At 38.9% G+C, this 52,295-nt stretch carries 48 protein-coding genes, 8 pseudogenes and 1 riboswitch; of the genes and pseudogenes, 41 read left to right on the plus strand and 15 right to left on the minus strand.

Features of this window, described 5'->3' with window-relative positions; all coding sequences use genetic code 11:
* From HT699_RS05795 to HT699_RS05805, 3 genes and pseudogenes are all read right to left on the minus strand, one after another.
* A pseudogene (locus HT699_RS05795) lies at positions 1-557 on the minus strand (restriction endonuclease subunit S); the annotation flags it as partial.
* Positions 557-2,020 carry a class I SAM-dependent DNA methyltransferase gene (locus HT699_RS05800; RefSeq protein WP_016399215.1) on the minus strand — a complete coding sequence of 488 codons (1,464 nt, stop codon included), beginning with the start codon at positions 2,018-2,020 and terminating at the stop codon, positions 557-559. The pseudogene HT699_RS05795 and the gene HT699_RS05800, both read right to left, overlap by 1 nt.
* Positions 2,021-2,032: 12 nt before the next feature.
* A complete protein-coding gene (locus HT699_RS05805) occupies positions 2,033-4,366 on the minus strand; it encodes a DEAD/DEAH box helicase family protein (RefSeq protein WP_172923208.1) in 2,334 nt (777 codons plus the stop codon).
* 607 nt (positions 4,367-4,973) lie between these two features.
* On the opposite strand from HT699_RS05805, the gene HT699_RS05810 reads away from it, so the two are divergent.
* The 6 genes from HT699_RS05810 to dnaJ all read left to right on the plus strand — a co-directional run bounded on the left by HT699_RS05810 (position 4,974) and on the right by dnaJ (position 11,243).
* Positions 4,974-5,507 carry a DUF2812 domain-containing protein gene (locus tag HT699_RS05810; RefSeq protein ID WP_054388206.1) on the plus strand — a complete coding sequence of 178 codons (534 nt, stop codon included), beginning with the start codon at positions 4,974-4,976 and terminating at the stop codon, positions 5,505-5,507.
* Positions 5,508-5,646: 139 nt separating this feature from the next.
* Positions 5,647-6,681 carry a heat-inducible transcriptional repressor HrcA gene (gene hrcA / locus HT699_RS05815; protein ID WP_000255739.1) on the plus strand — a complete coding sequence of 345 codons (1,035 nt, stop codon included), beginning with the start codon at positions 5,647-5,649 and terminating at the stop codon, positions 6,679-6,681.
* Between the two features lie 26 nt (positions 6,682-6,707).
* Positions 6,708-7,232 (plus strand): nucleotide exchange factor GrpE, encoded by a 525-nt coding sequence (gene grpE / locus HT699_RS05820; protein ID WP_000046032.1) that lies wholly within the window; start codon positions 6,708-6,710, stop codon positions 7,230-7,232.
* A gap of 366 nt (positions 7,233-7,598) precedes the next feature.
* On the plus strand, positions 7,599-9,422 hold the full coding sequence (dnaK, locus tag HT699_RS05825; RefSeq protein ID WP_000034669.1) for a molecular chaperone DnaK: 1,824 nt from the start codon (positions 7,599-7,601) through the stop codon (positions 9,420-9,422).
* 1 nt (position 9,423) lies between these two features.
* On the plus strand, positions 9,424-9,825 hold the full coding sequence (locus HT699_RS05830; RefSeq protein ID WP_000114360.1) for a hypothetical protein: 402 nt from the start codon (positions 9,424-9,426) through the stop codon (positions 9,823-9,825).
* Positions 9,826-10,103: 278 nt separating this feature from the next.
* Positions 10,104-11,243 carry a molecular chaperone DnaJ gene (dnaJ, locus tag HT699_RS05835; RefSeq protein ID WP_014017330.1) on the plus strand — a complete coding sequence of 380 codons (1,140 nt, stop codon included), beginning with the start codon at positions 10,104-10,106 and terminating at the stop codon, positions 11,241-11,243.
* A gap of 647 nt (positions 11,244-11,890) precedes the next feature.
* Here the strand turns inward: dnaJ and HT699_RS05840 are convergent.
* Both HT699_RS05840 and HT699_RS05845 read right to left on the minus strand, forming a co-directional pair.
* Entirely contained in the window at positions 11,891-12,178 is a 288-nt protein-coding gene (locus tag HT699_RS05840) for a hypothetical protein (protein ID WP_000777749.1), read from the minus strand.
* 9 nt (positions 12,179-12,187) lie between these two features.
* Positions 12,188-12,598, minus strand: coding sequence for an HIT family protein (locus HT699_RS05845; protein ID WP_001278321.1), 411 nt, complete (start codon positions 12,596-12,598; stop codon positions 12,188-12,190).
* Between the two features lie 67 nt (positions 12,599-12,665).
* Between HT699_RS05845 and HT699_RS05850 the strand changes: the two genes are divergently transcribed.
* A complete protein-coding gene (locus tag HT699_RS05850) occupies positions 12,666-13,397 on the plus strand; it encodes an ABC transporter ATP-binding protein (RefSeq protein ID WP_000889950.1) in 732 nt (243 codons plus the stop codon).
* Positions 13,394-14,443 carry an ABC transporter permease gene (locus HT699_RS05855; RefSeq protein WP_172934169.1) on the plus strand — a complete coding sequence of 350 codons (1,050 nt, stop codon included), beginning with the start codon at positions 13,394-13,396 and terminating at the stop codon, positions 14,441-14,443. The genes HT699_RS05850 and HT699_RS05855 overlap by 4 nt, the downstream gene beginning before the upstream one ends.
* Before the next feature lie 62 nt (positions 14,444-14,505).
* Here HT699_RS05855 and HT699_RS05860 read toward each other — a convergent pair whose 3' ends face one another.
* The gene (locus tag HT699_RS05860; protein ID WP_000131861.1) at positions 14,506-14,829 is read right to left on the minus strand and encodes a hypothetical protein; all 324 of its coding nucleotides are present in this window, start codon (positions 14,827-14,829) and stop codon (positions 14,506-14,508) included.
* A gap of 28 nt (positions 14,830-14,857) precedes the next feature.
* Entirely contained in the window at positions 14,858-15,109 is a 252-nt protein-coding gene (locus HT699_RS05865) for a hypothetical protein (RefSeq protein WP_001130045.1), read from the minus strand.
* 358 nt (positions 15,110-15,467) lie between these two features.
* Between HT699_RS05865 and HT699_RS05870 the strand changes: the two genes are divergently transcribed.
* The 3 genes from HT699_RS05870 to HT699_RS05880 are packed head-to-tail and all read left to right on the plus strand — an operon-like array spanning position 15,468 to position 17,902.
* Positions 15,468-15,806, plus strand: coding sequence for a LytTR family DNA-binding domain-containing protein (locus HT699_RS05870; protein WP_016399207.1), 339 nt, complete (start codon positions 15,468-15,470; stop codon positions 15,804-15,806).
* Positions 15,807-15,810: 4 nt separating this feature from the next.
* Entirely contained in the window at positions 15,811-16,548 is a 738-nt protein-coding gene (locus HT699_RS05875) for a response regulator transcription factor (RefSeq protein ID WP_001219128.1), read from the plus strand.
* 13 nt (positions 16,549-16,561) lie between these two features.
* Positions 16,562-17,902: a sensor histidine kinase gene (locus HT699_RS05880; protein WP_172934170.1), complete on the plus strand. Its 1,341-nt coding sequence runs from the start codon at positions 16,562-16,564 to the stop codon at positions 17,900-17,902.
* 44 nt (positions 17,903-17,946) lie between these two features.
* Here the strand turns inward: HT699_RS05880 and blpC are convergent, their stop codons facing one another.
* From blpC to blpA, 3 genes are read right to left on the minus strand one after another with little or no spacing between them, the layout of a single operon-like run.
* Positions 17,947-18,102: a quorum-sensing system pheromone BlpC gene (gene blpC / locus HT699_RS05885; protein ID WP_000358814.1), complete on the minus strand. Its 156-nt coding sequence runs from the start codon at positions 18,100-18,102 to the stop codon at positions 17,947-17,949.
* Between the two features lie 56 nt (positions 18,103-18,158).
* Positions 18,159-19,520: a bacteriocin secretion accessory protein gene (locus HT699_RS05890; protein WP_166727379.1), complete on the minus strand. Its 1,362-nt coding sequence runs from the start codon at positions 19,518-19,520 to the stop codon at positions 18,159-18,161.
* A gap of 10 nt (positions 19,521-19,530) precedes the next feature.
* Positions 19,531-21,684, minus strand: a complete 2,154-nt coding sequence (blpA, locus tag HT699_RS05895; RefSeq protein WP_054388203.1) for a peptide cleavage/export ABC transporter BlpA — start codon at positions 21,682-21,684, stop codon at positions 19,531-19,533.
* Positions 21,685-21,951: 267 nt separating this feature from the next.
* Here blpA and HT699_RS05900 point away from each other — a divergent pair, with 267 nt between their 5' ends.
* The 20 genes and pseudogenes from HT699_RS05900 to HT699_RS11760 all read left to right on the plus strand — a co-directional run.
* Entirely contained in the window at positions 21,952-22,179 is a 228-nt protein-coding gene (locus tag HT699_RS05900; protein WP_023935633.1) for a Blp family class II bacteriocin, read from the plus strand.
* A gap of 51 nt (positions 22,180-22,230) precedes the next feature.
* A complete protein-coding gene (locus tag HT699_RS05905) occupies positions 22,231-22,605 on the plus strand; it encodes a hypothetical protein (protein WP_000877386.1) in 375 nt (124 codons plus the stop codon).
* 5 nt (positions 22,606-22,610) lie between these two features.
* Positions 22,611-22,829, plus strand: a complete 219-nt coding sequence (locus HT699_RS05910; RefSeq protein WP_000438253.1) for a hypothetical protein — start codon at positions 22,611-22,613, stop codon at positions 22,827-22,829.
* 304 nt (positions 22,830-23,133) lie between these two features.
* Positions 23,134-23,473 (plus strand): annotated as a pseudogene (locus HT699_RS05915) (immunity protein).
* A gap of 160 nt (positions 23,474-23,633) precedes the next feature.
* Complete coding sequence (locus HT699_RS05920) at positions 23,634-24,671, plus strand: thioredoxin domain-containing protein (RefSeq protein WP_054388202.1); 1,038 nt, start codon at positions 23,634-23,636, stop codon at positions 24,669-24,671.
* Between the two features lie 244 nt (positions 24,672-24,915).
* The gene (locus HT699_RS05925) at positions 24,916-25,149 is read left to right on the plus strand and encodes a ComC/BlpC family leader-containing pheromone/bacteriocin (RefSeq protein WP_000379956.1); all 234 of its coding nucleotides are present in this window, start codon (positions 24,916-24,918) and stop codon (positions 25,147-25,149) included.
* A gap of 31 nt (positions 25,150-25,180) precedes the next feature.
* Positions 25,181-25,870, plus strand: a complete 690-nt coding sequence (locus HT699_RS05930) for a CPBP family intramembrane glutamic endopeptidase (protein ID WP_119919872.1) — start codon at positions 25,181-25,183, stop codon at positions 25,868-25,870.
* Positions 25,871-25,911: 41 nt separating this feature from the next.
* A complete protein-coding gene (gene blpZ, locus HT699_RS05935; RefSeq protein ID WP_119919873.1) occupies positions 25,912-26,160 on the plus strand; it encodes an immunity protein BlpZ in 249 nt (82 codons plus the stop codon).
* A 29-nt stretch (positions 26,161-26,189) separates the two neighbouring features.
* Entirely contained in the window at positions 26,190-26,801 is a 612-nt protein-coding gene (locus tag HT699_RS05940) for a type II CAAX endopeptidase family protein (RefSeq protein ID WP_119919874.1), read from the plus strand.
* A gap of 161 nt (positions 26,802-26,962) precedes the next feature.
* Positions 26,963-27,757 (plus strand): phosphotransferase family protein, encoded by a 795-nt coding sequence (locus HT699_RS05945; protein WP_000363006.1) that lies wholly within the window; start codon positions 26,963-26,965, stop codon positions 27,755-27,757.
* Entirely contained in the window at positions 27,754-28,389 is a 636-nt protein-coding gene (gene trmB, locus HT699_RS05950; protein WP_001266096.1) for a tRNA (guanosine(46)-N7)-methyltransferase TrmB, read from the plus strand. The genes HT699_RS05945 and trmB overlap by 4 nt, the downstream gene beginning before the upstream one ends.
* 125 nt (positions 28,390-28,514) lie before the next feature.
* Positions 28,515-28,994, plus strand: a complete 480-nt coding sequence (gene rimP, locus HT699_RS05955) for a ribosome maturation factor RimP (protein WP_001808916.1) — start codon at positions 28,515-28,517, stop codon at positions 28,992-28,994.
* A gap of 43 nt (positions 28,995-29,037) precedes the next feature.
* Complete coding sequence (gene nusA / locus HT699_RS05960; protein WP_138701381.1) at positions 29,038-30,174, plus strand: transcription termination factor NusA; 1,137 nt, start codon at positions 29,038-29,040, stop codon at positions 30,172-30,174.
* 21 nt (positions 30,175-30,195) lie between these two features.
* The gene (locus tag HT699_RS05965) at positions 30,196-30,489 is read left to right on the plus strand and encodes a YlxR family protein (RefSeq protein WP_000857562.1); all 294 of its coding nucleotides are present in this window, start codon (positions 30,196-30,198) and stop codon (positions 30,487-30,489) included.
* Positions 30,482-30,781, plus strand: a complete 300-nt coding sequence (locus HT699_RS05970; protein ID WP_001041390.1) for a YlxQ-related RNA-binding protein — start codon at positions 30,482-30,484, stop codon at positions 30,779-30,781. Before HT699_RS05965 ends, HT699_RS05970 begins: the two co-directional genes overlap by 8 nt.
* A gap of 16 nt (positions 30,782-30,797) precedes the next feature.
* Positions 30,798-33,599, plus strand: a complete 2,802-nt coding sequence (gene infB / locus HT699_RS05975) for a translation initiation factor IF-2 (protein WP_166730622.1) — start codon at positions 30,798-30,800, stop codon at positions 33,597-33,599.
* Between the two features lie 165 nt (positions 33,600-33,764).
* The gene (gene rbfA / locus HT699_RS05980; protein ID WP_001273601.1) at positions 33,765-34,115 is read left to right on the plus strand and encodes a 30S ribosome-binding factor RbfA; all 351 of its coding nucleotides are present in this window, start codon (positions 33,765-33,767) and stop codon (positions 34,113-34,115) included.
* A gap of 256 nt (positions 34,116-34,371) precedes the next feature.
* A pseudogene (locus HT699_RS11755) lies at positions 34,372-34,710 on the plus strand (hypothetical protein); the annotation flags it as partial.
* A 139-nt stretch (positions 34,711-34,849) separates the two neighbouring features.
* Positions 34,850-35,612 (plus strand): annotated as a pseudogene (locus tag HT699_RS05990) (DpnI domain-containing protein).
* A pseudogene (locus tag HT699_RS11760) lies at positions 35,608-35,987 on the plus strand (DpnD/PcfM family protein); the annotation flags it as partial. The pseudogenes HT699_RS05990 and HT699_RS11760, both read left to right, overlap by 5 nt.
* A 63-nt stretch (positions 35,988-36,050) precedes the next feature.
* On the opposite strand, the gene dcm reads toward HT699_RS11760, so the two are convergent.
* Positions 36,051-37,316 (minus strand): DNA (cytosine-5-)-methyltransferase, encoded by a 1,266-nt coding sequence (gene dcm, locus HT699_RS06000; protein WP_050207411.1) that lies wholly within the window; start codon positions 37,314-37,316, stop codon positions 36,051-36,053.
* A gap of 116 nt (positions 37,317-37,432) precedes the next feature.
* On the opposite strand from dcm, the pseudogene HT699_RS06005 reads away from it, so the two are divergent.
* Positions 37,433-38,923: pseudogene (locus HT699_RS06005) on the plus strand (Sau3AI family type II restriction endonuclease).
* A 55-nt stretch (positions 38,924-38,978) separates the two neighbouring features.
* On the opposite strand, the gene HT699_RS06010 reads toward HT699_RS06005, so the two are convergent.
* The 4 genes from HT699_RS06010 to HT699_RS06025 form a co-directional block, all read right to left on the minus strand.
* Positions 38,979-40,241: a nucleobase:cation symporter-2 family protein gene (locus HT699_RS06010; RefSeq protein ID WP_166730621.1), complete on the minus strand. Its 1,263-nt coding sequence runs from the start codon at positions 40,239-40,241 to the stop codon at positions 38,979-38,981.
* Positions 40,241-40,822 (minus strand): xanthine phosphoribosyltransferase, encoded by a 582-nt coding sequence (locus tag HT699_RS06015; protein ID WP_138705448.1) that lies wholly within the window; start codon positions 40,820-40,822, stop codon positions 40,241-40,243. The genes HT699_RS06010 and HT699_RS06015 overlap by 1 nt, the downstream gene beginning before the upstream one ends.
* 123 nt (positions 40,823-40,945) lie before the next feature.
* Positions 40,946-41,041: riboswitch (purine riboswitch) on the minus strand.
* A gap of 233 nt (positions 41,042-41,274) precedes the next feature.
* Positions 41,275-41,661 (minus strand): VOC family protein, encoded by a 387-nt coding sequence (locus HT699_RS06020; RefSeq protein WP_138705449.1) that lies wholly within the window; start codon positions 41,659-41,661, stop codon positions 41,275-41,277.
* Positions 41,662-41,672: 11 nt separating this feature from the next.
* The gene (locus HT699_RS06025; protein ID WP_166730620.1) at positions 41,673-42,500 is read right to left on the minus strand and encodes an exodeoxyribonuclease III; all 828 of its coding nucleotides are present in this window, start codon (positions 42,498-42,500) and stop codon (positions 41,673-41,675) included.
* Positions 42,501-42,719: 219 nt separating this feature from the next.
* On the opposite strand from HT699_RS06025, the gene HT699_RS06030 reads away from it, so the two are divergent.
* The 9 genes and pseudogenes from HT699_RS06030 (at position 42,720) to HT699_RS06070 (ending at position 51,341) form a co-directional block, all read left to right on the plus strand.
* On the plus strand, positions 42,720-43,619 hold the full coding sequence (locus HT699_RS06030) for a type II CAAX endopeptidase family protein (protein WP_166730619.1): 900 nt from the start codon (positions 42,720-42,722) through the stop codon (positions 43,617-43,619).
* Positions 43,603-43,890 carry an autorepressor SdpR family transcription factor gene (locus HT699_RS06035; protein ID WP_050207416.1) on the plus strand — a complete coding sequence of 96 codons (288 nt, stop codon included), beginning with the start codon at positions 43,603-43,605 and terminating at the stop codon, positions 43,888-43,890. Before HT699_RS06030 ends, HT699_RS06035 begins: the two co-directional genes overlap by 17 nt.
* The gene (locus HT699_RS06040) at positions 43,871-44,512 is read left to right on the plus strand and encodes an SdpI family protein (RefSeq protein ID WP_078934249.1); all 642 of its coding nucleotides are present in this window, start codon (positions 43,871-43,873) and stop codon (positions 44,510-44,512) included. Before HT699_RS06035 ends, HT699_RS06040 begins: the two co-directional genes overlap by 20 nt.
* Positions 44,513-44,638: 126 nt before the next feature.
* Positions 44,639-45,090: pseudogene (locus HT699_RS06045) on the plus strand (DUF3290 family protein).
* A pseudogene (locus tag HT699_RS06050) lies at positions 45,087-45,718 on the plus strand (DUF421 domain-containing protein). The pseudogenes HT699_RS06045 and HT699_RS06050 overlap by 4 nt, the downstream one beginning before the upstream one ends.
* A 54-nt stretch (positions 45,719-45,772) precedes the next feature.
* Complete coding sequence (locus HT699_RS06055) at positions 45,773-47,518, plus strand: ABC transporter transmembrane domain-containing protein (protein WP_166730618.1); 1,746 nt, start codon at positions 45,773-45,775, stop codon at positions 47,516-47,518.
* Positions 47,508-49,250, plus strand: coding sequence for an ABC transporter ATP-binding protein (locus HT699_RS06060; protein ID WP_001180122.1), 1,743 nt, complete (start codon positions 47,508-47,510; stop codon positions 49,248-49,250). The genes HT699_RS06055 and HT699_RS06060 overlap by 11 nt, the downstream gene beginning before the upstream one ends.
* Positions 49,251-49,379: 129 nt before the next feature.
* A complete protein-coding gene (locus tag HT699_RS06065; protein ID WP_119919885.1) occupies positions 49,380-50,072 on the plus strand; it encodes a sugar transferase in 693 nt (230 codons plus the stop codon).
* A gap of 42 nt (positions 50,073-50,114) precedes the next feature.
* Positions 50,115-51,341, plus strand: coding sequence for a DegT/DnrJ/EryC1/StrS aminotransferase family protein (locus HT699_RS06070; protein WP_166730617.1), 1,227 nt, complete (start codon positions 50,115-50,117; stop codon positions 51,339-51,341).
* The last annotated feature ends 954 nt before the right edge of the window (positions 51,342-52,295 follow it).

Raw genomic sequence — 52,295 nt, forward strand, 5'->3', positions numbered from 1 at the left:
TTCGAAATAGCCAACCATCCATCGTGTATTGCACCATCAACATTCAAAATATAAGGTCTACCAAAACTCATAGAATTAGTTAACAAAAATGTACCTTTTTTTACAAATCTAGTTTTGTTAAGCCCTGATTTTTTGATTTTTTCTTTAACATTATTTATATACTTTTCACCCTTTTCAGTATCACCTATTTTTATCCAATTTATTCCATCTACTTCAGAAGTAAGATAATCTTTGATTGGTCGTGGAGAGCCACCTCTGATAATTTCAACCAATGTAGAAAACCTCACCCACTCCCAAGTATCAGGAATATCATAAGGAACATCAATTTCTTGAGTACTTCCATCAGCAAACTTCCCATAATGTTTCCCATCATCACCACGAAATATCTCGGTTTCCTTTTTATCTCGTTTGATTTTTCCTTCACTGATAAGTTTTTCTTTTTCAGCTTTAATTCTCTTTAACAATTCACTTGCAGGTTCGTCATTGGGATTTTGCGGCACTAATTTCCCTTCCATCGCTCTTTGAAGGATACTTGCTTTAAGTTGTTCTGGTGTCATTATTTATCCTCCAACAACTGCAAAATATCAGCTAATACATTATCAATTTTATGATTTAAAGCCGCTCTTTCCGCTTGATAATTCTGAATCAACTCAAAGGGATTTAAGATTTCCTCTTCCTCTTTTGGAAAACCACACTGGTCTAAATTATAATTCAACTCAGCCAATTCACTAGGTGTAAATGATTTAGATTTGTAGAACTTACCTTCCAGAATCTCTTCACGATTTTCCCACCAGTCACGAACAGGATTGAAGTGTTCTGACTTCATCGGCTTAGTTTTAGAGAAATTTTTATAACCATCTGGCATATCTAAACGATAAAACCAAGTTTCTTCTGTTTTCTTTGTTTTATCAAAGAAAAGAATGTTCGTATGGATTCCTGTATACGGTGCAAAGACACTATGAGGCAACCTAATAATCGTATGCAAGTTGAACTCATCTACCAGTTTTTGTTTCAAGCGAGTTTTTACACCTTCACCAAATAGAAAACCATCAGGTAAAATAACTCCAACACGACCATTTTCTTTCAAACGATACATAATGACAGCCATAAATAAATCAGCCGTTTCAGAACTCCGTAATTCTGCTGGAAAGTTATTTTTTATTGTTTCTAATTCTGACCCTCCAAAAGGTGGATTCATCATAATAATGTCAAATTTTTCATCATCCGTATATTCACGAACATTTTTCTCCAAAGTATTTCCATGAACAATTTTAGGGTCATCAATTTCGTGAAGAAACAGATTTGTAACTGCTAAAAGATGAGGAAATGCTTTCTTTTCAATACCAAAAACAGCTGTATTATATTTTTTTGTATCTTCACTAGTTTTACGTTGACTACTTAAACGGTTCAGAGTCGAAGTCAAGAAGCCTCCTGTTCCGCAAGCAAGGTCTGCCATTGATTCTCCAAGTTTTGGGTCAAGAACTTCGGCAATAAAATCAGTCGCTGCACGTGGCGTATAAAATTCTCCTGAGTTCCCAGCATTTTGAATATCTTTAAGAATTTTTTCGTAAATATCATTAAACGAATGACGATCTTCAGGGCTGTTGAAATCAACTTCATCAATAACATTGATGACTTGGCGTAACAAGACGCCATTTTTCATATAGTTGTTCGCATCTTCAAAAGCTGATTTAACAATCGTTTTTCGAATAGGCATATTTGAAGTTATTTCAAGCTCTTTCAACTCTTTGAATAACTTGTTATTGACAAAATCAAGTAATTCATCGCCTGTCAATACCCGTTCCCCATTTTGAGCATGAGCCCAATTTCGCCATTTTAATTCCTCTGGGATAATTGACTCATACTCGTCTTCTTCTAATTCCCAAACCATTTCACGGCTATCATAAATTTTTAAGAATAATAACCAAGACATTTGCTCAATACGTTGAGCATCACCATTAACACCAGCATCGTTTCGAGTGATATCTTGAATTCTTTTTACAAATGATGTAATTGACATACTTTCCTTTCATTAAGCTACTGTAAATAGCTCTTTCTCCAATTCTTTAATTGCTTGTAAATATCGTTTTTTATCTCCAAAATAAGTATTGATGATTTTGAAGGTTCCACCATATATCTGAAATTCTGGAAGTTTTAATGTTTCAATGCTTTCGAGTTCTCCAATACCTTTATCCATGTATTTGTCCAGTAAAATTTCCAAAACAGCACGCGCTTCCTCACTATATTTATATAAATATCCGCTTTGTTTGAGTTTATTGATACGTTCCGTTTTGGTTAATTCTTTTTGACCATAGGCAAGTTTTAGGAGTAAATCAAAATCATCGATTTCTTGTTCTGATATTCCCTCCGACTCTCGAATAGCATCTAGATAAACTCCTTTTTTATAAAGTTCGTCTAAGATAAGCTTCTTTTTATCCGCCGTATGCCAAACTGTGATAAAATCGTTCAAAGTGGCGTAGCTACCTAAGATATTCTTCCGAGTGTAGTCGGTCAGGCTTTCGGTAATCAGTTTCCCGTTTTCATCCAATACTTGAACAGTAGAATTAAGAATGGTAACCTGCTTGTCTGTAACGATATATTTTTCTACTGGGTCACCACCTTCGTTTACAAAACCAGGTGTAGTACCATTGTTTGTTTTTGCGCCCGTTTCCAGAACCTTCACTGGTTCACCATCAAAATCAGGGTCAGCAAACAAATTGGTAACATTTCGAAAATCAATAATCGTAAAAAATTCTTTCCCCTTTTGAGGATAAAGACGTGTGCCACGACCAATAATTTGTTTAAATTCAGTCATGGATTGGATATTAGAGTCTAAAACAATCAAACGACATGTTTTAGCATTAACTCCTGTCGTTAATAATTTAGACGTTGTTACAATAGCGGGAAAATTAGAATTGACATCCATAAAGTTATCCAGTTGAGCTTTTCCTTCAGCGTTGTCACCAGTTACTTGCATGACATAACGATAGTCTTCTTGGACTAAGTCTAGATTCTCTTTTACAAGTGCAGCACGCATTCGCTCGGCATGGTCAATATCAACACAAAAAACAATTGTTTTATCAAATCGTGCATTGCTTTGCTTCATATAATCAGAAACAAACTTGGCAACTCTTTGCGTTCTATCATCAATGACAATGGTTTTGTCAAAATCTTTCCTGCCGTAGTACCTATCTTCTATTAATTGTCCGTTAGTATCAACTTTTCCAGTTTCTGGACGATAACCATCCACATCCACATCTAAATTAACCCTCATAACACGATATGGAGCCAAAAAACCATCCTCGATTCCCTGTTTTAAACTATAAGTATAGATTGGCTCACCAAAGTATTCCGTATTGGAAGCATTCTTGGTTTCTTTAGGAGTAGCGGTCATCCCAATCTGTGTCGCAGAACTGAAATAATTAATCACCTTACGCCAGTTACTGTCTTCCTTAGCTGAACCACGGTGCGCTTCATCAATTACGATTAAATCAAAGAAGTCTTTGTCAAATTTTTGATAATGTGTTTCAGTTCCATCTTCACCAGTTAGTTGCTGATAAAGCCCTAGATAAATTTCAAAAGAATTTAATTTTTCAGGAGCAGTCAAAAGTTTTGGTGTAATTTTCGTCATTACCTTTTCGAATGGCCTAAAGTCTTCAGCCATCGTTTGGTCTACTAAGATGTTTCTATCTGCTAAGAATAAAACTCGTTTAGCCAAACCAGCTTTTCGAAGGCGATGAATAATTTGAAAAGCCATGAACGTTTTCCCCGTTCCTGTTGCCATCACAAACATTACTCGTTTTTGTCCTCTGGCAACTGTTTCAATAGTACGGTTGATAGCTATTTGCTGATAATAGCGTGGCGTTTTCATTGAGAAGGCATCTATATAGTATGGAGTTGAGATAGCTTCTGTAATCTCGTACGTCAATCCTTTTTCCTTCGTCATACGAGAAAATAATTCTTCACGAGTAGGGAATTCGTCTAACTCCAGCTCACGTTCTTCTCTCGTGATACGGTCGTGTTCAATAAAGCCATCACCATTCGAAGAATAAACAAATGGAACATCTAAAATCTCTCCATATTCAATAGCTTGTTGTAATCCTGCTCGAACGCTGTGTTTATTATCCTTTGCCTCAACAATTGCAATTCGAGTTCCAAATTGGTAATACAGTGAATAGTCTGATTTTTTTCCTTCTTTACGACGAGCCTTATCTCCTCTAACTTCAATTCGACCATCAGTGAAGTATTCTTCGTAAGCGATATGCTCACCATTTTTCCATCCTTTGGCTACAATAGCAGGAGTGATGAAATTTGCTTTAATATCCTCCTCACTCATTTCTTTCTTAGACTTTATAAACTCAACCATATTGAACCCTCCGCATTCTAAAAATCTACTTCTCCATAAAATAAACTATCAGAACAAATTATACTTCTATTATATCACACTTATAAAAATACTCTGCTAAATTGTTGAAAATAAGTATGCAATATATTTTCGCATCGCGTCAGATTATCTCCGCATAACACCGCTATTTTCCGCTGTTTTCGGCAGGCGACTTATTATCATTCTATAAGCACTTTCAGTCGGGCTGGTGAGCTATTTTTCAAAAATAAATAATCACATTTAAACATTTTGAAAGTAAAAAATATCTACATCAGTCGTTCAAAAACTGGCGTAAATTTTGCTATAATATTTTCGTTTAAATAAAGATTTTTTTATGCCAAACGGATTTTAACAATGCGGATGCTTCCTATTTTACTTCTCTTTTTAGCTCTACTACCGTTTTTCTCAAAGTTTGTCACTGGAGGTAGTTCTTTCAGTTGGAAAGTGTTTTTGATTTTCATAATAGATTGGGTTTTATTGATAGTCCATGCGATTCAGATTTCTTATATTTTTTGGAGATTGTTTCAAAAGTGGAAAGAATTATCTAATAAATAACGCTAGGCATGTTTTCTAATTTTGGGGTAAGACAATGAATAGCAGAGTAGAATTTCGGATTTTCACCATTGTTGATTTGGACAAGGAAGAAGAGTATTTGCATGAGATGCATTTGAAAGGTTGGAGATATAGAACGGTTCGTTTTGGTTTGTTCTATCTTGACCAATGTCAACCAGACGATGTCATCTACCGTATCTATGATTCTAGATTTCTTAAAAAATATAAGCATGAACTGCAAGATTTTAGAAATAGAGGTTGGGAATTGATAGGAGCAGGTTTTTGTTCGATTCTTCGTAAATCGGCTTCTGATATACTTTCAGAGGATCAAGTCTATATGAGTAATAATCTCAGGTGGGAAGTTATGCGATCTAGACTTCGTTACTGTACAGCTACTTTCTTAGGAGGTTTTGTTGTTTGTATGAGTTTGTTTCGAGAAGAACTGTCGCAATCTTTCTTTGTTATTTTTGCTCTATATGCCTTTATGATTTCTTATCTAATCTATGGTTATTTCAGACTAAAAAGTAAATACCGAGTAGATGGAAGGCAGGGTTCTAGGTCTTCAGACTGATTTTTAGCACTCTTGATAAAAGAGTGCTAATTTTTTGAATTTTTATCTTGACATTCTCTTCTAAGGGTGTATAATAGAATCATAAATTAGCACTTGAATGTATCGAGTGCTAATTTATCAGACAGAGAGGAGTGATGAGATGGTTACAGAGCGTCAGCAGGATATTTTAAATCTGATTATTGACATCTTTACCAAAACGCACGAACCTGTCGGATCCAAAGCCTTGCAAGAGTCTATTAACTCTAGCAGTGCAACCATTCGTAATGACATGGCGGCTCTAGAAAAGCAAGGTTTGCTTGAAAAGGCTCATACTTCAAGCGGTCGGATGCCAAGTATTGCTGGTTTTCAGTACTATGTAAAACACTCACTGGATTTTGATCAACTGGCTGAAAATGAGGTATATGAGATTGTCAAAGCCTTTGATCAGGAATTCTTCAAACTGGAGGATATTCTGCAAGAAGCTGCTAATCTACTGACAGACCTGAGTGGCTGTACGGTAGTGGCACTGGATGTTGAGCCGAGCAGGCAACGTTTGACAGCCTTTGATATCGTTGTTTTGGGGCAACATACAGCCTTGGCAGTATTCACCCTAGACGAGTCGCGAACGGTTACCAGTCAGTTTCTGATTCCAAGGAACTTCTTGCAGGAAGATTTGCTGAAACTGAAGAGCATCATTCAGGAACGTTTCCTCGGTCACACCGTTTTAGATATTCACTACAAGATTCGGACGGAGATTCCGCAGATTATCCAGCGTTACTTTACAACAACGGACAATGTGATCGATCTCTTTGAACATATCTTTAAGGAAATGTTCAACGAAAACATTGTGGTGGCGGGCAAGGTTAATCTCTTGAATTTTGCCAATCTAGCAGTCTATCAGTTCTTTGATCAACCGCAAAAGGTGGCTCTGGAGATTCGTGAGGGGTTGCGTGAAGATCAGATGCAAAACGTCCGTGTTGCAGACAGTCAGGAGTCCTGTCTAGCTGACCTAGCTGTGATTAGTAGCAAGTTCCTCATTCCTTATCGGGGAGTTGGAATTCTAGCCATTATCGGTCCAGTCAATCTGGATTACCAACAGCTAATCAACCAAGTCAATGTGGTCAACCGTGTTTTGACCATGAAGTTGACAGATTTTTACCGCTACCTCAGCAGTAATCATTACGAAGTACATTAAGATTGAAATCATTAAAGGAGGCGAAAATGGCCCAAGATATAAAAAATGAAGAAGTAGAAGAAGTTCAAGAAGAGGAAGTTGTGGAAACAGCTGAAGAAACAACTCCTGAGAAGTCTGAGTTGGACTTGGCGAATGAACGTGCAGATGAGTTCGAAAACAAATACCTTCGCGCTCATGCGGAAATGCAAAATATCCAACGCCGTGCTAATGAAGAGCGTCAAAACATGCAACGTTATCGTAGCCAGGACTTAGCAAAAGCGATTCTCCCTTCTTTGGATAACCTTGAGCGTGCACTCGCGGTTGAAGGATTGACAGACGATGTCAAAAAAGGATTGGAGATGGTGCAAGAAAGCTTGATTCACGCTTTGAAAGAAGAAGGAATCAAAGAAATCGCAGCTGACGGTAAATTTGACCATAACTACCATATGGCCATCCAAACTCTCCCAGCAGACGATGAACACCCGGCAGATACCATCGCCCAAGTTTTCCAAAAAGGCTACAAACTCTATGATCGCATCCTACGCCCAGCCATGGTAGTTGTTTACAACTAGGCAATTCTGACGGTAGCTAAAGCAACTCGTCAGAAAACGGCAATCGCTATGGCGTTTGCCTAGCCTCCTTATTAACTCGTCGTCGAAATAAAATCGATTTCGACTTCTCGTGTCGCAATTTACATAATAGAAAACTTGTCCGAAACGACAATAAACTATGAAGAAAGATAAGAGGCAAGCCGGAGGCTTGCAAGGAAGATATTTCCCGCCGTGGTAAAAGTTTCAGTAGCTTTTGCTACTGAAACAGGGGATTTTTGAGACAATAGGCTCAAAAATAAGTGATGAAATCCCGAAGGGAGTTGCTCACGTCCCCACCACTTAAGGGAAATATAAAAAAAGAAAATTAACTAACAAGGAGAAAAACACATGTCTAAAATTATCGGTATTGACTTAGGTACAACAAACTCAGCAGTAGCAGTTCTTGAAGGAACTGAAAGTAAAATCATCGCAAACCCAGAAGGAAACCGCACAACTCCATCTGTAGTCTCATTCAAAAACGGAGAAATCATTGTTGGTGACGCTGCGAAACGTCAAGCAGTTACAAACCCAGATACAGTTATCTCTATCAAATCTAAAATGGGAACTTCTGAAAAAGTTTCTGCTAATGGAAAAGAATACACTCCACAAGAAATCTCAGCTATGATTCTTCAATACTTGAAAGGATACGCTGAAGACTATCTTGGTGAAAAAGTAACCAAAGCAGTTATCACAGTTCCTGCTTACTTCAACGACGCTCAACGTCAAGCAACAAAAGACGCTGGTAAAATTGCTGGTCTTGAAGTAGAACGTATTGTCAACGAACCAACTGCAGCAGCCCTTGCTTACGGTTTGGACAAGACTGATAAAGAAGAAAAAATCTTGGTATTTGACCTTGGTGGTGGTACATTCGACGTTTCTATCCTTGAATTGGGTGACGGTGTCTTCGACGTATTGTCAACTGCAGGGGACAACAAACTTGGTGGTGATGACTTTGACCAAAAAATCATCGACCACTTGGTAGCAGAATTCAAAAAAGAAAACGGTATTGACTTGTCTACTGACAAGATGGCAATGCAACGTTTGAAAGATGCAGCTGAAAAAGCGAAGAAAGACCTTTCTGGTGTAACTTCAACTCAAATCAGCTTACCATTCATCACTGCAGGCGAGGCTGGACCTCTTCACTTGGAAATGACTTTGACTCGTGCGAAATTTGACGATTTGACTCGTGACCTTGTAGAACGCACAAAGGTTCCAGTTCGTCAAGCCCTTTCAGATGCAGGTTTGAGCTTGTCAGAAATCGACGAAGTTATCCTTGTTGGTGGTTCAACTCGTATCCCAGCCGTTGTTGAAGCTGTTAAGGCTGAAACTGGTAAAGAACCAAACAAATCAGTAAACCCTGATGAAGTTGTGGCTATGGGTGCTGCTATCCAAGGTGGTGTCATCACTGGTGACGTTAAAGACGTTGTCCTTCTTGACGTAACACCATTGTCACTTGGTATTGAAACAATGGGTGGAGTCTTCACAAAACTCATTGACCGCAACACAACAATTCCAACATCTAAATCACAAGTCTTCTCAACTGCAGCAGACAACCAACCAGCCGTTGATATCCACGTTCTTCAAGGTGAACGCCCAATGGCAGCAGATAACAAGACTCTTGGACGTTTCCAATTGACCGATATCCCAGCTGCACCTCGTGGAATTCCTCAAATCGAAGTAACATTTGACATCGACAAGAACGGTATCGTGTCTGTTAAAGCTAAAGACCTTGGAACTCAAAAAGAACAAACTATTGTGATCCAATCTAACTCAGGTTTGACTGACGAAGAAATTGACCGCATGATGAAAGATGCAGAAGCTAACGCTGAAGCAGATAAGAAACGTAAAGAAGAAGTTGACCTTCGTAACGAAGTAGACCAAGCGATCTTTGCGACTGAAAAGACAATCAAGGAAACTGAAGGCAAAGGATTCGACGCAGAACGTGACGCTGCCCAATCTGCCCTTGATGACCTTAAAAAAGCTCAAGAAGACAACAATTTGGACGATATGAAAGCAAAACTTGAAGCATTGAACGAAAAAGCTCAAGGACTTGCTGTTAAACTCTACGAACAAGCAGCAGCAGCGCAACAAGCTCAAGCAGGAGCAGAAGGCACACAAGCAACAGGAAACGCAGGCGATGACGTCGTAGACGGAGAGTTTACTGAAAAGTAAGATGAGTGTATTGGCTGAAGAATATCTAAAAAATACACGAAAAGTTTATAATGATTTCTGTAATAAAGCTGATAGTTATGAGTCTGCAAAAGATTTTATAGATAATATTCCAGCAGTATATTTGGCTAGGTATAAAGCAATTATTTTAGCTGAGCATGAAAGTTGTGTTAAAAATGATGAGGCGGTAAGGAATTTTGTTACTTCAGTATTGTTGTCAGCGCTAGTATCAGCACTAGTATCAGCAACCATACAAAAACCAGAATTTATAATATCGTTTATAATGGGCATGATTTGGGTTGTCGGTGTATTCCTTCTAATCTATTGGAATTTTATAGCAAATACTAAGAAGAGACAAAAATATATAAATATTTCTGTACTTATAGGATATTTAAAATCAAAATAAAGTTAATTTACTTATTTGCAGAGGTTGCAACCCAGCCTCTGTTTTTCGATAAAAAGGGACGGAATATCATTTGTTTGGGTTTTGTCTCATCAATATGAAAGAAAGGAACAAATGTGTTCAGGGAATTGAACACGGGTTCCCAAATTTCTTACTTAATATAACAGAAAGGAATTGAACCCGACCTAAATTCTCGGAAAAAAGATAAATCTGTCTAGGAGCATCGCTCCAGCGTCAGATTTCCTATTTTTCAGTCGAATTTTACGGTCTTGGTATCTTGTATGAACAATACTGAATTTTATGATCGTCTGGGGGTGTCAAAAAACGCTTCGGCAGACGAGATCAAAAAGGCTTATCGTAAGCTTTCGAAAAAATATCACCCAGATATCAATAAGGAGCCTGGTGCTGAGGAAAAGTACAAGGAAGTTCAAGAAGCCTATGAGACTTTGAGTGACGACCAAAAACGGGCTGCCTATGACCAATATGGTGCTGCAGGCGCCAATGGTGGATTTGGAGGCTTCGGTGGTGGAGCTGGCGGTTTCAATGGGGCAGGTGGCTTCGGTGGTTTTGAGGACATTTTCTCAAGTTTCTTCGGCGGAGGCGGTGCTTCACGCAATCCAAATGCTCCTCGCCAAGGGGATGACCTCCAGTATCGTGTGAACTTGACCTTTGAAGAAGCTATTTTTGGAGCTGAAAAAGAAGTTAAATACAACCGTGAAGCAAGCTGTCGTACATGTAATGGCTCAGGTGCTAAGCCAGGAACCAGTCCAGTCACTTGTGGACGCTGTCATGGTGCTGGTGTCATTAACGTCGATACGCAGACTCCGCTTGGTATGATGCGTCGTCAAGTAACCTGTGATGTCTGTCACGGTCGCGGAAAAGAAATCAAAGATCCATGTACAACCTGTCACGGAACAGGGCATGAAAAACAAGATCATAGCGTACATGTCAAAATTCCTGCTGGTGTGGAAACTGGTCAACAAATTCGCCTAGCTGGTCAAGGTGAAGCTGGATTTAACGGTGGACCTTATGGTGACTTGTACGTGGTTGTTTCTGTGGAAGCCAGCGATAAGTTTGAACGTGAAGGAACTACTATCTTCTACAATCTCAACCTCAACTTTGTCCAAGCAGCTCTTGGTGACACAGTAGATATTCCAACTGTTCACGGTGATGTTGAATTGGTTGTCCCAGAGGGAACTCAGACTGGTAAGAAATTCCGCCTACGTGGCAAAGGAGCTCCGAGTCTTCGTGGTGGTGCAGTTGGTGACCAATATGTTACCGTTAATGTCGTAACACCAACAGGCTTGAACGATCGTCAAAAAGCAGCCTTGAAAGAATTTGCAGCTGCTGGTGATTTAAAAGTCAATCCAAAGAAAAAGGGCTTCTTTGACCATATTAAAGATGCCTTTGAAGGAGAATAATACTCTTCGAAAATCAAATTCAAACCACGTCAGCGTTGCCTTGCCGTACTCAAGTACAGCCTGCGGCTAGCTTCCTAGTTTGCTCTTTGATTTTCATTGAGTATAAACAAAAAGAGCCGAGTGGCTCTTTTTGTTTATAGATTTTTTAAGACTTTCCTTAAGTAATGACGGACGGTAGCGATCTTCTTCGAAGTTCCATACCTAAACTTTGAGCCTAGGTCTCAAAGTTTCCGGACGAGTCTGAGACAAAAAGATTTTGATTTCAGGAATTCTTTATTATAAATTTTAAAAATCGATAGATTAGATAAAAAAGCGAACAAGACAGAATTCTGAGTGTCAGATAACTCGTTTTGTTCGCTTTTTATATTGAAGATTAGACTTTTATCCCAGACTCGTTTTCAGTACGGCGGAAAATCTTCGATTTAGTTGTGAAATGGTGAATGATACTCTTTAAAAATCTCCTCAAACCACGTCAGCGTCGGCTTGTCTACAACCTCAAAACTGTNNAAAACGGTGTTTTGAGCAGCCTGCGCCTAGCTTTCTAGTTTGCTCTTTGATTTTTATTGAGTATGAGTTGCCTAAATTATGATGTATAGTTGATGGGATATAACTTGTTTACGTTTTAAAAAAGAGCCGACTGGCTCTTTTTACTTATCTTCGATTTCCTGTGTTTCTTTAATCACAGCTAGTCTAGTCTGGATATCCTTTTCCAAGACCTTAAACTTGTAAGTCAGGTCTTCTTGATATTCCTTGATGAGTTCTTTTTGCTGGTCAATGATTTGTAGGCTGTTTTGGATAATATCCACATCGTCCTTGATAGCTTGAACGCGGTCAGTGGTATTCAAGACTTCATCTGTGATGGTTTGGCGATTTTTTGTGAGCAGATAACTTCCAGCTGCAGCTCCTGCAAATAGCAATAGATTGGATAATTTCATGGCAACTCCTTAGGCATTTTTGATGGTTTCAGCGACTTGAGCGAGTTTGTCAAAGTCTGGTTCGTGGGCGATAAAATCAATCTTAAGGTCATCGTCCGCACTGTAGCGAGGTACGAGGTGAACATGGGTATGAAAGACGGTTTGACCTGCGACTTCTTCACAGTTAGCAATGATATTCATACCAGTAGCCTTGGTAGCTTTCATGACTTTTTGAGCTACTTTTGGTACTTGGGCAAAGAGTTGGCTGGCGCTAGTAGCATCCATTTCTAAAAGATTACGATAGTGTTCTTTTGGCACGACCAAGGTGTGTCCTGGTGTCACTTGAGAGATATCAAGAAAGGCAAGAACCTGCTCATCTTCATATACTTTTGAAGCAGGAATTTCCCCTGCGATGATTTTACAAAAAATGCAATCTGACATAAAATCTACCTCTACTGTACTGAATTTTGATATAATATAGCTACATTATACCAGATTTGGAGAAAATATGTTAGAAATTAAAAACCTGACAGGTGGCTATGTTCATGTCCCTGTTTTGAAAGATGTGTCTTTTACTGTTGAAAGTGGGCAGTTGGTCGGTTTGATTGGTCTCAATGGTGCTGGAAAATCGACGACCATCAATGAAATTATCGGTCTGTTGACACCTTATAGTGGCTCCATCAATATCAATGGCCTGACCCTGCAAGAAGATGCGACAAGTTACCGCAAGCAAATTGGCTACATTCCTGAGACACCTAGCTTGTATGAGGAATTGACCCTCAGAGAGCATATCGAAACGGTTGCCATGGCTTATGGTATTGAGCAAGATCTTGCTTTTGATCGAGTAGAACCTTTGTTAAAAATGTTCCGTCTGGACCAGAAATTAGACTGGTTCCCTGTTCATTTTTCAAAAGGGATGAAGCAGAAGGTCATGATTATCTGTGCTTTTGTGGTGGATCCAAGTCTTTTCATCGTGGATGAGCCTTTCCTTGGTCTTGACCCGTTGGCTATTGCGGACTTGATTCAGCTTTTGGAAGTGGAAAAGCAAAAAGGCAAGTCTATTCTCATGAGTACCCACGTGCTGGATTCAGCGGAAAAGATGTGTGATGCTTTTGTCATTCTTCACAAAGGGGAAGTGCGTGCTAAGGGAAATCTCCTGCAACTGCGCGAAGCCTTTAACATGCCTGAGGCTAGTTTGAATGATATTTACTTGGCTCTGACCAAAGAGGAGGACCTATGAAAGACTTGTTTTTAAAGAGAAAGCAGGCTTTTCGTAAGGAGTGTCTTGGTTATCTACGTTATGTTCTCAATGACCACTTTGTCTTGTTCCTGCTTGTCCTGCTGGGCTTTCTAGCCTACCAGTACAGTCAACTCTTGCAAGATTTTCCTGAAAATCATTGGCCCATCCTTTTGTTTGTAGGAATTACCTCTGTTTTACTGTTGCTTTGGGGTGGAATTGCCACCTATATGGAGGCTCCAGACAAGCTCTTTCTCTTAGTTGGAGAAGAGGAAATCAAGCTCCATCTCAAGCGTCAAACTGGCATTTCCCTAGTCTTTTGGCTCTTTGTACAGACCCTTTTCTTGCTTTTATTTGCGCCCTTATTTTTAGCCATGGGTTATGGCTTGCCTGTCTTCCTAATCTATGTGCTTTTGTTTGGGTTAGGTAAATATTTCCTCTTTCGTCAAAAGGCCAGCAAATTTTTCACTGAAACTGGACTGAACTGGGACTATGTCATTTCCCAAGAAAGCAAGCGCAAACAAGTCTTGCTTCGTTTCTTTGCCCTCTTTACGCAGGTAAAGGGAATTTCAAACAGCGTCAAGCGTCGTGCCTATCTGGACTTTATCCTAAAGGTTGTTCAGAAGGTGCCTGGGAAGATTTGGCAAAATCTCTATCTTCGTTCTTATTTGCGAAATGGAGATCTCTTTGCGCTCAGTCTCCGTCTGCTCCTACTTTCCTTGCTGGCGCAGGTCTTTATCGAGCAAGCTTGGATTGCGACAGCAGTGGTAGTTCTCTTTAACTACCTCTTGCTCTTCCAGTTGCTGGCCCTCTATCATGCCTTTAACTACCAGTATTTGACTCAACTCTTTCCACTGGACAAGGGGCAAAAGGAAAAAGGCTTGCAGGCGGTAGTCCGAGGATTGACCAGTTTTGTTTTACTTGTGGAATTAGTTGTCGGGTTGATTACCTTCCAAGAAAAACTAGCCCTTCTAGCCTTGCTGGGTGCAGGTTTGGTTTTACTAGTCTTGTACCTACCTTATCAGGTAAAACGTCAGATGCAGGATTAACATTGCTTATATGATATTAAAAAAGAAGTTGAGTTCCGTTTGTCTCAGCTTCTTTTTAGTTGCTACAGGATAATGGTTGGCCCGTAGAGACTCAACTTGGTCTTGACTTGGTCAAAGTGAAAGCGATCATAGGCCCGCCAAGCGGCGCGAGTGGGAGCATCTGGATCAAGAGCGCTGAGTCCCATGAGAAGACTGGAAGTCTGGTAAAATTTTTCCAGTTCAATCAAGACTCGATTATCCACTGTCTCAGCCTTGGCTAGAAAACCAAGAATAGAGTTTAATTGCTCCTGAAAGCGGACGTCGTCAGCGGTTGCCTGTCTGCATGCTTGGTAGGCTTTGTTTAAGTCAGTTATCAGTGCCTGAGCAGTTTTAATTGGGTCTGTCATTTACGTGACCTCCTATATAATTTATGTTTTAAGGTAAGGGATTGTGTAAATCTCCTAGTGAGGCACCTATATTATTAGCAACATTGCCAACTATGTTGCCCCAATCAATGATACATTTACCATTATCAAGATTAGCTTTATTATATGAATATCCATTTCTACATAGTACATTATCGCTAATCATATGAAACGGAGAATACCATCCATATGGAATACTACCGCCATTTATATGAGAAAGTTCGATTGATGTTAATTGTTTTGTTTTATTTGACTTGGCCATAAATTTCTCCTTGTTATATTTACGTCAATTGCAATAGAGTATATTTATAGGGTGTTAATCATGGTGGATGTGAATAAATCATATGCACCCCTCCTTTTTTGATGATTTTTAAAGTTGTTGCAAACATAGTCTTTCTATAATCATAGTCTATCACTTTTATCTCCTTTTTCACCTTCAAATCTTTAATTGTCCTTGAAATGTCTTGAATTGCGCTGAGTGAATTTTATGATAAAATAGTTGTAACCTCATCATGATGTTTTAGAAAAATAATCCTTTTAGGAACTTTCAAAGACTGTTTAGGATTGGGTGTGCTTGTGTTAGATTTTTTCTGTTATTCTTTTCTTAGGAGGAGAATCCAATGAAACATATGATTATTCAGACACAGAAAACAGTTTATAAAGTAAACATCGACGATGTCTACTATATCCAAGCACATCCAACTAAAGCCCATACCGTACAGATTGTTACAGAAGAAGCTAGTTTTAATATGGTTCAAAATTTAAGTGATCTTGAGAACCAATATGGGGAAACCTTGATGAGATGTCATCGAAATTGTTTGGTCAATCTTGATAAAGTAAAATCGATTGATTTTCAAGAAAGAATCCTTTTTCTTGGAGAAGAAGGTCAATACGCTGTCAAGTATGCCAGACGTCGCTATAGAGAAATTCGTCAAAAATGGTTGAAAGAAGGAGAGTAAGAAGATGAGAATATTTGTTTTAGAAGATGATTTTTCCCAACAGACTAGGATTGAAACGACGATTGAGAAACTTTTGAAAGCACATCATATCATTCCTAGCTCTTTTGAGGTATTTGGCAAGCCGGACCAACTGCTGGCAGAGGTGCATGAGAAGGGGGGCCATCAGCTATTCTTTTTGGATATTGAGATTCGAAATGAGGAGATGAAGGGTCTAGAGGTGGCTAGAAAGATTCGGGATCGAGACCCCTATGCCCTGATTGTCTTTGTGACGACTCACTCAGAGTTTATGCCCCTGTCCTTTCGCTACCAAGTGTCTGCTCTGGACTATATTGATAAGGCCTTGTCAGCAGAGGAGTTTGAATCTCGGATCGAGACAGCCCTCCTCTATGCCAATAGTCAAGATAGTAAAAGTCTGGCGGAAGATTGCTTTTACTTTAAATCAAAATTTGCCCAATTTCAGTATCCTTTTAAAGAGGTTTACTATCTCGAAACGTCGCCCAGAGCCCATCGTGTTATTCTTTATACCAAGACAGACAGGCTGGAATTTACAGCGAGTTTAGAGGAGGTTTTTAAGCAGGAACCCCGTCTCTTGCAGTGCCATCGCTCTTTTCTCATCAATCCTGCAAATGTGGTGCATTTGGATAAGAAAGAAAAACTCCTTTTCTTTCCCAATGGTGGAAGTTGTCTGATCGCGCGTTATAAGGTCAGGGAAGTGTCTGAGGCTATTAATAACTTACACTGAACTAGGAGAGTTTATGAATATTGTTTGGATATTATTGCATACACTCATTACTAATGGGCTAGAAATTGTCATTTTCTTTAAGGTAGATGGAATTAATCTTACTTTCGAGAGGATTTTTAAAGCCTTTCTTTTGAAGATACTGTTGGCCTTTGTTTTTGTAATGATTGGCTATATGGTAGGAAATGTTTACCTATCTTATTTTATGGAACCCTTGTACGGCATATGCTTGTCTTTCTTATTGTTAAGAGGGCTTCCTAAAAAACTCCTTTTCTTTTATGGTCTCTTTCCAATGATATTGGTGAATCTCTTTTATAGAGGAGTCTCCTATTTTGTGCTTCCATTTTTGGGACAAGGGCAAGTATATGATGGCTACTCATTTACTGGGTTATGTATAATAATTTTCAATTTCTTCATTTCTCTAGCCTTTTTGAAATGGTTGGACTATGATTTTACTAGTTTGAGAAGGGAGATTCTCGATACAGGTTTTCAAAAGTCCCTGACTAAGATTAACTGGATAATGGGGGCTTACTATTTGGTGATACAAAGTCTGTCTTACTTTGAATATGAGCAAGGTATTCAATCAACGACTGTTCGCCATCTCATCCTAGTGTTCTACCTCCTATTTTTTATGGGGGTTATCAAGAAATTGGATACCTATTTGAAGGACAAACTCCATGATAGACTGAACCAAGAGCAGGCCTTGCGCTATAGAGATATGGAACGCTATAGTCGGCATATAGAGGAGCTTTACAAGGAAGTACGGAGTTTTCGCCATGACTACACCAACCTCTTGACTAGTTTACGTCTGGGTATTGAAGAGGAGGATATGGAGCAGATAAAAGAGGTCTACGGCTCCGTCTTAAAAGATTCCAGTCAGAAATTGCAGGACAATAAATATGACCTTGGGCGATTGTTGAATGTTCGGGACCGCGCCCTCAAAAGTCTCCTAGCAGGGAAATTTCTAAAAGCTAGAGAAAAGAACATTGTCTTTAATGTTGAAGTTCCTGAGGAGATTCAGGTTGAGGGGATGAGCCTACTTGATTTTCTAACCATTGTGTCTATCCTTTGTGATAATGCTATTGAAGCCAGTGCAGAGACTAGTCAACCTCATGTTTCAATTGCCTTTTTTAAAAATGGAGCACAGGAGACCTTTATCATTGAAAACTCCATCAAAAAAGAGAGCATAGATATTTCTGAAATCGTCTCCTTTGGAGCCAGTTCTAAAGGGGAGGATAGAGGAGTTGGTCTCTATACCGTTATGAAGCTTGTGGAAAGTTATCCCAATGCTAGTCTCAATACTACCTGTCAAGATCAAGTCTTTCGTCAGGTGCTTACTATGATACCTACAGAATGATGAAAAAAATAAGACCGAGAGTTCTTGTTACTCGGTCTTATTTTTTATAGTTGTATTGGATGATGAAGTCCTTTCGTATTGTTATGCTTAATTATATTAAGGCTGTATAAGATATCTTCCCACAGTCCTCCACCTGTAATTTGGTTGAGTTCGGTAGTTGTTAGTTCTTGAAATGAAGTTAGGTTTTGTTTCTTATCCATGTTATGATTCTCCTTTTTGATAAGATAATAAATAGTTATAGAGTGTTATCTGAAAATTAATCAGAATGGGTTAAAATTTTATCTTTGAAATAATCAAAATATGTTTTCTTTGCAGTTACACTAGTGACGCGACCTTGTAAGCCATATTGGATGAGTTTACTATCCTCATTAGATAGTTTTGCAAGAGCGGTTAATTTAAAGAGATTACCTTGCTCTGTTCTGGTAGGAGTTTGATCAATTGTCTGAAGTTGGCCGATGATGGTAATGCCGTGATTTCCAATCTTCTCCAGTTTTAATCTTACAGTTTGTCCTTTATCTAGTAGAGGTAGATAGTCAGAAGATACGTAGTAAGTGATTAGTACTTCTCTTGTATCTGTGATGATAGGGAATATTTGAGCAATTTCTGTACCAGTTGGAATTCTATTTTTACCTTCAAATTCGCTGTTCAGATGAATGATACCTTTATTTGGGGCGGTTAAGGTATTGTTTTCTAAGCGCTGTGTCGCTTGATCTAGCTGTACTTTTAATTCTGTTAATTGATTCTCCACGGTTAGTTGTTGCTGAGAAGCTGTCTGTAAAAACTGAGTGCGGAGTACTTCAATTTTAGTTGCTAAACTATTATCATAAGTTGCTACACTTCCGATACCAGCTTGCTGAATTTTGAGGCTTGCGATAGATGATTCAAGACCTGCAATACTTTGATTAATTTGAGATAAAAATGGCTCCTCTGCAGTTCCTTGTGTTTGTCCTTGAGAGGCTACAAGATAACGATTCAAAATTGACTGGTGCGGATTGCCAGTTGGTAAGCGAGCCCTTTTATTTATGATAGCATCTCTCAGCTCTTGATATTCTCCAATTTGTTGTTGAACTTTTGTAATTTCTTGTTCGATGGCTGATGAACTGCTATTGGCAAGATTAGCTTGATTTGAAACTTCAGTGTTAGTCTTTGAGATACCCAGTTCAATATCATGGGATTGTTTAGTAAAATTCCTAAAGGTATTATGGTAGCCAAACTCATCCTCGCCAGAAAAAAGATCAGTCGCTTTTTCTAAGCTTTGTTTCAAAATTCCAAGTCCTTCTTTTTGCTTCTCAAGTCTTTGTAATTGAGTTTCTAAGGCAGTTTTCTGACTTTCTTCCATTGTTTCAGAGTATTTGATGAGTAAGTCACCTTTTTCAACTACTTGATTTGCCACTAAATGATTAGCTAGGATAGGATTATCACTTGTTGACTGAATAGATGCAATGACACTTGTAGGGGCGATTTCTCCTTGGGAAGTAACAGTAATTTCTTTTGTGGCAACAAGGGAGAAAATCAAGATGAAAGTAAACAGTAATGAAAGAGGTATAATTAACACTGTCGCATAGTTATGGTAACGTCTCTGATAAAACTCGACGCTTCTAAAAAGATTAGGATTCATGACATTCTCCTTATTTATTGAATAGATGATGGTAGAAACCTTGCGCCTGCATTAACTCTTGGTGACTACCAACTTCAATGATTTTCCCCTGGTCAAGAACAATGACACGGTTGGTTCGTTCGGCTATACTGAGACGATGGGCTACAAAGAGAATGGTTTTATCAGTTAGGGACATAAGATTATCTATAACTTTTTTCTCAGTCAAGACATCAAGACCGCTAGTAGCTTCATCCAGTATTAAAACAGGAGCTTTAGTTAAAAGAGCACGAGCGAGGGCTATTCGTTGCTTTTGTCCTCCTGATAGACCAGCTCCATCAGAGAGCTGAGTTTGATAGCCCATAGGCATTCTTTCAATGTCTTGACGGATTTCAGCTAATTCACAAGCTCTTAGAATATCTTCTTGGCTAATCATATTATTACCACCTAAGGTTAAGTTTTCCAAAATAGAGCCATTAAAGATATAGGCTTGTTGGGGTAGGTAATTAATATGACGGCGCAAGACTTTTTTATCAATGTTTTTAATATCCTGATGATTGATAGAAATATGTCCTTTGTAGGGTTCAAAGAAATTGACAATCATTTTGGCTAAAGTTGTTTTACCAGAACCACTGACTCCAACTAGGCTAACCTTATCTCCTTGTTTAATCGTGAGATTAATATCTGTTAAGGTATCTCGTCCAAAACCATACTTATAAGAAAGGTCATCAAATTCAATATCGCCCATCAAAAAATGTGAATGAACAGGGTTTTCTTGAACTTTAAATTCAGATTCGACTAGATAGACTTCGTTCAAACGGTTATTAGCGACCTTCGCAGATTGGAGTTTGGTTTGGAGGTTGATAATATTTTCCATAGGAGTTGTAAAGTAAGAAAGAAGTGTGTTAAAGGTAATCAGCTGACCGATAGAAATTTTACTCGACATGACTAATTGAGCGCCAAACCATAGGATAAGGATATTCAGAACTAATTTTGTTCCCTGCTTTAAACTCGTTTGTAAAATAGAATACTTACTGAGCTTAAAGGATTTTTCCAAATAATCTACAAATTCGCTGTCTATATTTTGATAGCGATTTTCTTCACTCGTGAGCGACTTTATAGTTTCAATCCCGTTGATATCTTCGATAATGGCAGAGCTAACCATAGAATTACTTTGCATGACATCATGGTTCATTTTTTCGAAAGGCTTCATAAAAGAAAAGATGATGAACATGTATATAGGAATGGAAATAAGAGAAAGAAGGAAGAGATTAGGGTTTTGTGCCAGTAAGACGCCTCCTACAAGAATCAGAATAGAAACATCCAGAAAAAGAGAAAGAATGGTAGAAGCCAAGGCATCTATAATAGAGTTAGCATCTGTGAACCGTGAAATGATTTCTCCTGTACGACGTGTCGCAAAGAAAGACATAGGAAGTTCAAAAATATGGCGAATATAGGATAAAATTACATCAATACTTAATCTTTGACTCAGAACAGTTAGGAGATAATCTCTGGAGAAGCTCATGACTTGTTGGAGGATATAGGTGATAACCAGACCAACTGAGATGATTCCTAAAGTTGATTTCATCTGATTTGGAATGTATTCATCCAAGATTCCTTGGAGATAATAAGAACCACCGATATTGATAATCGTGACCAATAAGCTTGAGAGAACAATGTAAGCAATGAGAGATTTTTGTTTGAAAATCAGAGGAAGGAAGCTTAGTAGACCATTCTTTTTATCTTTATGGGGTTGATAGCTGGGTTTGGGAGCTAGAAAAATAGCTACTCCAGTCCATTCAGAGAAAAAGCGTTCTTTTGACATTTTAGTGATTTTTACAGAAGGGTCAGGATCACCAATAACCAGATAGTCTTTCTTTGTTTGATAGACAACATAGTAATGTTGGAGTTTTCCTTCTTTGTTAACGTGAACGATAAATGGATAGGGGACATCACTCATGTCAAAGAGAGTTTTATCTGCTTGAACAGGTCTTGTTTCAAAGCCCATTTCATCAGCGGCTTTTACAATGCCAAGAGCAGTCGTCCCTTCTTTATTGGTCTTTGCAAGTTCTCTCAAGTGAGCTAGAGAAAAATCTGAACCATAGAATTTAGCAATCGAGGCTAAGGCAGCAACACCGCAGTCTCTAGCATCTATTTGAGGAACAAATGTACGTTTATAAGAAGTCATTGGCAATTCCTTTCATATAGTAGATAGGTATATTATGCCATAAAAATAAGTTCATATTTTATGAAATCTTGAATAGTCATTGAAACTTCCTGAATGGTAAAAAAGTGATTAGAAATTTTTTAGAGGTGGTTTTAAATAAAAAAGCTAATTTAAGACGTTTCGATGACAATTCAAGATTTAGATGAAAAATTTTAAAAAACAATGATATACTAAACTTGTCAAAGTTGCAACAAGACAAAAATTAAAAATAAAAAAGGAGTATTTGTCATGAATACAAAAATGATGTCACAATTTTCTGTTATGGATAATGAAATGCTTGCTCGTGTTGAAGGTGGAGATAAAGTAGGGGCTGGAGAAGTTGTTCAAGCATTAGGAATTTGTACAATAGGAGGTGCAGCTCTGGGGAGTGTTATCCCAGTTGTGGGAACTCTTGCCGGCGGGATTTTAGGAGCACAGTTTTGTACAGCGGCTTGGGGAGCTTTTAGAGCAAGTTAAACTTTTAGAGATATAGTAGATTGAGAATAGTAGTAAAAGGAGGTGATTTATATGAAATACAGATTATTTCTTATTATTTTCTTGAGTAGTGTTTTGGATATTCTTTTAGGTACATTTTTGAAAATCTCGAATGTATCGATTGGATGGCTTGTTCTCTACAGTGGCTTATTTGAAGCAGGAGTTTTCCTTCTTGCTAATAAAGGTTTGGCGGTAAAAATTAAGGAAGCAGACATTCAAAATCGCTTTAAATTTATTTTTGGAAAAACGCTATGGTTTCAAATTCTTTTGCTCATCTTTTTGATGGTCAAACTGTATCTTGGTTTGGAGGCGAGGCTAATCTTATTCTATGGAAATATTTTCATTGTCTTTAATGCTTTAGTTTATCTTTTGTCTACTAGCCAAATTAATTTAACAAAGAAAGTGTGAAAAGAATGGAACAATCAGTAAATAATTTTATCATTTTACCTGATGAAAAACTAACAACGATAACAGCTGGAGATAAACAACTTGCAGACAGATTTTTAAGTGGAGTAGGTGGTGCGGTTGAGGGGATTTCGCTTTGTGCGCAGACAATCCCTTTCCCAACCCCGCAGATTTATTTAATTTGTGCAGCTGGTGGGGCGGCAGTTTCAGTTTTATGGCCACATTAGAGAAACCTGATTATGCATATATAACACAAAAAAGCATCCAGAATCGGTATGAAACCAAGGATTCTAGATGCTTTTCTCTTTTCGCCCATTGGGTGCTGTTTTTACTGGAAAAAAGGGAGTTTCTCCTTTATGATATAAGTTCAAAAAATAAAAACAAAAGGACACTCCAATGCTCAGTATATCAAATAAGTCTATGAAAAACAATACTTTATCACACTTTTCTTTCGATGGTGGAAATCTGATCAATCAAGCTGGTTCTCTGCTTTTCAAATAACTCTTCACAAAGTTGAATCTAAAAGAAATCATGTCAAAACACCTTGTGACCGATGATAAGCGACGCTATTATCACTATTCGGATATCGATATTGTCATCCAATTTCTTTTAGTGATTATTAACCTGGCTTCTATTTTGGTCACTGTTTACCTCACTAGGAAAATGAGAGTTTGAAGATGATGATTTGGTTAGTCCTAGAACCAATCAACTTATGTATATCGGCTTGACAGGTTTTATGTCTATTATCTATTTGTATAGAGGTATCACAGTAGCAGAATCCTATCAACAACTAATCGCTTATATTGGCGCTATTCTCTGCTCAACCATCATGCTTCTGCTCATTTGGGGTTTGAAGTATTATAAAAAGTAGAGCTTAATAAAGTATAAAGGGGTAAGTGTTTTCGCAATACTTACCCTTTTATAATGAAGTTTTTGCAATTCAAGATGTTTCGATGACCATTTAAGATTTATATGAATTTGTAATCTTAAATAAGGTAAGATAAAGTTAACAAATGTAAAGGAGTATTCTTATGAAGAAACAAAAGATAAAATCGCTATTACTTGTACCACTTGTATTTGCATCTATTACTGCAGGTCTTGTATATGCAGAAGAACAGCCTACTACTTCATCTACCCAGGCGAATGATAGTTCTCTTGTGGCACCAGATTTGCCATCGACTAAGGAAAAGGTGGAGCATAAACCTTCTGTTGTAACCCCAGAAGAGTATGAGAAGAATGTTACGGACTTTAAAAAGATAGATATTGAAGCTGTACGTCAATCTTTTACAGAGGATCAATTGGAACATACTATTTATTTTGGTAGAAAAACTTGCTCTCATTGTCGTCAATTTTCTCCTGAATTGAAAGAATTTAATAACTTGATTGAAAAGAAGTTAGAGTATTATGATTTGGATGGTAAGGATTTTGATGGGGAAGCAAGAGAGTTTCTATTTAAAAAAGTCGGTATTCCAGGAACACCAACAATTTTGTATTTAAAAAATGGACATTCGATATCTGGATGGGTTGGTGGCGGAGCAACTGCACAACAGGTGTATGATTATATGTACTCGAGAAACTCACCTAAGCAAACGGAGACAGTGAAATCTTCTGAGGAAACAGTAACTGAAAGTGTCCGTGATGAGAATACTAGAAGTGACAGCATGAATATTAGTGATAAAGTTGTAAGTGACAGCAAAGGTATGAGTGATGAAAAAAGAACCGAAATGAAAATATCCAATGATAATCCCAATTCTAATAGTGAAAATAGTGGGAAAGTGGAGAGTACAAACTCAACTTCTAAAGCTAAAACTACTCAATCTGGCAATTTAGCAATGTTAGACAATAAGAATCAATCGGAAACTCTCAAACCTATTTTTGATGTTGCTCAAGAAAATAAAACTCCTTCAACTGATGTTAAGGGGACTGATTATGTAAGCAAATCTATTACTTCGAATGAAAAATTATTACCGAAAACAGGAGAGGAAGAAAGTTACCAACTGCTTCGGCTGGCTGTCGCGTTTTTTATGGCTTCTGTAATGATTAAAGTGAAACAAAAAATTCATAAATAAAAATAGATGGTAAACAGGTGCAATGATACTATTTGTTTGTAATAACATATAGCTAACATTTGCCTATAGACAAGAGTGAAAGGGCAAGTATGTTTTTCATGCTTGCTTTTTAAATTTTTTACAATTCAAGATGTTTTGATGACCATTCGTGATTTGGATGGAAAATTTTAAAAAATAGTAGTATACTAACCTTATTAAGGTTGCAATAGGACAAAAATTAAACATAAAAAAGGAGATATTCGTCATGGATACAAAAATGATGTCACAATTTGCAGTTATGGATAATGAAATGCTTGCTCGTATAGAGGGTGGGGATGTATCTGATATTTATAGAGGGTACGCTAATCAGGTAAGTCCATTCGGTTCTTACCCTCCTATATTAAAAAATTCAGGTCCTTTTCCAGTAAGTGGTTACTGCCCGCGCGGTTATCATGACCGTGGTTATATAGGAGCAGGTTTTCATTTATGTGGAATATAGGCTGAAATACAAGAAATGAGGAAGAATTTCTATGAAAAAGTATCAGTTTGTCTTCAAAATAAGTGCAGTCTTGTCTTACCTATTTTTCGTATTTGGTCTTTCTCAGATGACGCTTATTGTTCAAAATTATTGGCAATTTTCTTCCCAGATTGGCAATTTCGTCTGGATTCAAAATCTCTTGAGTCTGCTATTTAGTGGGGTCATGATTTGGATTCTGGTTAAGACAGGGCACGGCTATCTTTTTCGCATTCCGAGAAAAAAATGGCTTTGGTATTCGATTTTGACAGTATTAGTGCTAGTGCTCCAGATCTCTTTTAACGTTCAGACAGCTAAACATGTTCAGTCAACTGCTGAAGGTTGGGCTGTATTGATCGGTTATAGTGGGACCAACTTTGCCGAGCTGGGTATCTATATAACTTTATTCTTTCTGACTCCACTTATGGAAGAGCTGATCTATAGAGGATTACTGCAACACGTCTTTTTTAAGCATTCGAGATTTGGCCTTGATTTGCTTCTTCCGTCAATTTTATTTGCTCTTCCTCATTTTTCAAGCCTGCCTAGTCTGTTAGATATTTTCATCTTTGCAACATCTGGCATCATCTTTGCTAGTTTGACCCGCTATACCAAGAGCATTTATCCTTCCTATGCGGTGCATGTGATCAATAATATTTTCGCAACATTACCATTTTTGCTCACTTTTCTACATAGGGTCTTGGGGTAAAAAAACAAAAGGCTTGCTTTTCAGCCATAGAGGAGGTTATCATGTATAAACACTTATTTTTCCTAGATTCAAAAACCTTAGACTGGTTGACACCTTATATTCTGGTCTTGGCTTCTGACACCATTGCCTTTAATGTTTTTGTGCTAACCTTTGTATCTGTTGTGGTCTTTTATTTCCTGAATCCCATGCTATCTTTAATGGCTATCTTCTTAGGGGCTAGTTATGTGGTTGGATTTTGGTTGCTAAAATGGTTTGTTTTGGAAAGGTTAGAGCTAAAGGATGACGCGTAGGAAGTCTGTTTGGTGAGGAGGATAATTTTATGGAGTTTTTTGATAAATTTCATGCCTTGTGCTTTGGATTTTTAGTACTAATAATCGTCATTACAGTTCCTTATACGATTAACCATGGGGATTTTTTTCAAAATGAATCTGAATTGATTATTGTAAGTCTTCTAGTAACCTCGCTGAGTGTTGTTTATGCTAGACAGTTTGAAATGATTTCTTTTGGGATGTTAAGCAAGAAAGAACTTTTGCTTTTCATTGCAATCTTTCTTCTAAGCGTTCTTGAGACGCTAGTTTATATTCATTTCTTCGCTGTTTCTTCTGGCGCAGGAGTTCAACACTTGGCGGAAGTCAGCAGAGGAATTTCCCTGTCTTTGATTTTGACTTCCACAGTTTTTGGCCCCATCCAGGAGGAACTCATTTTCAGAGGACTTCTTCAAGGTGCGGTTTTTGACAACTCTTGGTTAGGGCTTGTGCTAACTTCCTCTCTCTTTTCTTTTATGCATGGACCTTCTAATGTGCCTTCGTTTATTTTTTATCTACTTGGGGGCTTGTTACTGGGCTTTGCTTATAAAAAGAGCCAAAACTTATGGGTTTCTATTCTAGTCCACATGTTTTACAATAGTTGGCCACTCTTATATTATTTATAAAAATTATGAAAAGGTAAGTAGGAGATTGTGCTTACCTTTTTCTTTCTATAATGATACCCAAGCCAATCCAGAGGCTTTTCTTTGAGAATCGGGTGTGGAGCGGTTGACGAATAGGCCAAAAACTAGTAGAATAGTAAGGAAACTTTATACGGAGGAAAAAAATGGATTTGGGTGATAATGAGCTAACACTGACTCCCATACCTGGGAAAAGTGGCAAGGCTTATATGGGTAGCTATCCTGATGGGAAGCGTATCTTTGTAAAAATGAACACCTCTCCAATCCTACCTGGTCTAGCTAGAGAACAAATTGCTCCACAATTATTATGGAGTCGCCGTTTGGCAGATGGGCGTGATATGTGTGCTCAAGAATGGTTGACAGGCAAGATATTGACCCCCTATGATATGAATCGTAAACAAATCGTCAATATTTTAACCCGCCTTCATCGCTCACGTCCTTTGATGACACAGTTGAGTCGTTTGGGCTATGCCATGGAAACACCTGTAGATTTACTACAGTCTTGGCAGGAAACGGCTCCAGATGCTTTGCGTAAAAATCATTTTATCAGTGAAGTGATGGCTGATTTACGTCAGACTATTCCAGGATTTAGAGAGGACTATGCGACCATTGTCCATGGAGATGTACGACATAGTAATTGGATTGAGACAGATAGTGGCTTGATTTATTTGGTAGATTGGGATTCGGTTCGCTTGACCGACCGCATGTTTGATGTGGCCCATATGCTCTGCCATTATATTCCAGAACATCAGTGGAAGGAATGGTTGACCTACTACGGTTACAAGTATAATCAAACGGTATTAAGTAAATTGTATTGGTACGGTCAATTGTCTTATTTGAGCCAGATTTCCAAGTATTATATGAACCAAGATTTAGAAAATGTTAATCGGGAGATTCATGGCTTGCGTCACTTCCGAGACAAGTATGGAAAGAGAAGATGAGAGTTAGAAATCGTAAAGGGGCGACAGAATTACTAGAGGCAAATCCCCAGTATGTGGTCCTCAATCCCTTGGAAGCCAAGGGGAAATGGCGGGACTTGTTTGGCAATGACAATCCCATTCATGTGGAAGTTGGAAGTGGGAAGGGTGCCTTTGTTTCAGGTATGGCAAAGCAGAACCCTGACATCAACTATATCGGGATTGATATTCAAAAGTCTGTTTTAAGCTATGCTTTAGACAAGGTTCTTGAAGTTGGAGTGCCTAACATCAAGCTCTTGTGGGTAGATGGTTCTGACTTGACTGACTACTTTGAAGACGGTGAGATTGATCGCTTGTATCTGAACTTTTCAGATCCATGGCCGAAAAAACGCCATGAAAAGCGTCGTTTGACCTACAAGACCTTCTTGGATACCTTCAAACGTATCTTGCCTGAAAATGGAGAAATTCATTTCAAGACGGATAACCGTGGCTTGTTTGAGTACAGTTTAGTGAGCTTTTCTCAGTATGGCATGAAGCTCAATGGTGTCTGGCTAGACTTACATGCCAGTGATTTTGAAGGCAATGTCATGACAGAATACGAGCAAAAATTCTCCAATAAGGGGCAAGTTATCTACCGAGTTGAGGTAGAATTTTAAGAAATAGCCTGAAATCAGGCTGTATAAGTGCTTTTGCTTTACATAAGTTAGCAAATGTGATATACTAAGAGTAAGAATATGAAAAGTGAGGCGGGGAAATATCTTCGCCTCTTGCTTATGAGGAGGTGGACGCAATCGCAACAATCGTAGAATTAGTCAGAGAAGTTGTAGAACCTGTCATAGAAGCTCCTTTCGAGCTCGTGGATATCGAGTATGGAAAGATTGGCAGTGACATGATTCTCAGTATTTTTGTAGATAAACCTGAAGGAATTACCTTGAACGACACGGCAGACTTGACAGAAATGATCAGTCCTGTCCTAGATACCATCAAGCCAGATCCCTTCCCAGAACAATATTTCCTAGAAATTACCAGTCCAGGCTTGGAACGTCCTTTGAAAACCAAGGATGCCGTCGCTGGAGCGGTTGGAAAATACATCCATGTCGGGCTCTACCAAGCCATCGATAAGCAAAAGGTCTTTGAAGGAACCTTGTTGGCCTTCGAAGAGGACGAGTTGACTATGGAATATATGGACAAGACGCGTAAGAAAACCGTCCAAATTCCATACAGTTTAGTATCAAAAGCACGTTTAGCAGTTAAATTATAGAAAAAGAAAGGATAGCTTTTGAGGATTCAAAAGTGAAGAAAACATGAGTAAAGAAATGCTAGAGGCCTTCCGCATTTTGGAAGAAGACAAGGGAATCAAAAAAGAAGATATCATCGACGCAGTAGTAGAGTCGCTTCGTTCCGCTTATCGCAGACGCTATGGTCAGTCAGACAGCGTAGCTATTGACTTCAACGAAAAAACAGGTGACTTTACAGTTTATACTGTCCGTGAAGTTGTTGATGAAGTATTTGATAGCCGTTTGGAAATCAGCTTGAAAGATGCTCTTGCCATTAATTCAGCTTATGAACTTGGAGACAAAATCAAGTTTGAAGAAGCACCAGCTGAGTTTGGTCGTGTAGCAGCCCAATCTGCCAAACAAACCATCATGGAAAAAATGCGCAAGCAAACACGTGCCATCACTTACAATACTTACAAAGAACATGAGCAAGAAATCATGTCTGGTACAGTAGAACGCTTTGACAACCGCTTTATCTATGTCAACCTTGGTAGCATCGAAGCCCAATTGTCAAAACAAGACCAAATTCCTGGAGAAGTTTTTGCTTCTCATGATCGTATCGAAGTTTATGTTTACAAGGTTGAAGACAACCCTCGTGGTGTCAACGTCTTTGTTAGCCGTAGCCATCCAGAAATGATCAAACGTTTGATGGAGCAAGAAATTCCAGAAGTTTATGATGGAACTGTTGAAATCATGAGCGTGGCTCGTGAAGCAGGTGACCGTACGAAGGTTGCTGTTCGTAGCCACAATCCAAACGTGGATGCTATCGGTACAATCGTTGGACGTGGTGGTGCTAATATCAAGAAGATTACTAGCAAATTCCACCCAGCTCGTTACGATGCTAAAAATGACCGCATGGTACCAATCGAAGAAAATATCGATGTTATCGAGTGGGTAGCAGATCCAGCTGAATTTATCTACAATGCCATCGCTCCTGCTGAGGTTGACCAAGTTATCTTTGATGAAAACGACAGCAAACGTGCCTTGGTGGTTGTTCCAGATAACAAGCTTTCTCTTGCCATTGGTCGTCGTGGACAAAACGTGCGCTTGGCGGCTCACTTGACTGGTTACCGTATCGATATCAAGTCTGCTAGCGAATTTGAAGCCATGGAAGAAGCTGATTCAGTAGAGTTGGAAGTAGAAAACGATACTGTAGAAGAATAAAAGCTGCTAGAGGAGGGAAAGATGAAAACGAGAAAAATCCCTTTGCGCAAGTCTGTTGTGTCCAATGAAGTGATTGATAAGCGTGATTTGCTTCGTATTGTCAAGAACAAGGAAGGACAAGTCTTTATCGATCCGACAGGCAAGGCCAATGGCCGCGGCGCTTATATCAAACTAGACAATGCAGAAGCCCTAGAGGCGAAAAAGAAGAAGGTCTTTAACCGCAGCTTTAGCATGGAAGTGGAAGAAAGCTTTTATGATGAGTTGATCGCTTATGTGGATCACAAAGTGAAAAGAAGAGAGTTAGGACTTGAATAAGCAAAAGATAAGTAATCTCTTGGGACTTGCTCAGCGAGCAGGGCGTATCATATCGGGTGAGGAATTGGTGGTCAAGGCCATTCAAGACGGCAAGGCCAAGTTGGTCTTTCTAGCCCATGATGCTGGACCCAACCTGACCAAGAAGATTCAAGATAAAAGTCATTATTATCAAGTAGAAATTGTAACCGTGTTTTCAACACTGGAATTAAGCATAGCAGTCGGAAAATCGAGAAAGGTTTTGGCTGTAACAGATGCTGGATTTACAAAGAAAATGAGGTCTCTTATGGAATAGAAGAGGAGGACATGATTTGTCTAAGAAAAGATTGTACGAAATCGCAAAAGAACTTGGAAAAGAAAGTAAAGAAGTTGTAGCGCGTGCAAAAGAGTTGGGCTTGGATGTGAAAAGCCACTCATCAAGTGTGGAAGAAGCTGTCGCTGCAAAAATTGCTGCCAGCTTTAAGCCTGCAGCTGCTCCGAAAGTAGAAGCAAAACCTGCAGCACCAAAAGTAAGTGCAGAAAAGAAAGCCGAAAAATCTGAGCCAGCTAAACCAGCTGTAGCTAAGGAAGAGGCAAAACCTGCTGAGCCAGTCGCTCCGAAAACAGAAAAAGTAGCAGCTAAACCGCAAAGTCGTAATTTCAAGGCTGAGCGTGAAGCTCGTGCCAAAGAACAGGCAGAACGACGCAAGCAAAATAAGGGCAATAACCGTGACCAACAACAAAACGGAAACCGTCAGAAAAACGACGGTCGCAATGGTGGAAAACAAGGTCAAGGCAACCGCGATAATCGTCGCTTTAATGATCAAGCTAAGAAACAGCAAGGTCAGCAAAATCGAGGAAATGAACGCCGTCAACAAGAGGATAAACGTCCAAATCAAGCGGCTCCACGTGTTGACTTTAAAGCCCGTGCAGCAGCCCTAAAAGCAGAGCAAAATGCTGAATATGCACGTTCAAGTGAGGAACGTTTCAAGCAGTATCAGGCTGCTAAAGAAGCCTTGGCTCAAGCTAACAAACGCAAGGAACCAGAGGAAATCTTTGAAGAAGCGGCTAAGTTAGCTGAACAAGCGCAACAAGCACAGCAAGTTCAAGCAGTGGTTGAAGTCGTCCCTGAGAAAAAAGAACCTGCAGTGGATACACGTCGTAAAAAACAAGCTCGACCAGACAAAAATCGTGACGATTATGATCATGAAGAAGATGGTCCTAGAAAACAACAAAAGAATCGAAGTAGTCAAAATCAAGTGAGAAATCAAAAGAATAGTAACTGGAATAACAACAAAAAGAACAAAAAAGGCAATAACAAGAACAACCGCAATCAGACTCCAAAACCTGTTACAGAGCGTAAATTCCATGAATTGCCAACAGAATTTGAGTATACAGATGGTATGACCGTTGCGGAAATCGCAAAACGTATCAAACGTGAACCAGCTGAAATTGTTAAGAAACTCTTTATGATGGGTGTCATGGCCACACAAAACCAATCCTTGGATGGGGAAACAATTGAACTCCTCATGGTGGATTACGGTATCGAAGCCAAACAAAAGGTTGAAGTGGATAATGCTGACATCGAACGTTTCTTTGTCGAAGATGGTTATCTCAATGAAGATGAATTGGTTGAGCGTCCACCAGTTGTTACTATCATGGGACACGTTGACCACGGTAAAACAACCCTTTTGGATACTCTTCGTAACTCACGTGTTGCGACAGGTGAAGCAGGTGGTATTACTCAGCATATCGGTGCCTACCAAATCGTGGAAAATGGTAAGAAGATTACCTTCCTTGATACACCAGGACACGCGGCCTTTACATCAATGCGTGCGCGTGGTGCTTCTGTTACCGATATTACGATCTTGGTCGTAGCGGCAGATGACGGGGTTATGCCTCAGACTATTGAAGCCATCAACCACTCAAAAGCAGCTAACGTTCCAATCATCGTAGCCATTAACAAGATTGATAAACCAGGTGCTAACCCAGAACGCGTTATCGGTGAATTGGCAGAGCATGGTGTGATGTCAACCGCTTGGGGTGGAGATTCTGAATTTGTTGAAATCTCAGCTAAATTCAACCAAAATATCGAAGAATTGTTGGAAACAGTCCTTCTTGTAGCTGAAATCCAAGAACTCAAGGCAGACCCAACAGTGCGTGCAATCGGTACGGTTATCGAAGCGCGCTTGGATAAAGGAAAAGGTGCGGTCGCAACCCTTCTTGTACAACAAGGTACCTTGAATGTTCAAGACCCAATCGTTGTCGGAAATACCTTCGGTCGTGTCCGTGCTATGACCAACGACCTTGGTCGTCGTGTTAAAGTTGCTGGACCATCAACACCAGTCTCTATCACAGGTTTGAACGAAGCACCGATGGCGGGTGACCACTTTGCCGTTTACGAGGATGAAAAATCTGCGCGTGCAGCAGGTGAAGAGCGTGCCAAACGTGCCCTCATGAAACAACGTCAAGCTACCCAACGTGTTAGCCTTGAAAATCTCTTTGATACCCTTAAAGCTGGGGAACTCAAATCTGTTAATGTTATCATCAAGGCTGATGTACAAGGTTCTGTTGAAGCCCTTTCTGCCTCACTTCAAAAGATTGACGTGGAAGGTGTCAAAGTGACTATCGTCCACTCAGCGGTCGGTGCTATCAACGAATCAGACGTGACCCTTGCCGAAGCTTCAAATGCCTTTATCGTTGGTTTCAACGTACGCCCTACACCACAAGCTCGTCAACAAGCAGAAGCTGACGATGTGGAAATCCGTCTTCACAGCATTATCTACAAGGTTATCGAAGAGATGGAAGAAGCTATGAAAGGGATGCTTGATCCAGAATTTGAAGAAAAAGTTATTGGTGAAGCGGTTATCCGTGAAACCTTCAAGGTGTCTAAAGTGGGAACTATCGGTGGATTTATGGTTATCAACGGTAAGGTTGCCCGTGACTCTAAAGTCCGTGTTATCCGTGATGGTGTCGTTATCTATGATGGTGAACTCGCAAGCTTGAAACACTATAAAGACGACGTGAAAGAAGTGACAAACGGTCGTGAAGGTGGATTGATGATCGACGGCTACAATGATATCAAGACTGATGATGTGATTGAGGCCTACGTCATGGAAGAAATCAAACGATAATAGAGAAACGATAGCTCATTTGACTCGTCGTCAACAGCGCCTTGATGAACTTCAGTTCTATCTAAGGCTTGTTTCCTAGATTCAAATGGCTCTAGTTCCTCTATCTAATAAAAATAGCTAGGTCTGCTGGCCTAGCTTTTGGTTCAAAGTAGAGAAAGGAATATCATGGCAAATCATTTCCGTACAGATCGTGTGGGCATGGAAATCAAGCGTGAAGTCAATGAGATTTTGCAAAAGAAAGTCCGTGATCCACGTGTCCAAGGTGTGACCATCACAGATGTTCAGATGCTGGGTGACTTGTCTGTTGCCAAGGTTTATTACACCATTTTGAGTAACCTTGCTTCGGATAACCAAAAAGCCCAAATCGGGCTTGAAAAAGCAACTGGTACCATCAAACGTGAACTTGGTCGCAATTTGAAATTGTACAAAATCCCAGATTTGACCTTCGTCAAAGACGAGTCCATCGAGTATGGAAACAAGATTGACGAGATGCTACGCAATCTGGATAAGAACTAAAGAAGAGGGGCAACCCTCTTTTTTGGTGGAGAAAAAGGCAATAAAACATGATGGGGGAATCTTTCTAGACTTATACTCAATGAAAATCAAAGAGCAAACTAGGAAACTAGCCGCAGGCTGTATTGGAGTAGGGCAAGGTGAAGCTGACGTAGTTTGAATTTGATTTTCGAAGAGTATTAAAAATTATTAAAAAGATTTATAAAATTTAGATAGTGTGATATTATGAGATAAAGATACAAGAGAAAGAGGTATTTATATGGCTGAACAAGACTTAGCTATGCAAGTATTGCAACAAGTGGTGAAACTACCTGTTGTTAAGGTTGATCGTTCGAAGTTTTTAGTGGATAAGTTTTCCAAAGAATTAGATCCACAGGACATTCCTACCTTATTAGAACAAGACCCAACGTCTCTCTTATCTTAAGAAATCTTAGATTGAGTGGCTAATGCCTGTATTAGGGATAATGTTTTATTAGCGAGTGGGACTTCTGTTGTTGCAGGATTACCAGGTGGACTTGCCATGGCAATTACCATACCAGCGAATATAGCTCAATTTTATGCTTTTTCTTTAAAATTAGCTCAAGAACTAGGGTATATTTTATGAGATATGTGAGAAGGAAATATAAAAGAGAATGATGAAATACAAATGTAATAGGTACATATATGTGGTATACTAGTTATAGTAGATTTTAATTGCTTATATCGAGTGAATTCTCATATTAGTGAGGAATTTTTAAATGGAATTACAATTTAATTTAGAACTAGTAGAAACCTATAAAAGTAATAGTCAGAAGGCACGTATCTTAATGGAGGATTGGGTTTATCGTCAGTCTTATTGCCCTAATTGTGGGAAAAATCCTTTAAATCATTTTGAAAATAATAGACCTGTAGCAGATTTTTACTGTAATCATTGTAGTGAGGAGTTTGAACTAAAGAGCAAAAAAGGAAATTTTTCATCAACAATCAATGATGGTGCTTATGCAACGATGATGGAGCGTGTGCAGGTAGATAATAATCCTAATTTCTTTTTTAACTTATACAAAAAATTTTGAGGTAAATAATTTTCTTGTCCTTCCGAAGCAATTTGTTACACTGAAATCAATTATTCAAAGGAAGCCACTTGCGCCAACTGCTAGACGAGCAGGTTGGATTGGTTGTAACATTGATTTATCACAAGTACTTTCTAAAGGAAGAATATTTTTTGTGAAAAATGGACAAGTTAGAGATCCAGAAAAAGTTACAAAAGTATTTAAGCAAAGTTTATTTTTAAGGAAGAACTCTCTTTCAGTAAGAGGTTGGACAATAGAAATTCTAAATTGTATAGATAAGATAGAGGGTTCAGAATTTACCCTTGAAGATATGTATCGTTTTGAAAGTGACCTAAAAAATATCTTTGTTAAGAACAATCATATCAAAGAAAAGATTAGGCAACAGCTTCAAATATTAAGAGACAAAGAAATAATAGAATTTAAAGGTAGAGGAAAGTATCGGAAATTATGAAAACTTATGTGTAATGGTTTATACTTTATCAGACCCTGATTGTGTGAGGTGGTTGTCTGAAAATATGGAGTTTGGTGATGAGAAACAACTTTTTTATTGAATAAAAAATATAGCTGGGAATATGGAGATGAATTACCAGAGTGGTTGGAAAGCCCAAAACTATATAGATTATTGCTAATAAGTGAATGATTGGAAAGCAATTTAAAACTGAAAAAGTATACAGTAGAAATTACAGAAACTTTATCACGTTTAGTAAGTATAGAGGCTGAAAATCCAGATGAAGCCGAACGACTTGTAAGAGAAAAGTATAAGAGTTGTGAAATTGTTCTTGATTCAGATGATTTTCAGAACTATGACACTAGCATATATGATTAGATAGATGTTTTTATTTTGTCACACAAAAAAGAGGCTCGCACCTCTTTTTTAGTTTCAGATAAATTAATCAATTTTTTTAATAAATTTAGCAATTTCTTTTACAATCTCAGTAACCAAAGCATTTCCCATAAAAAACATTCTCATTTTATCAGATACCTCTACAATAGATCCATCTGACAATTTCTTTTTAGCTGTCCAATCATCTGGGAAATCCTGAAGGCGTTCAGCTTCAATGGGTGTAATTAATCTATATTTATTGTTTACAAATAATAAATGTGTGGAACGATTAACTGTTCCTTCGGATGTAAGCATTGTTCGTCCTGGAAGGTTTAAATCATCATAAGGGGACATTCCTCCTTCTGAATAGATGTATTGATGTCCGTCAGAGGATGTTCGTTCAATTTTCTTAGGTCCTCTAAGATATTGAAATTTTTCCAATTTTGACTGATCAGTTAAAAAATATTTTTCAGGTACTTCAGACTCATCTTGAAGAATTTCTCCTAGAGTGATAGGATTGCCATTGTAATTAGGTTCTGTATCAATAGAATAGTATTTTCCATGTCTCATAATTCCTGTATTCCAAACAGTACCAGTAAAAGTATCTGAAACTTCAACTATATCATTTGGTAACTCATAAAACACATGACGATTTTTAACTGCTATAGGTTTAATAGGAAATTGTTTTGCAAATAGACCTTGATTGAAAATATAGTCATCATACCTATTATCTTCAAAGATTTCTTCATTTTTTTCGTAAAGATTGTCATTTTTTTGGGCAAAGACTGTATCATTTCGATATACGAAAAAGAATACACGACGTCTTCGTTGGCTTCTTCCATACTCAGCAGCATTAATAACTCTCCACTCTACAGAATATCCGAGATTATTAAAAGCTGTGAGCATGATTGCAAAATCACGTCCTCTCTGTTTTGAGGGCGCTTTTAAAAGCCTATCCACGTTTTCCAGAATTAAGTATTTGGGTTTAATGATTTCAGTTGCTCTAATGATTTCCCAAAATAAAACTCCTTTTTTTCCTTCAATACCTTTTTCATCTTTCTTGCTACGCGCAACAGAGTAATCTTGGCAAGGAAAACCACCGACAATCATATCGGCATCCATTTTGGAAAATTGTTCGTCTGTTACATCAGAGATACTAATATTGATGTTTTCGCTATTGGGGAAGTGATAATCATAGACCTCAAATGCGTCTTGAGATTTACGAGATGGTTCCCATTGGTTTGCCCATTTTGTTTTAAAGAGTTGCTTATCGGCATTTTCTAATCCTATCCGAAAACCGCCAACTCCAGCAAATAGTTCGAGAACTTTCATCTTTTCTCCTTCATTTTTTTACAGTTTAATCCATTATATACTATTTTCAATGATTGATCAAGTATTAATGTTTGCTTTAGTTTAATTTGATATAATATAAAAGATAGGAGAAGAAAATGGATCAAAACTTATTTAACTATAACGATGAAGATATCGATAGTGTTATTGAATATTCTCATAAACTATTAAATAGAAAATTTTCCGATGTTATGGAAGAGTATAATCGTTCGCTTTATAAATCATATGACGATCATAATGATAGAGTAGTCTCTGAGGTACAAGATAAAGCAATTAGTATGAAGTCAAAAGGGCAGTATGGAAATTATATTGAAAAATATTTCTATGGTTACCAGCCAAATAGTGACTCGGAAGCTGACTTTGAAAAAATAGGTGTAGAGTTAAAAGTTACTCCTTTTAAGATAAACAAAAATGGGACACTTAGTGCAAAAGAACGACTTGTATTAACAATACTAAACTATATGGAGGAAAATTTAGAGGATTTTTACTCCACTCATTTATGGAAAAAATGTGCAAAGATTTTGTTATTGTTTTACAATGGCTTAATTCCCAATCAAACAATGAAGGACTATGTCATTGAAAAAATATTTTTATATGAATGGTTTGAGGAGGATATGGCAGTCATCCTTGAAGACTATCAGAAGATTATAGATAAAATCAAAAATGGAAGGGCACATGAATTATCAGAATCAGATGGAAACTATTTATCAACTTGTACAAAAGGTGCAGGTAAAGGAAAGGATTTAAGACAGCAACCATTTAGTCATGAATTAGCAAAACAAAGAGCTTGGGAATTAAAATCAAGTTATATGACCTATCTGATTAATCATAAAATTTTTAACCAATCAGATCAAGAAAGTGTTTTGGCTAATTTTAGGGGTGAAAAAAAGTCATTTACTGAGGTTATTGCAGAGAAGATTCTTTCCTACAAAGGTTTCTCTGAACAAAAGTTATATGATAGATTTGAAGTGAATCCCAAGGCAAAAGGTAAGAATAGTACTCTGATTAGAAAAATTTTAGGCTTGACAGGGGATTTGGATAAGACCAAAGAATTTCAAAAAGCAAACATGAATTTGAGAGTTATTCGAGTAGATAAGAATAATTTACCTAAGGAAGACTCTCCATTTAAAACTTATTGTTTTAAAGAATTAGCAGCAACAGATAGTTAGGAATCATCACATGTTTATAATGAAATTTATAATAAACGATTCCTTTTCGTTATTTTTAAGGAAATTGAACCTAAGCTATTTGTATTAGATTCTATCAAATTTTGGGGATTTCAGGATAGACAATTAGAAGAAATCCAAAGAGTGTGGCAGGAAACTAGACAAATTATTTCTGACGGAGTTAAATTAACTCAAAATGGTAATAAAGTTTCAACTAATTTCCCTCAAAGTAAGATAAATAGAATTCTATTTACGAAATTACATGCTACCAATGCTTACTATGAAATTGAAAAAGGAAAATTTGTTGGGAAAGGCTCATTATCTGATACAGATGAACTTCCAGATGGACGTAGGATTACAAAACACTCCTTTTGGATGCCTAAGAAGTTTATAAAAGAAATATTAGATGGGAATTGGGATTGATAGTATTTATAATCAATTTGTGATAAACAAAAAAAGAGGCTCACACCTCTTTTTCTTATTTCTTTTTATGATTTAATACGGCATTGAGGACAATGGCGAGTAGGCTGGCTACGACGATTCCGTTTGAGAAGAACATTTGGAAGGCTGTCGGCATGCTGACAAAGAGATTACTGTTGTTGAGTCCGACACCTGCAGCGATTGAAACAGCTGCGATAAGGAAGTTATGTTCATTGTTAGCAAAGTCAACACGAGCGAGGATTTGCATCCCTTGAATGGATACAAAACCAAACATCACCAGCATGGCACCACCGAGGACAGGGCTCGGAATGATTTGAGCAAGGGCACCAAACTTAGGAAGGAGTCCAAGGAGAACCAGGAAACCAGCTGCGTAGTAGATTGGCAGGCGAGTCTTGATACCTGATAATTTAACCAAACCAACGTTTTGTGAAAATCCGGTGTAAGGGAAGGTGTTAAAGATTCCTCCGAGAAGTACGGCCAAACCTTCTGCGCGGTAACCGTTGCGCAGGCGCGTGCTGTCGATTGGATCTTTCGTGATATCAGACAAGGCTAGGTAAACACCAGTCGACTCAACCATAGACACCGTTGCGATGATACACATCATGACAATAGATGAGATTTCAAAGGTTGGCATCCCAAAGTAGAGTGGAGTTGGGACATGGACAAGTGGTGCTGACGCAACAGGAGAGAAGTCCACCAAACCCATGCTAGCAGCAATGGCGGTTCCAACAACCAGACCAATCAAAATAGAGATAGACTTGATAAATCCTTTGGTAAAGATGTTGATCAAGAGGATAATCAGAACAGTAATAGCTGCAAGCAAGAGACTTTGACCAGTTGGTTCTGGAACGTTATTTCCCATATTTCCAATAGCGACAGGGATCAAGGTTAAACCAATCGTGGTAATAACAGATCCTGTTACGATAGATGGGAAGAGATTGGCTACTTTTGAGAAGATGCCTGAAACAAGAACCACGTAAATCCCTGATGCGATAAGGGCACCAAACATAGCACCACTACCATGGCTTTGTCCAATCATAATCAAGGGAGCGACTGACTGGAAGGCCACTCCGAGAACGACTGGGAGTCCAATCCCAAAGTATTTGTTGAGTTGGAGTTGGAGGAAGGTTGCCACACCACACATGAAGATATCTGTGGAAATCAGGTAGGTCAACTGCTCAGCTGAATAGCCAAGGGCTGTCGCAATCATGATGGGAACCAGGATGGATCCTGAGTACATGGCTAGTAAGTGCTGCAAGCCAAGAACGGCTGCTTGCGAATGTTTTTCTTGAGTTTGCATTAGAGATCTGCCTCCTTAAATACGACTTGACCATTTTCAAAACGATCCAAACGAGCGAGTGATAGAACAGAGTAACCTGCTTTTTCAAGCAAATCACGGCCATCTTGGAAAGATTTTTCAATTACGATACCGATAGCTTCGACTGTGGCTCCAGCCTGTTCGATGATCTGAATCAAGCCTTTAGCAGCTTGGCCGTTAGCAAGGAAATCGTCGATAATCAATACCTTGTCCTCTGGTGAGAGGAATTTTCCAGCGATAGAAACGGTGCTGGTTACCTGCTTGGTAAAGGAGTAGACTTGGGCAGTTAAGATGCCTTCATTCATAGTGATGTTTTTAGCTTTTTTAGCGAAAATCATGGGAACGTTTAAGGCTTCAGCTGTAAAAAGGGCTGGGGCAATGCCTGACGCTTCAATGGTCACAACCTTAGTAATGCCAGCAGCAGCAAATTTTTCAGCAAAAACCTTACCAATCTCTCGCATCAAGCTAAAGTCAACTTGGTGGGTTAAAAAGGAATCCACCTTGAGGATGTTGTCACCCAAGATATGCCCATCCTTGAGGATGCGCTCTTCTAATAATTTCATAAGACCTCCTAAAGTCTAACAGCAAATCCATTTGCTTGTTTATAGTTTCTAGCAAGAAATAGAAAAAGGACTTACTTAATCTCTAAGTAAGTCCACAAAATAGGCATGGCAAAAAGGACCATACCTTACTTCTGACTTACTTATTGTTAGGTGTTCCGGCACCTTGTAGAAACGTCGTGCCAATTCACGACATAAACAAGTAAAACGATATTCAATTTTAAATAGGCTTGAGCCAATGTTTTTATTTTACACTAAATAACTTTAGAAATCAAATATTTTGTTAGTGTTTTGTTTTGAAAAGCGAACAAATATAATAAAAATGGGCAAAAATTAACTTATTGGCTAACATTTAGAAGGTTTTTCCATCATAAAAGGGCATATTATTAGGTTTTTAAATACCTGACAATATGCCTCTTTCTAACTTTAAAGACTTTTTCCCAATCTTTATTATTCTACTCGCTAAATCTTAAAAAATAGCCATCTGGATCCAAAATCGCAAATTCATGGGGATATATAAAGCTATCTCCTACTCGAAATTCTCTTTTTGTCAGGGGACGATGGATAGGATAGTCAGCTTCCAGCAGTTTTTGGTGGAGCTGAGGAACATCTGCAATGCCAAAGGAGAGATTGACACCGCGCCCGAAAGGATAGGTCAGCTGAGCTAATTCTTCTGCGCTGCCTTCTTCTAGCATAAGTTGGCAGTCTTCAAGCGAGAGGAAGAGAAATTTCTCCTCTGGACGCTCGTATTCGACAGAGAATCCTAGCAGGTCGCAGTAGAAGTGGCGTGATTTTTCGATGTCAGATGCTACAAACTCAGGAATGACAGCTTGATAGTCCATTCGTTTTCTCCTTAGAGTTCAATCTCCATGACAATGGGTGTGTGGTCTTGGCGCGCACCGGAGTCAATCATATCAGACTTGGTCACCTTGTCAGCCACGCGGTTGCTTGTCAGCCAGTAGTCGATTCTCCAGCCTGTATTGTTGATTTTAGAAGTCTTGCTGCGCTGTGCCCACCAAGTGTAGCGTTCTGGAACATCGCCGTGAATGTGGCGGAAGGTATCCGTAAATCCAGTTGCTAAAAGGTTGGTAAATCCAGCACGCTCCTCGTCGGTAAATCCTGGTGAACGGCGGTTGCTAGCAGGATTTGCAAGGTCAATCTCATTGTGGGCTACGTTATAGTCACCGGTCGCAAGGACTGGTTTTTCTTTGTCTAGTCCAGCTAAGTACTCAGCATATTTGACATCCCAGACTTGACGTTCTTCCAAGCGTTTGAGACCATCACCAGCATTTGGAGTGTAAACTTGGGTCACGAAAAATTTATCAAATTCCAAAGTGATGATGCGGCCTTCCAAGTCCATGGTAGAAGGGGCACCGATTTCTGGGAAAGTGACAGTAGGTGTGAGTTCTTTCTTATAGAGGAACATGGTACCAGCATAGCCTTTACGGGCAGGTTCTTGGGAAGAGCGCCACGTATTTTCGTAGCCTGGGAAGAGTTCTTCTAAAATTTCCAAGTGTTTCTTTGTAGGCCCCTTGGTAGAAAGTTTGGTTTCTTGGATAGCAATGATATCAGCATTTTCAGCGACCAAGGTTTGTAGGACTTCTTGGGACAATTTGGCACGAGCTGAGTCACTAGTTAGGGCAGCATTGAGGGAATCAATATTCCATGAGATAAGTTTCATAAAGTTACCTTTTTCATTCAGATTATAGATTTTATTATACCAAAAAAAGGTCTATTTCCCCAACGTATGGTTTGAAAAATCACTCTTTAGACTTTATCATGAGAAAATAAAAATCCCCCAAACTATTTAGAAAAAAATCTAAATAGTTCTTGTGTTTAGAATAGAAAGGTGTATAATGTTATTTAGAAAAACATCTAAATAGAAAGTGAAGTTACATATATGTCAAATAAGAGAACAATCCTTCTTTTTGTGGTCTTGGCTTATGCCCTTGCTTGGATAATATGGTTGGCACTATGGATAGGTGGTGTTGGTCTAAATTCTCCATGGAGTCAACTTGCTAGTATTGTAGCCATGTGGATGCCTGCACTTGCAGTCTTTATTTTAGGGAAAATCACGAATCAACCTAGTGGAATCAAATATAAATTAGTTGTGAACCTCAAGAGCAACTGGCGCTTTTACTTACTAGCTATCTGGTTACCAGCAGTCATCAGTTTTTTAGGAGCGGGACTTTATTTTCTTGTATTTCCTAGCAATTTCAGCCTTGGTTTTGAATCTATTCAAGCTATTTTACAAGAAAAAGGAGTCCTTCAATCACCGTTCCCCTTATCTTTCTTGGCCTTGATTCAAATCCTAGCTAGTTTGACCTACGCTCCTTTTCTTAATAGTTTCTTTGCATTGGGAGAGGAAATTGGTTGGCGTGGCTATCTTTACCCAGTGCTAAGAGGACGCTTTTCAATAGTCCAGACTCATGTCTTGCTTGGTCTCATTTGGAGTCTTTGGCATCTACCAATCAATTTACAAGGATATAATTATGGCCTTACTTATTTTGCTTATCCCGTTTTGGGAGTTGTTGCTATGTTTCTATTTTGTTTTAGCCTAGGAATATTGTTAAGCTGGTTGTTAGAAAAGACAGGCTCTATCTGGACTTCAGCACTATTTCATGGGGCAATCAATGCAACTGCAGGTATTGGGTTACTCTTCCAATTACCAGGAGAAAAAGTTTCAAGCCTCTTGATTTTAGACCCATCACCGACAGGAATGCTATCAGTTTTACCTTGCTTAGTCCTAGCCCTACTACTATTACAAAGGGAAAGGAGTCATTATGAGTTTTGCAAATAGTTTTAAAGCCTTATCTCATCCAGTTAGGAGAGAGATTTTAAATTTACTCAAAGCAGGTAGATTATCTGCAGGAGAAATTGCCAGTCAATTCGAGTTGACTAGTGCAACTATTTCACACCATCTCACGATTTTGAAAGCAGCAGATTTGATTCATGAAATGAGAGAGAAAAACTTTATTTACTATGAGTTAAATACATCGGTTTTAGAGGATATAATGGTTTGGTTAGCAGATCTGAAAGGAGATCATTTTGATGAAGATAAAAATCAATAAGAAATTGCTATTATTTACGAGCATTCTCATCCTACTACCTTCCCTTGTAGGTTGTGTTTTCTGGAATCAATTACCAGAGGAGATACCCACTCATTTTAATCTACTGGGTCAAGCAGATGGCTACAATCATAAAATGTCTGCTATCTTTGGATTACCGACTCTCATGCTTTTGATGCATTGGTTGCTTCTATTTTTAATGATTAAGGATCCTAAATCTAGCAATATCAGTTCAAAAATACAAGTTTTGATTTACTGGATTATTCCTTTTGTATCTTGTCTATTAATGATTTCTATCTTCGGAGAATCTTTGGGTTATTCCATGATGAGCGGGATTCTAGCTCAGATTTTTATGGGAGTCGTGATGATCGTAATTGGAAATTATCTACCAAAAACACACCGAAATTATATAATCGGTATTCGACTTCCGTGGACCTTGGAGAGTGATAAAAACTGGAGAAAAACACATCGATTAGCTGGAAAAATTTGGGTATTAGGAGGATTGTTATTGTTTCTAAACTCCTTTGTGCAACTATATGTTTACTGGGTATTCTTCTTGACACTTTTCTTTGTAGTGATAATTCCTAGTGTCTATTCTTATCAATTATCAAAATTAGAATCTTGAAACAGGTATTTGAGTCATTAGTTAGAGAAGTTGGTCTGATAAGTCTATTTCCCCAACGTATGGTTTGAAAAATCATCCTCTTTTGTTTATAATTAAGAATGATTTTATGAAAGGGAGTGAAAATACATGAAATTCTACTCTTATGACTATGTACTCAGCCAAATCGGTCAGCAAAATGGTATCATGGTTGGCTTTGGGATTGTGCTCCTAGCTATCACAGGATTTTTTGCCTTCAAGGCGTATCGTGATAAAAAAGGTGACTAGATTTTGTGAATTGGTCATGATTTTTGTCTTGACTTTGATGGCCATGCTTTTGGTGACAATCTCAAAATATCAGACCAATTAAGCCTCTAACAACCAATTTCAAACTTCATTTCATAGAGGTTGTTTCTAAAGACTTGGGAGTGGATAAATCAGAAGTTTACGTCAATACTTCTGCAGTTACTGATGGAGAACTTGTCAAGGTCGGTTCAGATTTCTACCACGCCATGAACGAGAGTGAATTAGACAAGTATCTTTTAAAGAAATTAGAATTGCATCAAACAGACGTTATTGAATTGGTGAAGGTAAACAAGTGACACTCAACTGTATGGAAATTGTAATCGAACTGGCCTTGGGGCTCTTCTCACTTGTTTTGTTATCAATGTGACAGGAAAGGGAAACCTAGCACCTAACTCTGCGACAGATTAAATTCAGAATTATGTTCTCTGTGCTATCATTGGTGGGGTGATTTACAATAGTTCTATCAGCATTTTGCAGTACGAGGTGATTTTACTGATGTGGACTATTTTGGTTTTGACCCTCAAGTGGCTTCATAATATTCGTTTTGTGAAATGTTTGATTGATGGTAAGCCAACTCTCCTCATCAAACATGAGAAGATTGACCTAGAAGCCTGTCGTTCGGTTGATTTGTTTGGGGTGGATGTAACCCTCAAACTTCGTAGCCAAGGGATTTTCCAGATGAAGCAAGTTGAACGAGCTGTGCAGGAGCAAAATGACCAACTCATCGTGGTCCAAATGGGAGATGAAAATCCTAAGTATCTAATTGTGACTGATGGTGTTATCCAAGTAGAAGTCTTGGAATCGCTTGGCTGTAGCGAAGAGTGGTTGATTGATAATCTCGGCAAACAAGGGCATGACAATGTAGCCAATATCTTTATCGCTGAGTATGACAAAGGTGACGTTACAGTTGTAACCTATGAATAAGAAAAACCTGGGGTCGGAGTCTCAGGTTTCCATTTGGAACTAGAAAGGAATTTTATGTCCATTATTCAAAAACTCTGGTGGTTTTTTAAGCTAGAAAAACGCCGTTATCTAGTCGGAATTGTGGCCTTGGTCTTGGTTTCTGTCCTTAACCTCATTCCCCCAATGGTCATGGGGCGGATCATTGATGCTATCACATCGGGGCAATTAATTCAGAATGAACTACTTATTTACCTATTTTACTTGCTTCTTGCGGCCTTTGGTATGTACTATCTGCGCTATGTTTGGCGTATGTATATTCTTGGGACATCCTACCGTCTGGGGCAGATTATGAGGTCTCGCTTGTTTGAGCATTTTACAAAGATGTCTCCAGCCTTTTATCAAACCTATCGGACGGGGGACTTGATGGCACACGCAACCAATGATATCAATTCTTTGACGAGTCTTGCAGGTGGTGGTGTTATATCTGCGGTGGATGCCTCTATTACAGCTTTAGTGACTTTGCTGACCATGCTCTTTAGCATTTCCTGGCAGATGACTCTAGTTGCAATTTTGCCCCTGCCTTTTATGGCATATGCGACCAGTCGTTTGGGAAGAAAGACTCATAAGGTCTTTGGAGAGTCACAGGATGCCTTTTCTGAACTCAATAACAAGGTTCAGGAGTCTGTATCAGGTATCAAAGTGACCAAGTCTTTTGGTTATCAGGCAGATGAGCTGGAGTCCTTTCAGGCAGTCAATGAATTAACCTTCCAAAAGAACCTCCAAACCATGAAATACGATAGACTCTTTGACCCAATGGTTTTCTTGTTTGTTGGATTATCCTATGTTTTAACACTCTTAGTCGGCTCTTTGATGGTTCGGGAGGGGCAGATTACAGTTGGAAATTTGGTCACTTTTATTAGTTATTTGGATATGCTGGTCTGGCCTCTCATGGCTATTGGTTTCCTCTTTAATATCACTCAGCGAGGAAAGGTTTCTTACCAGCGGATTGAGAATCTTTTGTCTCAGGAATCATCTGTAAAAGACTCCGAGTTTCCTCTGGATGGTATTGAAAACGGGCGCTTGGAGTATGCTATTGATAACTTTGCTTTTGAAAACGAGGAAACGCTGATGGATATTCACTTTAGTTTGGAAAAAGGGCAAACTCTGGGCTTGGTTGGGCAGACAGGCTCTGGGAAAACATCCTTGATTAAACTCCTCTTGCGTGAGTACGATGTGGATAAGGGAGCTATTTATCTAAATGGTCACGATATTCGCGATTATCGTTTGACAGAGCTTCGTAGTCTTATGGGCTACGTCCCTCAGGACCAGTTCCTCTTTGCGACTTCGATTTTAGACAATATTCGCTTTGGCAATCCTAACTTGCCCATTTCAGCGGTCGAGGAAGCGACTAAGCTAGCTCAAGTTTACCAAGACATTGTAGTCATGTCACAGGGATTTGATACGTTGATTGGTGAAAAGGGAGTCAGTCTTTCTGGTGGGCAAAAGCAGCGGCTGGCTATGAGTCGGGCTATGATTTTAGACCCTGATATCTTGATTTTGGATGATTCTTTGTCGGCCGTGGATGCCAAGACAGAGTATGCGATTATCGACAACCTTAAGGAGACGCGAAAGGACAAGACAACCATTATTACGGCTCATCGCCTCAGTGCAGTTGTCCATGCAGATTTGATTTTAGTCCTGCAAAATGGTCAAATCATCGAACGAGGCAGGCACGAAGACTTGCTAGCTTTGGATGGCTGGTATGCCCAAACCTACCAGTCTCAGCAGCTGGAAATGAAGGGAGAAGAAGATGCAGAATAAACAAGAACAATGGGCTGTATTGAAGCGCTTGATATCTTATCTCAAGCCTTATGGTCTTCTGACCTTTTTGGCACTCAGCTTTCTCCTAGCGACTACGGTCATTAAAAGTGTCATTCCCCTTGTGGCTTCCCACTTTATCGACCAGTATCTCAGCAATCTCAATCAACTCGCTGTGACAGTGTTGCTGGCCTACTATGGTCTCTATATCCTGCAAACTCTGGTTCAGTATGTCGGAAATCTTCTCTTTGTACGGGTGTCTTACAGTATTGTGAGGGATATTCGTCGCGATGCCTTTGCCAATATGGAGAAGCTAGGCATGTCTTATTTTGACAAGACGCCAGCAGGCTCTATCGTCTCTCGTTTGACTAATGATACCGAGACAATCAGTGATATGTTTTCGGGGATTTTATCCAGTTTTATCTCAGCAATTTTTATCTTTTTGACAACCCTTTATACCATGTTGGTGTTGGATTTTCGTTTGACAGCATTAGTCCTGCTCTTTCTCCCTTTGATTTTCCTTTTGGTCAATCTCTATCGTAAAAAATCAGTCAAGATTATCGAGAAAACCAGAAGTCTCTTGTCAGATATCAATAGTAAGCTGGTAGAAAATATCGAAGGAATTAGGATTATCCAGGTCTTTAATCAAGAAAAGCGCCAGCAGGCAGAATTTGATGAGATTAACCAAGAACACTTGGTCTATGCCAACCGCTCTGTAGCCTTTGATGCCCTCTTGTTGCGCCCTGCTATGAGTTTGTTGAAACTCCTAGGTTATACTGTCTTAATGGCCTATTTTGGCTACCGTGGTCTTTCTATCGGGATAACGGTCGGGACTATGTATGCTTTTATCCAGTACATCAATCGTCTCTTTGATCCTCTGATTGAAGTAACGCAAAACTTTTCAACCCTGCAAACGTCTATGGTGTCTGCAGGCCGTGTCTTTGCCTTGATTGACGAGGCAACCTATGAGCCTCTTCAAGAAAATAGTCAGGTTGAGGTTGAAGAAGGCAATATTCGTTTTGAACATGTGTGTTTCTCATATGATGGCAAACATCCTATTCTGGATGATATTTCTTTTTCGGTCAACAAGGGTGAAACCATTGCCTTTGTAGGTCATACAGGTTCGGGGAAATCTTCGATTATAAATGTTCTCATGCGCTTTTATGAATTCCAGTCAGGGAGAGTTCTCTTGGATGATGTGGATATCAGGGATTTCAGTCAAGAAGAGCTGAGAAAAAACATCGGTTTGGTCTTGCAGGAACCCTTTCTCTATCATGGAACTATTAAGTCCAATATCGCCATGTACCAAGAAATCAGTGATGATCAGGTTCAGGCTGCGGCAGCCTTTGTGGATGCAGATTCCTTTATTCAAGAACTTCCTAAGGGGTACGACTCCCCTGTGTCTGAGCGTGGATCGAGTTTTTCAACTGGTCAGCGACAGCTTCTTGCCTTTGCCAGAACAGTTGCCAGCCAGCCTAAAATCCTGATTTTGGATGAAGCGACCGCCAATATTGACTCTGAAACAGAAAGCTTGGTTCAAGCTTCTCTGGCGAAGATGAGACAGGGCCGAACAACTATTGCTATCGCTCACCGCCTTTCTACTATTCAAGACGCCAACTGCATCTATGTTTTGGACAAGGGGCGCATTATCGAGAGTGGAACTCATGAAGAACTCTTGGCCTTGGGAGGAACCTATCACAAGATGTATAGCTTGCAGGCAGGGGCCATGTCCTAACACTCTTTGATTTTCATTGAGTAAAAGAAGGAAATCCTTCAAATTACAGATTTCTTTCACCGCCTTTTCCATTTTGTGGTATAATGAAAAATGTTGACAAATAGTATAATAAAAACAAAGGAGAACAGCATGCTGAAATGGGAAGACTTGCCTGTGGAAATGAAATCAAGCGAGGTTGAGTCTTACTACCAGCTTGTCTCTAAAAGGAAGGGTTCGCTGATTTTCAAGCGTTGCTTGGACTGGGTTTTGACCTTGGTCTTACTGGTTCTGACCTCTCCCATCTTTCTCATCTTGAGCATTTGGATCAAGTTGGATAGCAAGGGGCCAGTGATTTACAAGCAAGAGCGCGTGACCCAGTACAATCGACCTTTCAAGATTTGGAAGTTCCGTACCATGGTGACAGATGCGGATAAAAAAGGGAGTCTGGTGACTTCTGCTAACGATAGCCGTATTACCAAGGTTGGCAATTTTATCCGTCGTGTCCGTTTGGACGAACTGCCTCAACTGGTCAATGTTCTTAAAGGCGAAATGTCCTTTGTCGGTACACGACCTGAAGTGCCACGCTACACAGAGCAGTATAGCCCTGAAATGATGGCAACCTTGCTCTTACCAGCAGGGATTACCTCTCCAGCCAGCATCAACTACAAGGATGAGGACACCATCATCAGTCAAATGACGGAGAAAGGTCTGTCAGTTGACCAGGCCTATGTGGAGCATGTTCTTCCTGAAAAGATGCGCTATAACCTTGCCTATCTCCGAGAGTTTAGTTTCCTTGGAGACATCAAAATCATGTTTCAAACCGTGTTTGAAGTGCTAAAATAAAGTAGTCATGAGAGAATGAGTACAGATAAAAGGAGCAAATCAATGCCAAATTACAATATTCCATTTTCACCGCCTGATATCACAGAAGCAGAAATTGCTGAAGTAGCGGATACCCTGCGTTCTGGTTGGATCACAACAGGTCCTAAAACAAAAGAACTGGAGCGCCGCTTGTCTCTTTACACACAGACACCTAAGACTGTTTGTCTCAACTCTGCGACAGCCGCTCTGGAGTTGATTTTACGCGTTTTGGAAGTGGGACCTGGTGATGAAGTCATCGTTCCAGCCATGACCTATACGGCTTCATGTAGTGTCATTACGCACGTGGGAGCAACCCCTGTCATGGTGGATATCCAAGCAGATACGTTTGAGATGGACTATGACCTGCTGGAGCAAGCCATCACTGAGAAAACTAAGGTGATTATCCCAGTAGAGCTCGCAGGGATTGTTTGCGATTATAACCGTTTGTTCCAAGTCGTGGAGAAAAAACGTGACTTCTTTACCGCTTCAAGCAAGTGGCAAAAGGCCTTTAACCGTATTGTCATTGTCTCTGATAGTGCCCACGCTTTGGGATCTACTTATAAAGGACAACCTTCTGGTTCTATCGCTGACTTTACTTCCTTCTCATTCCATGCCGTTAAGAACTTTACAACGGCAGAAGGTGGAAGTGCGACTTGGAAGGCCAATCCAGCGATTGACGACGAAGAGATGTACAAGGAATTCCAAATCCTTTCCCTTCACGGGCAAACTAAGGATGCTCTTGCCAAGATGCAACTGGGGTCATGGGAATACGATATCGTCACACCAGCCTACAAGTGCAATATGACTGATATCATGGCATCGCTTGGTTTGGTACAATTGGACCGTTACTCTGGGTTGCTAGAACGTCGTAAGGACATTGTGGACCGCTATGATCGTGGTTTTGCAGGTTCTCGCATCCATCCATTGGCACACAAGACTGATACTGTTGAATCTTCACGCCATCTCTACATTACCCATGTAGAAGGAGCGAGCTTAGAAGAACGCAATCTTATCATCCAAGAATTAGCTAAAGCAGGAATTGCAAGTAACGTCCACTACAAGCCACTTCCGCTCTTGACAGCCTATAAGAATCTTGGCTTTGATATGGCGAACTATCCTAAGGCCTATGCCTTCTTTGAAAATGAAATTACGCTTCCTCTTCATACTAAACTAAGCGATGAAGAAGTGGACTATATCATTGAGACTTTCAAAACAGTTTCTGAAAAAGTACTAGCTTCATCAAAAAAATGACAAACTACAGTCAAGTAATAGTGATTCTGTTTCTAAAAAGTCTAATTGAGTGTAAAACTGTTGTTTTCAATTGAAAGTCCTATAGTAAAATGAAATAAAAACAGGACAAATCAATCAGGATAGTCAAATTAATTTCTAGCAATATTTTAGAAGCAAAGGTGTACTCTTATAGTTTCAATATACTGTATGGTTTGAAATAAGATGTGAGCAATTTGGTGTAGCATTTAGAATCCTTACTAGACATCATTTAGAAAATATAGTGTCTTGTTCTAGTTTTCAATTCACCCTATTTTTTGAAAGACGTGAGTTTCCATGAGTGAGATTGTGGAAACTCGCGTCTTTTTTTGTTTTCAGAATATTGTTCAAAGTTTTGTGCCTGTCTTTCATGTTCTAGTCATTCTTTTGCATGATAGAATTTATAGCGTTTTGATATTATAATAATACAAATATCCCATATGTTTAGTGAAGCTTGCTATACATCATTAGATCTCCTGCGAGACAATCTATAAAACACTTGTCTACGATTACCTATATACCCTATTCCAGTATTTTGGAAGCACTGCATCTATTTTTATCGAGGTTAAATCTAGCTTTTATAGAAGGTCTATTTAAGAAATATATTGTAGTGTTTTAGTTTCAATCCGCCATATGAGCGATATTCAGGTAAATATCCCTGGCGAATGCTTGTATGACAAGGTATTTGTTCTTTCATTTATAATTTACAACATATCAATAAATTTAAATATAGTAAATGGGATATTTTATATTCAAGCTAAGAAAGATAGCATCACTTTTGAATGGAAGTCTAAAGAGCAAACTAGGAAGTTGGCCATAGATAGCTCAAAAACCTGCTTTGAGGTTGTAGATATAGTAAAATGAAATAAGAATAGGACAAATCGATCGGGATAGTCAAATCGATTTCTAACAATGTTTTATAAGTAGAGGTGTACTATT

It is taken from the genome of Streptococcus sp. 1055 (assembly GCF_013276815.1).
Classification (GTDB): Bacteria; Bacillota; Bacilli; order Lactobacillales; family Streptococcaceae; genus Streptococcus; species Streptococcus pseudopneumoniae.

What these genes read in the sequence shown, in the direction of transcription:
- HT699_RS06055 (WP_166730618.1), top strand. Translation starts at nt 45,773, where the DNA reads ATGTCCATTATTCAAAAACTCTGGTGGTTTTTTAAGCTAGAAAAACGC.
- HT699_RS05860 (WP_000131861.1), bottom strand. Translation starts at nt 14,829, where the DNA reads ATGACAGACCCAATTAAAACTGCTCAGGCACTGATAACTGACTTAAAC.
- HT699_RS06065 (WP_119919885.1), top strand. Translation starts at nt 49,380, where the DNA reads ATGCTGAAATGGGAAGACTTGCCTGTGGAAATGAAATCAAGCGAGGTT.
- HT699_RS05840 (WP_000777749.1), bottom strand. Translation starts at nt 12,178, where the DNA reads ATGAAATTATCCAATCTATTGCTATTTGCAGGAGCTGCAGCTGGAAGT.
- HT699_RS05810 (WP_054388206.1), top strand. Translation starts at nt 4,974, where the DNA reads ATGAATAGCAGAGTAGAATTTCGGATTTTCACCATTGTTGATTTGGAC.
- grpE (WP_000046032.1), top strand. Translation starts at nt 6,708, where the DNA reads ATGGCCCAAGATATAAAAAATGAAGAAGTAGAAGAAGTTCAAGAAGAG.
- HT699_RS05890 (WP_166727379.1), bottom strand. Translation starts at nt 19,520, where the DNA reads ATGAATCCTAATCTTTTTAGAAGCGTCGAGTTTTATCAGAGACGTTAC.
- HT699_RS05855 (WP_172934169.1), top strand. Translation starts at nt 13,394, where the DNA reads ATGAAAGACTTGTTTTTAAAGAGAAAGCAGGCTTTTCGTAAGGAGTGT.
- HT699_RS05805 (WP_172923208.1), bottom strand. Translation starts at nt 4,366, where the DNA reads ATGGTTGAGTTTATAAAGTCTAAGAAAGAAATGAGTGAGGAGGATATT.
- dnaK (WP_000034669.1), top strand. Translation starts at nt 7,599, where the DNA reads ATGTCTAAAATTATCGGTATTGACTTAGGTACAACAAACTCAGCAGTA.
- HT699_RS06015 (WP_138705448.1), bottom strand. Translation starts at nt 40,822, where the DNA reads ATGAAATTATTAGAAGAGCGCATCCTCAAGGATGGGCATATCTTGGGT.
- HT699_RS05910 (WP_000438253.1), top strand. Translation starts at nt 22,611, where the DNA reads ATGGAACAATCAGTAAATAATTTTATCATTTTACCTGATGAAAAACTA.
- HT699_RS06010 (WP_166730621.1), bottom strand. Translation starts at nt 40,241, where the DNA reads ATGCAAACTCAAGAAAAACATTCGCAAGCAGCCGTTCTTGGCTTGCAG.
- HT699_RS05865 (WP_001130045.1), bottom strand. Translation starts at nt 15,109, where the DNA reads ATGGCCAAGTCAAATAAAACAAAACAATTAACATCAATCGAACTTTCT.
- hrcA (WP_000255739.1), top strand. Translation starts at nt 5,647, where the DNA reads ATGGTTACAGAGCGTCAGCAGGATATTTTAAATCTGATTATTGACATC.
- HT699_RS05880 (WP_172934170.1), top strand. Translation starts at nt 16,562, where the DNA reads ATGAATATTGTTTGGATATTATTGCATACACTCATTACTAATGGGCTA.
- nusA (WP_138701381.1), top strand. Translation starts at nt 29,038, where the DNA reads ATGAGTAAAGAAATGCTAGAGGCCTTCCGCATTTTGGAAGAAGACAAG.
- HT699_RS05905 (WP_000877386.1), top strand. Translation starts at nt 22,231, where the DNA reads ATGAAATACAGATTATTTCTTATTATTTTCTTGAGTAGTGTTTTGGAT.
- HT699_RS06025 (WP_166730620.1), bottom strand. Translation starts at nt 42,500, where the DNA reads ATGAAACTTATCTCATGGAATATTGATTCCCTCAATGCTGCCCTAACT.
- HT699_RS06040 (WP_078934249.1), top strand. Translation starts at nt 43,871, where the DNA reads ATGAAGATAAAAATCAATAAGAAATTGCTATTATTTACGAGCATTCTC.
- HT699_RS05965 (WP_000857562.1), top strand. Translation starts at nt 30,196, where the DNA reads ATGAAAACGAGAAAAATCCCTTTGCGCAAGTCTGTTGTGTCCAATGAA.
- HT699_RS06035 (WP_050207416.1), top strand. Translation starts at nt 43,603, where the DNA reads ATGAGTTTTGCAAATAGTTTTAAAGCCTTATCTCATCCAGTTAGGAGA.
- blpA (WP_054388203.1), bottom strand. Translation starts at nt 21,684, where the DNA reads ATGACTTCTTATAAACGTACATTTGTTCCTCAAATAGATGCTAGAGAC.
- rbfA (WP_001273601.1), top strand. Translation starts at nt 33,765, where the DNA reads ATGGCAAATCATTTCCGTACAGATCGTGTGGGCATGGAAATCAAGCGT.
- HT699_RS05875 (WP_001219128.1), top strand. Translation starts at nt 15,811, where the DNA reads ATGAGAATATTTGTTTTAGAAGATGATTTTTCCCAACAGACTAGGATT.
- HT699_RS06020 (WP_138705449.1), bottom strand. Translation starts at nt 41,661, where the DNA reads ATGGACTATCAAGCTGTCATTCCTGAGTTTGTAGCATCTGACATCGAA.
- HT699_RS05920 (WP_054388202.1), top strand. Translation starts at nt 23,634, where the DNA reads ATGAAGAAACAAAAGATAAAATCGCTATTACTTGTACCACTTGTATTT.
- dcm (WP_050207411.1), bottom strand. Translation starts at nt 37,316, where the DNA reads ATGAAAGTTCTCGAACTATTTGCTGGAGTTGGCGGTTTTCGGATAGGA.
- trmB (WP_001266096.1), top strand. Translation starts at nt 27,754, where the DNA reads ATGAGAGTTAGAAATCGTAAAGGGGCGACAGAATTACTAGAGGCAAAT.
- blpZ (WP_119919873.1), top strand. Translation starts at nt 25,912, where the DNA reads ATGTATAAACACTTATTTTTCCTAGATTCAAAAACCTTAGACTGGTTG.
- HT699_RS05940 (WP_119919874.1), top strand. Translation starts at nt 26,190, where the DNA reads ATGGAGTTTTTTGATAAATTTCATGCCTTGTGCTTTGGATTTTTAGTA.
- HT699_RS05850 (WP_000889950.1), top strand. Translation starts at nt 12,666, where the DNA reads ATGTTAGAAATTAAAAACCTGACAGGTGGCTATGTTCATGTCCCTGTT.
- dnaJ (WP_014017330.1), top strand. Translation starts at nt 10,104, where the DNA reads ATGAACAATACTGAATTTTATGATCGTCTGGGGGTGTCAAAAAACGCT.
- HT699_RS05930 (WP_119919872.1), top strand. Translation starts at nt 25,181, where the DNA reads ATGAAAAAGTATCAGTTTGTCTTCAAAATAAGTGCAGTCTTGTCTTAC.
- HT699_RS05945 (WP_000363006.1), top strand. Translation starts at nt 26,963, where the DNA reads ATGGATTTGGGTGATAATGAGCTAACACTGACTCCCATACCTGGGAAA.
- HT699_RS06060 (WP_001180122.1), top strand. Translation starts at nt 47,508, where the DNA reads ATGCAGAATAAACAAGAACAATGGGCTGTATTGAAGCGCTTGATATCT.
- HT699_RS05925 (WP_000379956.1), top strand. Translation starts at nt 24,916, where the DNA reads ATGGATACAAAAATGATGTCACAATTTGCAGTTATGGATAATGAAATG.
- HT699_RS05830 (WP_000114360.1), top strand. Translation starts at nt 9,424, where the DNA reads ATGAGTGTATTGGCTGAAGAATATCTAAAAAATACACGAAAAGTTTAT.
- HT699_RS06030 (WP_166730619.1), top strand. Translation starts at nt 42,720, where the DNA reads ATGTCAAATAAGAGAACAATCCTTCTTTTTGTGGTCTTGGCTTATGCC.
- blpC (WP_000358814.1), bottom strand. Translation starts at nt 18,102, where the DNA reads ATGGATAAGAAACAAAACCTAACTTCATTTCAAGAACTAACAACTACC.
- HT699_RS05845 (WP_001278321.1), bottom strand. Translation starts at nt 12,598, where the DNA reads ATGTCAGATTGCATTTTTTGTAAAATCATCGCAGGGGAAATTCCTGCT.
- HT699_RS06070 (WP_166730617.1), top strand. Translation starts at nt 50,115, where the DNA reads ATGCCAAATTACAATATTCCATTTTCACCGCCTGATATCACAGAAGCA.
- HT699_RS05870 (WP_016399207.1), top strand. Translation starts at nt 15,468, where the DNA reads ATGAAACATATGATTATTCAGACACAGAAAACAGTTTATAAAGTAAAC.
- HT699_RS05800 (WP_016399215.1), bottom strand. Translation starts at nt 2,020, where the DNA reads ATGTCAATTACATCATTTGTAAAAAGAATTCAAGATATCACTCGAAAC.
- HT699_RS05900 (WP_023935633.1), top strand. Translation starts at nt 21,952, where the DNA reads ATGAATACAAAAATGATGTCACAATTTTCTGTTATGGATAATGAAATG.